Origin of the sequence: Fontibacillus phaseoli, assembly GCF_003337355.1 — a bacterium.
Taxonomy (GTDB): domain Bacteria; phylum Bacillota; class Bacilli; order Paenibacillales; family Paenibacillaceae; genus Fontibacillus; species Fontibacillus phaseoli.
This window is the reverse complement of record NZ_QPJW01000001.1, coordinates 1,262,941-1,320,611: the sequence shown is the minus strand read 5'-3', so window position 1 is coordinate 1,320,611 and position 57,671 is coordinate 1,262,941. Positions and strand designations below refer to the sequence as shown.

The window sequence follows — 57,671 nt, the reverse complement described above, 5'->3', positions numbered from 1 at the left end:
CTTTGATTGCAACAGGGGTCATGTCGGTTCAGGTATTTGGCCATGCGCTGGATTGGCGCGGAATGTATCTGGTCATACTTTCTTTATCTTTGCTTCCGATCCTGACTGCTTTGCGCAGTACGTTTCCTGGCGATGATCTTCCGAATGAGAGCCGGACTCCTTTAAAAGAATTGATGCGGGATCCCGCATTGTGGTGGATGGTGTTGATTCTCTCTTTCGGAGTGGTATCCGAACTGGCTGTAGGCGGTTGGTTGGTCAATTTTTTGGAAAAAGCCTACTACTGGGACACCGTTAAAGCTTCTGGTCTATTGTCCAGCTTTTTCCTTCTATTTGCGCTTGCCAGGCTCTTTTTGGGACCTGTCACAGATAGAATCGGATTTACTTTTTCTCTCATTATTTTCTCCGGCCTGTCTGCGCTTTGTACATTTGCCGCTATTGTCGGGGGAGAACCGTGGTCGTTTCTATTTGCGGCTGCGGGGATTGGGATCGCAATGATTTATCCGACAGTTATGGCCTTTATTGCAAAACGCTATCCGCGCGGAAGCGATACCGCGATTACTTTTACGGTCACCCTGATGGGGCTTGGCAGCGTTATCGGCAACTATGTTATCGGATTTGTCATAGAATTTGTGAAAAAAATGTATAGTGATGGAGACTCCATCGGATTACTGCGCGGACTACAAGCGGGCTATGGATTTATTGGCTTGTGTGCACTTTTATGTACCGTCTGCGGTTGCCTATTATATCGTTATTTAAAAAAACGCGGGGAATTAATCTAATAATTTTTTGATTAAGGAGTTCAAAACAATGCCGATGATGAAAATGGATTGGGAAGCCGGGAGATGGCTCAATTCGCCACTGTCCGCCCGAAAAGAAGAAACTTTCCTGAAGGTTGTTCCTGAAAAGGGACGGGACTTCTGGAAAAAGACTTTCTATGGTTTTGAATATGAGGATGGAGCGGCCTTGTTGGCGGATTGGGCTAACGACCTGGCCGTGGAGGTATCATTTCAGCTCTCGTCCTTCACGGAGCTATACGATCAGGCAGGCATTCTGTTGTATCATGGCCCGGGACAATGGATTAAAACAGGAGTTGAGATGAATGACGGGATTCCTCAGCTTTCCGCAGTCGTAACGGATGGTTATTCCGACTGGTCGCTTGCCGCGGTACCGGAATGGGCGGGGGAAGAGGTTACGCTTCGCGCTTCGATTATGAAGGACGCCGTGGTTATCCGCGCACGGACGCGGCATCATGCTTGGCGTACGATTCGTGTAGCGCGTTTTCCTTATCCTACCGGAAATCAGGCAGGACCCTTTGCCTGTTCTCCAACCCGAGATGGATTCGAGGTTACCTTCACTCGCTGGGCTTTTACAAATCCGGATCAAGACCTTCATACCGATCCAACAGAAGAATAAACAAACAAGCGATGCAGAATTGCAGTCCGAGTGCATGAATAAACACGAAAAAAAGCCGCGGAATCCGCGGCTTTTTTTCGTTGTAACGAATTGCAAAGGTTGAATCAAGAATACACGCAGCTAAAACGTGTAAACTCCGCATTGCAATCGGGGCTTTCTCCGGTGACATACAAACCGATAAGTACGCCCGTAAATCCTCCCGCAACTTCGGAGGAGAGATATCTCGTTTGTGCAGCTCCAAGTAAAGTCTCGGTGCCATCCTTCAGAATATAGAAGTAATAATGGGTAGCGGTGGCTTTAATCACCAATGTGGCATGATTGCACGGACCAAGATCTATAGCTTTTTCAACAGATTTGATATCTCCTATATTAAGTCGTTCGATGACTTCGTATCCTTGTTGCCGGTTATGCAAAGCCAAATCATAATGATGATTTTCGTCCATATAGAGAGTAATGCCGGCCTCACCTTCACCGCCGGTTAAGCTGATTTCGCATGATATGACCGCATTGAAGTCACGTTGACGAATACCAATAAACGTCGGGGATAATGGAACATCCAGCGTAATGCCGGTTCCCTTAAGCTTTACACTATCGGACTTTAACTGATAATGTTCCGGAACCGGATGTCGAAGATAACACCAGTCCAGATTCCAATCTGTATTTTCGAACGTAAAGTTCTTTTTCTCCTGTTGAATGATACAGTCAGCGATACGATCCGTCTCAAAACTCATAAGAGTGGTGCCATTATGACCTGCGGTAAACCAGCCATCTTCGCCAAAGGTAACCGGAGTCAGGAAAACTTCGCGTCCCAAGTGGTGATAAGTAAGCCACTGGCCGGTCTGCCGGAATCCGAGATGAAAAAGCCACCAATTCCCTTCGTGGTCTTGAACCAGATCCCCGTGACCAACCCCTTGCAGCTCGTAACCGCCCAGATTGCGATTGGTTAGTACGGGATTATTCGCATAGGCTTTAAACGGGCCGGATGGAGAATCTCCCCGCGCATAAGTTTCCATATGGCCATATTCGGTTCCGCCTTCAGCTGCCAGCAAATAATAACGTCCATTAATTTTGTACAAATGAGGGCTCTCCAAATAGCGTCCGCCTGAGCCTTGCCAGATTGAACGGCTTGGAGTCAATTTGCGTCCGGACTCAATTTCGATTTCGCACTGGACGATACCGCTTATCCCGTAATCGTCGGTTCCATTGCTCATGAAATACGTATTTCCGTCTTCAAAGTATAAATCCGGATCAATGCCCCCTTGATCGACATAAATCGGATCGGACCAATCGCCGTAAATATCGTCAGTCCAGACATAGAAGTTTTGGTGAGTAGTGTCATTTGTGGTGGTCATGTAAAAGCGCCCGCCATTGTAACGCAGGGTAGGAGCAAAGACACCTCCGGAACTGCTCACGGTCTCCAACTGAATCTGGCTCTTCCGGGTTAAACAATGACCGATTTGGGTCCAATTAATCAGGTCTTTGCTTTCAAAAATCGGAACGCCGGGAAAGTACTGAAAGGAACTGCAGACCATATAATAGGTGTCGTCCACTTTGCAAACGCTGGGGTCTGGATAAAAGCCTTTAATGACCGGATTATTGTATTTCATTGATTTGATTCCACCTCTTTTATATATTTACCTAAATAAGAATCCAACATAATTAACAGATAAGAAAATTAAACACTAATACCTGGTATCTTTCAATAAAGCATGGTTGAATGTTCATGGCTATATCAGTTAAATTAATAAATATGTGAATTCAATATGCAGATTCAGGAGATTATGATCATGATCAAAGCAAACGGGGAAGCAAAATTCATGGCATTATACGAAGCTCTTGCAAGCGAAGTCAGATGGAGAATTATGAGCCTGATTGCCGATCGCGAGATGAATGTAAAGGAAATTGCGGCCAAATTAGTGCTTAGCCCCTCCATCGTCACCTTGCACATCCGGAAACTTGAAGAAGCCGGACTAGTCGGAAGCCGCAGGGTTCGCCAAAACGGCGGGACGCACAAAATGTGCTTCCTCAAACAAAACATCGTCGAAATCGAGCTGCCAACCGCCAGCCGAACCGCGAAGATTAGAGAGCAGTCGATTTCAGTCGGTCATTATACCGCATTTGAAGTTTATCCTACCTGCGGGCTGGGCACGCGCGAGAAGGAAATCGGAGTTTGGGACGATCCGCGCTATTTTCTCGATCCCGAGCGGGTTCACGCCGGCATTCTGTGGTTCGGTAAGGGGTACGTCGAGTACAAAACGCCTAACTATCTGCTTCCGGGCCAAACTGCCGAAGCCATCGAAATTTCGATGGAAATTGCTTCCGAAGCGCCTGGCTTGAGAGATCATTGGCCTTCGGATATTCAATTTGCGTTCAACGGCGTTTCGCTTGGAACCTGGACAAGCCCGGCAGACTTCGGAAGAGCTGCGCGGGGGAAATATACGCCGAAGTGGTGGCATCGAAATGTCAATCAATACGGATTATTGAAAACGATCCGCATTGACAGCTTTGGAACATTTATAGACGGAGAAGTAATGTCGGACGTGACTGTCTCAGATATCAAGCTATTTGAGCAGTTCTGGAGTCTTCGTTTCACGGTTGACGAAAATTCCGTTAACGTTGGTGGTTTGACACTCTATGGGGCTGGATTCGGTAATCATGACCAGGATATTAATATTCGCGTATATCTTTGAGCGTCCGACAACGGAGCAAGTGGCTAGGAAAAAAAAGAATTATGATAATTTCTAATGAGCCGTTTAATTCCTGCTATTAACAATCTGCTATACTATAAGTTGATAACGAGGGAACACAAGGAGGAAGTAAGTGTACCGGATTTTCATCATAGAAGATGATAGCAAAATTAGTGCTGTCTTGAAGAGGAACATAGTGAAATATGGATATGAAGCCGCAAGTGCAACCCAATTTCGTGATATTATGCCGGAGTTGGCGGCATATGAACCGCATTTGATTATGCTGGATATCAATTTGCCTTATTTCGACGGTTATTATTGGTGTAGACAAATACGTATGAAATCCAATGTTCCCATCATTTTCATCTCAGCGCGAGCTGGAGAGATGGATCAGGTGATGGCGATCGAAAATGGCGGTGATGACTATATCACGAAGCCGATCCAATTGGACCTCTTCAATGCAAAAATGAAGGGTGTCCTTCGAAGAGTATATGGCGACTACTCGGCTCCAACTGGACTGGCTGCTTCTCTAGAGAACGAATTACATGTTCATGGGTTAAGACTGAACCTAAGCCGCAATGAGTTGATCTATCACACGCATCGAATTCAAATTTCGAAAAACGAACAGTTGCTTGCGGAATGTTTCCTTCAGCAGTATGGGAGAACGGTCTCGCGGGAGCAACTGCTTGGAACGCTTTGGGATCATGCACAGTTTGTTGACGACAACACATTAACTGTAAATGTGGCACGTTTACGTAAGAGGCTTGAAGAGCTTGGACTACCGGATGCGATCACGACCGTTCGGGGATTAGGCTACAAATTGCACCTGGACGAAGTGCAGGAAGAGACGGACCTATGAACAAACTGACAGCTGCGAAGTTCATTCGTGATCGGTTTTTGTATATCCTAACCGGACTTTTTATAACTGGACTCGGTGCTTGTCTCATGCTATTGGAACATGCTAGGAATCCAGCTTTGATGGATCTAAGTTCAATGTATTATTTCATAGGTGCCGCTGCTTTTTTTATCGTCCTTGTTCTTACGTTCGACTACATCAGGACGCGAGGATATTACAAACAACTTCATGAGGCAATTGAGCGAAATAGCGAGCTTCGGACTGGAGCGATCGCTCAGTCCGCTGTTACGGTTGAGCAGGAGCTTGTCGTACGCCTGTTAGATCAACAGAATAGCACGTATCTGAACAAACTTGGCACCTATCGACGTCAGCAAGAGCTGCATAATCATTTTGTGATGCAGTGGGTGCATCATATGAAGACACCATTATCCGTAGTTGATCTTCTCTTGCAAGAGGCCATGACGCAGCAGCCTTTATCTGACGAGGAACAGCATGAATTGATCCTGAGTCTACTCGAAGAGACTGATCGAATGGGTAAGGGCCTGGAGATGTTGCTGCATACTGCACGGCTTGACAAATTCGAGATGGATCTGCATCTGGTTAAAGTACCGTTGCATGATATTGTTCACGAAGTGCTGATTACACACAGGCGACTATGTATTCGTCATCATATCAATCCGCAAATTCAAGGCGAGGCATGGCCTGAGACGGATAAGAAGTGGATCATCGTCGTTCTGAATCAAATCGTCAGTAACGCGATTAAATACAGCAAGGACAAACAGGGGATGAAGCATCTTATATTTCATCTGGATCATCACGATACGATCAGTAAACTAATGATTACCGATGAGGGGAGCGGAATCGCGCCGCATGATCTGCCAAGAATATTCGATCCTTTTTTCACGGGAGAGAACGGGCAAGTTGCAGAATCGACGGGCATGGGATTGTATTTAGCCAAACAAATATGCAGCAGACTTGGCCATGAGCTGCTAGTATCCTCAGAGCTCGGGGCTGGAACCACCTTTACCATTACGTTTTCACCGCATGGCATCCACATTCTTGATAAGGGATAGGAGACTGAATAATCACGCTTTATGACAACATTGTCATGTTCGAAGCGTGATTTTTGTTATATAAATCGATGGGTTCAATAGACATTGCTCGGTATACTAAACAATGTTAAGACATGCAGAGCTAGACGGAAGGAGGAATTCTCACGATGACTGTGCTAACAGCACATGGTCTTAGCAAGGTATATAGCTCCAAGGGGAATATCGTTTGCACGGCAATAAATGATCTGGATTTGAAAATTGAGGATGGCGAATTTACGGGTGTCATGGGTCCGTCGGGAAGCGGAAAGACGACACTGCTTCATCTGCTTGCAGCCATAGACAGCCCCACGTCAGGATCGATCGAGATTAACGGAGTTGACCCGCACAAGTTTAGCGATAGGCAATTGGCCCTTTTCAGAAGACGTGAGCTTGGTTTTATCTTTCAAGATTTCAATCTAATAGAAACCTTGACCATTAAAGAGAACATCATCTTACCGCTGGTACTCGAGGGAATAGCCCCCCCATTGATCGAAGAGAGGTTGCGCCCGTTTGCAGATTGGTTACAAATCGAACATCTATTGGATAAACGCACTTATGAAGTATCCGGCGGTCAGAAACAGCGTACGGCCATTGCGAGAGCTCTTATTCATGAACCGTCATTAGTTCTGGCTGATGAGCTTACGGGGAACTTGGATTCAAAATCATCCAAAGATGTGATGGAGTTGCTTGCTTCGCTGAACGAGCGATTACAGGCAACGATATTAATGGTAACGCATGATCCATTCTCTGCGAGCTATTGCCGGCGCATCGTGTTCATTAAAGATGGGAGAATCTTCACGGAAATTCGTCGCGGAGCGAACAGACAAATATTTTTCCAGCAAATATTAGACGTCCTGAGCGTATTGGGAGGAAATTTCAATGACATTCCGTTCGCTCGCCCTTAGCAATATTCGCGGCAACTTACGCGCGTACAGCGCATTCTTTATGAGCAGCGTGTTCTCGGTCATGATCTTCTATATGTACACTGCATTTGCCCATCACCCGGATTTAGCAAACAGTCGAGTGATCGGAGTATCCAATGTAAGACAAGGAATGTTGTTCTGCCAGTGCATTATAATCATGTTCTCGTTTCTTTTTGTGCTTTATTCGAATGCGGCCTTTCTCAAATCGAGAAGAAAAGAATTCGCGCTGTTAACCTTATTGGGAATGACTCGCATGCAGCTCCGCAAGTTGATTGCATACGAGAATATGTGTATCGCGATTACGGCAATCGGTGTAGGCATCGGTCTAGGCGTGCTTTTTAGCAAACCGTTTTTTATGGCGCTCGCTGTCCTGTTGAAGATGAACGCCCCGATTGCAACTGCAATACCGATTCAAGCACTGTGGATAACGGCTGCCGGCTTCTTCATATTGTTCATGCTTATTTCAATATGGACGGTTATCCGCGTGGGCCATTCTGGTATTGTCGAATTACTTCAAGCGGACAAGAAACCGCACCAGGAGATAACTTATTCGCCATGGCTGGCCCTGCTTGCAATATTAAGTCTAGCGGCTGCATACAGCATGGCTCTCCTATTAGATATGAAGAATTTCAGTGTATTCTCAGTCTTCATTTTAATTGAGGCGATCATCGGGACCTATTTATTGTTCACTCAGGTTAGTGTCTTGACCTTACGATGGTTAACAAGGAAATCGAAGATCTATTACCGTCGAACGAACATGATCGTATTATCGTTGCTTGGCCATAAACTGAAAGGGAATGCAGAGATGTTGTTTATGGTATCGATCCTAAGCGCCGTGATCCTAACGGCATCAGGAACGATATACATGTTAGGACTTGCGGTTCAGCTCGATAATATCAAGACGCAATACGCGGATGCGCAAGGTCTTTTTGCACTCATAATGTTTATAGGGATATTCATTAGCCTACTGTTCTTCATTGCTTCGGGGAGTATGATTTATTTCAAATTATTCACGGAGTTGCAGCAGGATCAAGAGCAATATCAGGCGCTAACCCGAATCGGGATGACTCCGTCAGAGCTTCGTAAAATCGTCGTAACACAGGTCGGCATTCTATTCTTCACACCGTGTCTTCTTGGTATAGTCCATGCGTTATTCGCTCTCAAAGCATTGAATAATTTGCTCCTGGTTTCCAACTGGATCTATTCATTTGTCATCATCGGCATTTATTTGGCCATGCATACGATTTACTTCCTTGTGGCTTGCAATAGCTACATGAGAAGCATTCATTTAAGTAAGGGGAATCGAATATGAAATCATCCGTACGCTTCAGATTCTTAATCTTGACGGTGCTTGCATTCGTGAGCGTTGTGACACCAAACATGGCGAGTGCAAACTCAAACCATAATATACAGCTAATTGAACAATTCGTTGAGGAACAACAAGAGTTAAGCAACATTCCAGGTCTGTCCCTTGTCATCGTAGAGAAGGGGAAAACAGTTTATCGGAAAGGATTCGGATATGCGGACCTGCAGTCGAAAAAACCAATAACGTCAGATACCTTATTCGAAATCGGATCCACTACCAAAGCATTCACAGGGTTAGCTATCATGCAATTGGAAAAGGAGGGGTTATTAGAACGAACCGATGATATTCAGGAGTATATCCCTTGGCTAAAACTAACCTATCAAGGCAAGCCCCAATCCATAACAATCGATCAACTCCTCCATCATACAAGCGGCATTCCTTCGAATTCGATTGCGCGTATTCCGGAGAGCAATGCGGACAACGCGCTGGAGTTGACTGTAAGAACGCTAGTGAATCAGCCACTGAATCGAAAATCAGGCAGTTCATTTGAGTACGCCACGATTAATTATGATGTCCTCGGACTTGTCATCGAGACCGTCACGAAGACGCCATACGATGTATATATGAAGCAGCAGATCCTTGAACCATTGGGCATGAACAGTACATTTGCAGGACGGCATCAAGTGCACTCCGGCATGGAAATGGCATCCGGTTACAAAATCGGATTTATGCAAGCACTAGCTTATACTGCTCCCACATACCGGGGGAATACTCCTGCCGGGTATTTCGTCACCAATGCGAATGATATCGCGAAATGGATGAATGTTCAGTTAGGTTCCGATCCGAGCAATACGATACACCAAGAGGTTATCCGAGCTTCACACATCCCGGATCAGACTGTAGCGCCTTTTGACCAAGATACCTATTATGCCAGTGGTTGGGAAATCAAGGAGAAGAATAATGAACGTTATATTTCGCATGCGGGACAAAATCCTAATTTCACATCTTATTTCATCATGAATCCTGAAGAACAGGTCGGTGTTGCAGTCTTCTCCAATCTGAATACGAGCTATACAACGGCTATTGGTCAAGGCGTGATGGCATTATGGGAAGGAAAGAAAGTAACAACCGTGCATACGGACAGCTATCAAAAGTTGGATCAAATCGTGACCATTGCGTGCATCATTGTCGCAGGAGCCGGTATAATAATTTTCTTGTCAACGCTAATGATGTTGAGGAAGCTGGTTGCCAGACAACGTATTCGGGCATCGCTCAACGGCAAGAGGTTGCTGCTTTTGCTTGTTCATACTCTCATTGTAGCTGGAATCATAACAGCCACAATCTTGTTGCCGAAATGGTTATTGGGGGGCTTGCCATGGTCGTTTATTCACGTATGGGCACCGACTTCTATCACGGTTTTCTTGTATATTGTCATTGCGGTAAGCCTTATTTATTATGTTATGGGCGTATTACGCTGCCTGACCATCAAAAGAACTATCGCAGGGAAAGTTTTTCATCCAACGTTAATGGATAATTAGCCGCAAACATAGCGGGATAGGCGAAGAAGAAGAATAAAAATCAGCAGCGGAATACTGCTGATTTTGCTTTTTTGTGGTGAATATTAATAGAGCGGAGAGCGTTAACCTAAACAAGAAGAGGCAAAGAGGGTGAGAAATCATGATAGAGTCTTTCGTTTCTTCCAATAGCACGTGTACCGGAAAGTGCCGAACGGTGGTGTGCTTTGTTGCCGGTGTACTGACCTATCGGAATAATTTTGAAGCCGGCGCAGGAGAAATTGCCAAAAGATTTCCCTATGTCAAAATCGTGGCGGTCTTTCCATATGGGACAGTGAACGGAGCGAATCGTTCCTCGTTTATTACTCTGCTGGCGCGGCAGCTTACTCAAGTCGGATATGATCTGACCCATAACCAATCCCGGCGCGTAAAAGCCGCATCTCAGATCATTCGGGAGCATGCAGCATTTTCGGATCAACTTATTCTGATCGGTCATAGCGCCGGTGGGGTTATTGCCTACAGGACAGGATTAAACCTGGAAGAGAAGTACGGATTTCAGCAGGTTCGAGTATTTGCTGTGGGAAGCCCCAAATTCCATTTGAAGGACATCACTTACAATAAGCGATTCACCTATATTACCGGTCAGAATCCGGACAGAATCACCCGGATCGGCAACTGGCGCAAACCGGGCTCACGGCTATACTGCGGAAAGCCCGGGCGGGAAATTCAAATGGATTTTAATCCCGGGCATCAAGGGTGGAAGTTTCATGCTTCCTATTTTCTGAAGTCGGCCTGGAGTGACGCAAACCAAGTTTTCCATTCCAATGCGGAAGATCTCATTTCCAAAATCCATCAACTACTAAACTCGGAAAACCCATAAAGGGTTTAAATTTTTCTCGAATCTATTATCTCAAATAACAAATAGTTCCATGGCGAATGAAATTCAAAATTGCAATAATGTACTATAGGGTCTTTAAACTAAGATGTAATATATGAGAATGACCGGAAAGAGGGGCTCTCATGGATATTACATCTATTTTGATTTACTGTATGGTTGCTACGTTTACACCCGGACCAACGAATATTGTTATTTTGTCCACCGTGCATCATCAAGGGGCGAAAAAAGCGATGAACTATTCGTATGGAGCAACGGTTGGTTTTGGTTTATTGCTGGCTATTTCCGCATTATTGAATATGATACTCACTACGTTCATTCCGAAAATAATCATTGTAATGCAGATCATCGGAAGCGTTTATATGCTCTATCTTGCTTACATGATTTACAAAATGGATGCATCGAATTCGACTGAAAACGAAACGGCTACCTTTTTATCGGGCTTATTAATGCAGTTTCTAAATCCCAAGGTAGTGCTCTTTACTTTGACTGTAATTCCAACATTAATTATGCCGAAATTTAACACGACTCCCGCGATGACGATAAGCATTCTTGTGATCACAGCCATCGGATTTCTAGCCTTTATTACATGGGTGCTATTCGGGACGGTTTTCAAGGCGTTTTTACAAAGACACGGCAAGATCGTTAATATATTCATGGCGTTATCCCTTGTTTATGCCGCTATCATGATTTGGATGTAGGGAAGCTTATGAAGAGGTGAATGGAATGAACAAATTTATATATAAAAAATCGGCGGGGATTACCGCATTGTCGGCAAGCATGACTGACTTTACCTATAAAAAGCATGCTCACCAGGAGTATGCCGTGGGTGTTACATTGCGGGGGATTCAGGAATATAACTTGGAGGGGAGTTTACAATTATCCTATCAGAACGGCGTTATGTTATTTAATCCGGAACAGGCCCATGATGGAATGGCACATGATCGGACTGGTTTGGATTATGTCATGCTTTACTTTGAGCCCCAACTACTTATGGAAATCATAGAAAAAAAGGATATTCCCAGGTTTTCAACCCCGATTGTGTATGATGCGCAGCTTGAACAACGAATCGTAAATCTTTCCGCGGCTATATTGAGCGAAAAAGATGAGGCGTTGTGCAGCGAATTATTCCTGTCTCTCACAAATAGCCTTGTCCAAACGAAGCTTTCGACGGACGACAGAAAGGAAAACGTGCTGATTCGCAAGGCAAAAGAGATGCTTCATGCCAATCTGGAGCATGTTCTTAAACTTGATGAAATCAGCCGTGAGCTCCATTTATCAAAGTTTCAGTTTATCCGATTATTCAAAGCGAATACCGGAATTTCACCCTATCAATACTTTCTCAACTGCAAAATCGAACGGGCAAAGCGTTTAATCGAGAAGCATAAAGATGTTTATTCAGCAGTAACTGCCTGTGGTTTTGTTGATTTGACTCATTTAAACAAACATTTTAAAAGCGTATATGGTACGACAGCGTTTGAATATATGTCGCATTTGCAGTAAGGGATCGTCATCTGGTAGGAGCGATCGATCCCGGTAAAATCTTGGGCTTCAATTTTCAGCCTTTTTTTACCTTAATGAAGTAATTGTCACAGACTATGAAGGAAAGACAAACCTATGATGAAGGGGAGTTCATGAACACCAATACATATTTACGGGAGGTAGTTTTATGAGAAAGAAGTCTTTCATTTCTTTAGCTCTAATGCTCTCAGTCATCATGTTGGCATTCACTTCAATTCCCGCAATAGCTTCAGAGGTTCCTGCTGACAAGTATACTTATGCATTGTCCGGCGAAGCAGGTACCCAATCGAAAAAAATCGATCTAGAAGAATTTGACGACAATCAGCGGTTCAGGGATGTTCTTGCCGAAGAAAAATATAAAATTGTTCTCGTTAAAGAAGGCGCTGAAATCAAATTTTCACCAAAGGAAAAAATGCCTGCCGTAGTTAGTTATTATACTGTCGATGGGAGTTATGGCGGTGCAATGTCCTGGACGATAGACGGTTCAGAACAAAGCGTCAGCGAAATCGAAGCAAATAAAACGGCAACCGTAAAACTGTACAAGAGATATGGTGGTTATACATGCGATCTTTATTACGTATTTAGTTTCGGAGAAGATAAGAACTCTAACATCATTTACATAGTTTCCGAAGGCGAAGAAACTGCGGCTTCGGCCCCCGCCGAACCGGCTGCAAATCCTGCCGAGCCGACTAAAGAGCCTGCTGTAAAGCCTTTGAAGACGGCAATTGCCGCTCCATCGGTTTCAAAGGTTTTAGTGGATGGCAAGCAAGTCTCTTTTGAAGCATATAACATTAACAATAATACCTATTTCAAGCTTCGCGACATTGCTAAGACCGTGAATGGAACCGCAAAGAGCTTTGAAGTAGGTTGGGACGGCGAGCATAACGCCATCAGTCTGACAGCGGGTGAAGCATATACCGCCCAAGGAGGAGAACTGGCCGTATCCGCGAATCCTAAAGCGAAGAATGCTGCATTATCGACATCTAAAGTTTATTTGGATGATCAAGAGGCACAGCTTACCTCGTATGTGATTGGTGGAAACAACTACTTCAAGCTTCGTGATATCGCGGATGCGCTTGACATTACAATTACTTTTGATTCCAAAACCAATACGATAGGCATCGAAACAACTGCGCAAGACGAATAAATAATGTCGATAAAGGCTTGTGAGCCGTTTTTGGTTTACAAGCCTTTTGTTTTTCCGGTAATGACCGATATGTCAAAATTATATCAAGCAGATCAGCCTATACCATCGCTTTCTAACAAGGAATAAAAATTATCACGGTCTTGATCATCAAATGTGCCGAGTGCCCGCACCCTGACAAATTCATGTCCGCCATACATATCCATTTCCTCGCCGTAACCATTGTAAAGCGCGATCATATTGCCATCCTGATTCAACTCCATGTACCCTAAGCAATTTGCTTCAGATGCTTCACCGTAAAAGACAGTAAATCTGATTTTGATCACTCTGTGCATACGGATACCCTCCTTTTTACGTTTTTTGTAATTGGCTTGGAATATATACAGTATCCTCCATCTAATGTCAAGAAATAAGATTTCATGAGAACCAACCCCGGTTGCGGGACTCGCCCAGAATAGGGCCGTATATTTTTATTCGCTCTTGTAAACCTTCCAAGACTTCTTCCGGCATTTGCCTGACCTTGATATCCCTGCCCAGGAAAAGCAACCAATTTGTTATTTCGATTAATTCTTCCGAATGTTGAACATGGATAAACGTCTTTAAAATGGCTGTTGTTTGGTAAGGATTCGTATATGAAATTGAAACTTTTAAAGGATGGTATTTTTTGAACTGGGCTATCGCCTGGGGTCCAAGCTCAATGACAAGGTTGATCGCTTCTTCCTGTTTACTTAGTTGTTCTAAAATCTTTTTCTTACTTACTCTTCTTTTCACAGGGTATGGTTCTACATTAATGAGATTGTCTACCGTAATAATACGTCTTTTTTCTTCCTCAAGATCAAAGCCTTCAATTTGCCATAAGCTTTTTTCACGATATAAGTGCAAAAGATAAATTGGATAAGACTTTATTTCACCCGCTTCTTTGACGGTAACCAATAAATAACTATCCAAAAGAAGAATCTGAATCAATTTTTCTAACATGGGATGGGGGAGGTCCGACAGATCAAGCAGGTCTGGATTATGGGGGTTGGTCCCTTCAAATAGCAAGATTTGATTTAATATAACAAGGTCGTCTTGCTGGTTTTCCGAGATGAGGCCCAGTAATTTTTCCGCTAAAGAGTGCCGACTCTTTAGATAAGGGAGTTGTTGATTTCTTGTGGCCATAAAGGCAATAAAAAGAGCTTTAATTTCATTATCCGTAAAACGGACTGTGGGGAGGACGGAGTTGTTCATGACAAAATAACCCCCATCTCGCCCAACTTCAGCGACAAGCGGCATCCCCATGGCTTCAATTTCTCTAATATCCCGAATAGCTGTCGATCGAGAGATATTAAACTCTCGCATGATTTCAGAAATGGTGAAGTGGGCCCGGTTATTGATATATCTCATGATGACATTAATCCGTTCAACTTTTTTCATCGGGCCCCCTAAACAGTATCATATTTTGACATGATTTAAGGTTATTATAAACCCATCAAGTGAAAAGACAAGTCAATTGATAAATTTAAAGAGGACGGTGTAAAATATGCAAGATTATTCTTTTCAGGAAAAAGACAGCTTTATCGTTTTAGGGATTGGAACTGAGCTTAAGAGCGATTACACGGACTATGCTGGCATTAACAAAGAGAAGGAAGACTTTTGGTCGGCCGTCAAACAGGATGGAAGGCTTGACACTTTAAAGTCCGTCGCCGCAAATGACTATATTTTTGCCGTGAATGAAGCGGTGAATAACAAGATGATGCATTATGCTGGCGTCATGACAGAGGCATCCGTACCTGATGCAACCAGAGTGATCCAATTTCCTAAGGGAGAATACCTGGTTGTTAAGGGAGAGGGGAAGACGGCTGAGGAGTTGAGTAGTAAGCTTACCGGCATTGCTTTTGGTCAAGTCTTGCCGGAAACAAAGAATTTCGCCTATGTTGGCGGACCAAATGCAACGGTTGAGATGGGTCAGCAAAACGGCTTAGTATTTGGAGAAATGTGGATTCCTGTAGTTAAAAAATAAAGAGTTAAGAGGGGGATGCAAATGTCCTATATCGTTGATTTCAAAAATGTGTCTACGGTTGGTTTAGAGTCTTCACCCGTAGCGGCAGCACTTGCTGGCCTACGAGCTAATGAAGCCCGTTACTTTATGAACAAATATAAGCATGAATATGCGGTTGTTCCCGCTAGCGAGAGCCAAGAGACCCTTGAATACGTGAACCGAATTTTGATAGAAGAACGCAATATTGAGTTTTCGGCCAAACCTCTAGAAACGTCGCGTTTTCAAGTGGAAAATATTCAATTTGCCTACGTCTTTTATGAAGATGGTCTAGGGCTCAATGTCATGTATACGGTGGACGACCCTAAGAAGCGGGCCGTTGGTTTTAAGTTATCTGAGGGAATGGAGGTACCAAAGGAGTTAGAGGGGAAGTTTAAGTTTGCTAGGCAGAAATCTAAACTGGCTGGAACTATTCGAGGCTCGTTTTTTGTAATTAAAGGAGAATATTAAAGTAAGCAAAAGCGCATGTGGGGGATCTCAGCCATCTTTAGAATGGGTTGATGTTTTGTCCGAATAGCTTGTGTAATGAATTTTCTCCGAAGGAATAACAATCGAAGACAATTTCAATTCTAAAGGCAACTAATCATTGGATTAGCTGCCTTTGTTTTTGTCCAAGCCACCATGCGTCTTGGCGGTAGGCGTTCACGGCATACTCGCGCGGATCAAATGGTTACTTCGATTACCGATTGTTTTCGATGTTTTTTCCAGCCATCCCGGCGGTTTGAATTGGCTATAGTGCTTAGCAGTGTACACAAACTTTGTGTTCCTAATCCCTCACGGGGGTAATAACTTATAAATAATCATATTTTTATAACGAATCATATAATGATGTTGCTGCAACAGTACTCATTGAACGTTAACGTAATGAAGTGCGTATGGAATAACGATAGAAGGGCGTGATCAAACATGTATCAAAAGTATTCTGCTTTTATGAAAATCTCGATTTTAGTCATGGTTTTATCACTTACTGCTTGCTCTGGAGTAACTGAACCTCCCGCGAGCCAGGAAACTTCAACACCGACTAACGAAGCGGTCACGGCTCCAGCGACTGATGACGAGAAAGCACCCGAAGCGACACGTCCCCAGACCGAAAATTTTGATTTGATGACTGGTGAGGGCAACCAATCTCACACGGCCACCTTACATCAAGGTGAAGGCTTTTCTTTATACGTATTTGAAAAGTTTGCTTTCGATGCTGCCGAAGGACGTCTGTACCTTAGCAGCAATCCGGAATACAATGTCGATATCGAAACGCTACCTGCTAATTATGATCTAACGCAGCTTGAATCTGCAGGAAAAGAGGAATTGGAAGAGTTTGGCGAAGTATCCGATTTTAGCGGGGAGCTTATCGAGCATCCCCTGGGATACGCCGAGATCTATCTGCAAGTCTCAAGTAGTGAAGGGATTAACGACTATATCGTGTGGAAGTCAGAAGCAGGCGACGCATTCCTGTTCCGTCTTCACAATCCCAAAGGAGAGGAAGCTTCGGATTTTGCCGGTTCGGTCCTTGTTTCGTTATCTACGGTTCAAAGCGATTCGGAATGAGCGAGGTTTTAGAGCAAATTCAATTTCTTACGCCAATCAAAAAAGAACCTGGATAGTTTACCAGGTTCTTTTATATTGCATACAAACAGGCACGATGATATAATCAGATCACGACTGTGTAAGTTATGTAGACATAAATAACGCATCTTACACTTTAAATATACCACGCCACTAAACCCTTGTCAAATGTTTTTTCAATTTAATGGTTAGGAGAGATGTTGAATGAGTGCTTTGGTTCTCGGCTTTCAGGAAATGGAAAAAACGCAGCTTTCGCTCGTTGGCGGAAAAGGATTACATTTAGGGGAACTATCAAAAATTGAAGGAATACAAGTGCCCGACGGATTTTGCGTTACAACCGAGGGATATCAAAAGGCCATTGAACAAAACGAAACGTACCCTGCTTTGCTTCATCGACTAACCAGGCTAAAAGCAGAAGATCGGGATCAAATTGGTGGAATCAGCAAGAAGATTCGACAAATCCTAATGGAAGTAGCAATTCCTTCCGAGGTTGTAGAAGCAGTTACCCGCTATCTCTCCAGGTTCGGCGAGGAGCATGCTTATGCCGTGCGTTCCAGTGCGACAGCTGAAGATTTGCCCCATGCCTCTTTTGCCGGCCAACAAGACACCTATTTAAATATCATCGGCAAAGAAGCCATCCTGCAGCATATCAGCAAATGTTGGGCTTCCCTATTTACGGATCGTGCGGTCATCTACCGGATGCAAAATGAATTCGATCACAGTCCAGTTTATTTATCCGTTGTCGTTCAAAGAATGGTTTTCCCGCAGGCTTCCGGGATTTTATTTACCGCCGATCCGATGACCTCGAACCGAAAGCTGCTATCCATCGATGCCAGTTTCGGACTTGGCGAAGCATTGGTCTCCGGTTTGGTTTCCGCCGATGGTTATAAAGTACAGGAAGGGAAAGTCGTCGATAAGAGGATAGCAACTAAAACTTTGGCGATCTATGGACGAAAAGAAGGCGGGACAGAAACGCGACAGATCGATCCGGATCGGCAAAAGACTCAAACCCTTACTGATCAACAAATTTTACAACTGGCCCGCATCGGAAGACAAATTGAAGCTTATTTCGGCCGCCCCCAGGATATCGAATGGTGTTTGGCTGATGATACATTTTATATTGTCCAGAGTCGGCCCATCACGACTTTATACCCGATCCCCGAAGCGAATGACGATGAAAATCACGTGTATCTATCTGTCGGTCACCAACAAATGATGACGGATCCCTTGAAGCCATTAGGGCTGTCTTTATTTGAATTAACATCCTTTGGGCCGAGGTTCAAAGCTGGTGGAAGATTATTTGTCGACGTTACGCACATGCTTGCTTCACCTGATAGCAGAGAAATACTGGTAAACACCTTCGGCCCAGGTGATCCGCTCATAAAAGACGCACTAATGACCATCATTGAGCGGGATTTCATAAAATTGTTGCCTATTGATAAAAAAGAAGGGAGTCCCAAAGGGAGTCCATCTCCGGGATCAAAACCACAAATCCAAAATGATCCGGCAATCGTTTCGGATTTGATCCAGAAAAATCAAACCTCCATCGAGGAGTTAAAACATAACATCAAAATGAAATCCGGATCCGATTTATTGGATTTTATTCAGGAAGATATCCAGGTGCTGAAGAAGATTTTATTTGACCCGCAAAGTTCGGCTGTGTTTATGGCCGCTATGGATGCTTCCTCGTGGATTAATGAAAATATGTACAAGTGGTTAGGTGAAAAAAACGCGGCAGACACCCTTACTCAATCCGTACCGAATAATATTACGTCGGAAATGGGTCTGGCGCTTTTGGATGTGGCAGATGTGATTCGTGCTTACCCTGAAGTCATTGATTATTTACATCATGTAAAAGATGATGACTTTTTGGTTGAACTGCTGAAGTTTGACGGCGGACAGGAAATCCAGGCGTCTATCTATGCGTTTCTTCGCAAATACGGAATGCGGTGTGCGGGGGAAATCGATATTACGAGAACCCGGTGGAGCGAAAAGCCGATCACGCTTGTTCCCTTGATCCTCAGCAACATCAAAAACTTTAAGCCTCAAGAAAGTCGCCGGAAATTTGAGCAGGGGTTGCGCGAAGCTTTGAAAAAAGAACGAGAGTTGTTAGACCGGTTGAAGCCACTGCCTGATGGCGAACAAATTGCCAAAGAAACAAAAGAAAAAATCGACCTGATCCGGAATTTCATCGGGTATCGGGAATATCCCAAATACGGCATGGTGAATCGTTATTTCGTTTATAAGCAGGCTTTACTGAAAGAAGCCGAGCAACTCGTGCAAGCGGGCATCATTCATGACAAAGAAGATATATACTATCTCACTTTTGAAGAACTTCACGAAGTCGTTCGCACGCATAAACTAAACGACCAGATCATCAGCAATAGAAAAGACGAGTACAAACAATATGAAAAACTAACTCCACCACGTGTGATCACGTCGGACGGCGAAATTATTGCAGGTAAGTATAAAAGAGAAGATCTCCCAGCCGGAGCTATTGCGGGTCTAGCCGTTTCTTCCGGGGTTATAGAGGGGCGTGCGCGCGTCCTATTAAACATGGGAGATGCTGTTCTGGAAGAGGGGGATATATTAGTCACCCCCTTTACGGATCCTAGCTGGACGCCCTTGTTTGTATCGATAAAAGGCCTTGTCACCGAAGTCGGCGGACTGATGACCCATGGAGCAGTAATCGCACGTGAATATGGCTTGCCTGCCGTTGTCGGAGTGGAGAATGCTACCAAGCTAATAAAAGATGGGCAACGAATTCGCGTGCATGGAACAGATGGGTACATCGAAATATTGTAATGGCTGTAAACATCAAACGAGCCTCTAAAACCTGCAATCAGGCAGCCGGAGCGTTTGGCCAACCGACTGTCTGATTCAAATTTGCTAATGGCGGGTAGCAAACATTTCCGGCCTCTAAGGATTAAACGAGTAATGTGACATTTATGTCATACTGAATTGAATATTGTTATGTTAATCGATGGGAATCTATGGATGTCCCTCTTATACTGGAAATTGTGAACGAGTTTATTTCCGAAGGAGGATATCCACTGATGACTGATGTAGTTAAAGCAATAATACTTGGCATAATAGAGGGCCTAACTGAATTTTTGCCGGTATCGTCTACTGGACATCTTATTTTAGCCGGCAATTTGCTTAGCTTTGAGGGAGACGCTGCAATAACTTTTAAAATTGTTATACAGTTGGGTGCAGTGATGGCAGTTCTAATTCTTTATTGGAAAAGGTATTTGGAGATTGGGGCTAATCTAATTAGAATGGATTTTTCCAAAAATAAAGGATTAAATGCAATTCATATAATTTTGGCTATGTTACCAGCATTAATCCTATATCTTCTCTTTAAGGACACAATAAAAAGCCACTTATTTGGCCCAACCCCCGTCTTGATCGGTCTAGTTGTCGGTGGCTTGCTGATGATCATCGCAGCACGGAGTAAGAGAACTGAAACCGCTGATACGATGGATGGAATTAATTATAAACAAGCTTTCGGGATTGGGCTGTTCCAATGTTTGGCTTTGTGGCCGGGATTTTCGAGATCGGGTTCGACGATTTCAGGTGGCCTTTTGCTCGGCACTAGCCAAAAAGCCGCCGCAGATTTTACGTTCCTTATTTCTGTACCTGTTATGTTTGGTGCAAGCTTGTTGGATTTATACGATAGTCGCGATTTGCTGAATTCTGACGATTTCTTTCTAATGTTCATTGGCTTTACGACATCCTTTCTTGTGGCAATGATTGCAGTAGTGACGTTCATCAAACTGATTAAGCGACTTCGATTGGAATGGTTTGCTCTGTACCGTTTTGTCTTAGCAGTTCTTTTCTATTTAATCGTCATACATTAACTAGTAGTATTTGATTGTTAAAGAAATCTGTTCCACCGTGACTCAATGAGAAGAGCCTATATACTTCGTTCCGTAGCCCATATGCATGGGGATGATACAGCTTCGATCGGATAGCCACAGTATCATTTTGAGGAGAAAGGACAGGGGGAGCTATTGCACTGGTGGATCTTATGAATATCAATTTTTATTTTCCGCTCTAAAGGGCTTGTAGAAGGCACGCATATCCTGGGCAAGAAGCTCGGGCTCCTCCAAAGCGGCAAAATGTCCGCCACGGGGCAACGAAGTCCAGCGGGTTACATTTAGGTTGCGCATAGCCCATTCTTTAGGCGGCAACAAAACATCTGCAGCGAATAAAGCGATGCCTGTCGGTACCTCGATGTAGCCCATCGGCGGTAAAGAATGAGAATTCTCATAATACATATGTGCAGACGATCCAATGGTGTTCGTAACCCAATAGATCATAATATGCGTGATTAGTTCATCCTCGCTGAATCTTTGCGGAAGGTTACCGTTACAATCGCTCCAAGCACGAAATTTCTCAATCATCCAGCCAGCCAAACCTGCCGGAGAGTCGGATAGTCCATAAGCAAGGGTTTGGGGGCGCGTAGATTGAATGGACATATAGCCGCCCTCCTGAGCAATCCATTCCGAAGCGCTTTTCTGGTAACGCAGTTCTTCTTCCGAAAGCTTTGCCTTCATGAGATCTCTTATAATGCCGATATCGGTTAGATGGATTCCGAATAACAGATCGGGATGGTTTGCTGCCAGGTATCTTGTAACACCGGAGCCCATATCTCCGCCTGCGGCGGCAAATTTTTCGTAACCTAATTCTTTCGTCATTAGCGTAGCCCACATTTCGGAGACACGAAAATTGTTGATGCCGGGAAGGTTAGGGCGACCGGAGAACCCAAATCCAGGTAACGAGGGGACAATCACATCGAAGGAGTCCTCAGGGTTACCGCCATAGCTGGCCGGATCCGTAAGAAGAGGGATGATTTTTTGATAACGCAGGTAACTGTCGGGCCAACCGTGGGTAAGAATAAGGGGCAACGGGTTAGGCCCTTTACCGCGCTCATGCACGAAATGCACGTCTATCCCGTCGATATTGCAGCGAAACTGGGAGAATCGGTTCAACACGGACTCTTGGGCGCGCCAATCGTAATGATCTCTCCAATACGAAACTAGCGATTTTAAGTAACTTAGTTCCGTGCCGCGTTCCCAACTCGAATTTTCTAATTGATCCGGCCAACGGACGTGATGCAGTCTATATTGTAGATCGTCCAGGATCTCACTGGAGACGTGAATATGAAAACGTTCAATAGCCATAATAATTTCCCTCCTTTTCTTGTTACATCGGTAATTATACCCCTCACACTTGTGTGGTACACTGGAATAAATGAAGCATCTAACTATACTATTTGATAGGTGAAATACTATGCCGCAATTAGACCGATACAAAAACCGTATAGTGTATATTGAATTTGCCGCCGTGGAGGACTTTAGTCAACTTCCTTATCCTGAACGACTTAGTCTGATGTTCATTACGTCCGGGAGTATGAAAGGGATACTGAATGAACGTCCCATATCTATTACTGCTCCCTGTATACTTTGCTTGGCTGAAGATGATAAGATAAACGTCATTGAGAAACAAAACGTCGTCGCGCAATCCTTTAATTTCCATCGCGAATTTCTTAACAGCGTAACTCTTTCCGAAACGCAAGGTTACTCTCCGTCTACTCCGAGAATACAAACGGGTCTTTCCCTTTTTCAAAGAAATCATCCATATTCAGGAGTACCCCGTATAACCGAGAAAGCATATCCGCTTTTATTCGAATGGTTTTTTATACTTGGTACGGAAGTGCAGGCGCAAAGTGATGAACGATGGAGGTGTAGAATCAAAAAATACCTCATTCAAATTTTGGGTATGCTTGAGGATTTAAATCGAAGCAGCGAACAATCGCCTGTTGATTTGGTTCTAGAATATATGCACACAAATTATCCGAGAAAGATAGCCTTGGAAGATTTGACGAAGTGTGCTCATTTGAACCGAGTAAGTCTTAATAAGATGTTTCAAGAAAGATGCGGAACTACGGCAATGGGTTACTTGCTTTTGCATCGTTTGAAGGTAGCGGGTGATCTTTTAACGCATACGGATATGAACCTGAATGATATTGCTCGCGCCACCGGATTTGAGTATGACACCTACTTTATCAAGCAGTTCAAAGCTAAAAAAGGCATTTCACCTACAAAGTACAGGAACATCACTCGTAAGTTCGTCGCTGATCAATAAAGGCAGCTAATCCCCATGATTAGCTGCCTTTATTGTGGTTTTAGCGATAGAGAGGGGATTAACCCAAAACCGCGAAATCATCGTGCAATCTGCGCAGGCGGTAAGCGTTCATAGCGAATTCGCGCAGCTCCTCGAGAATGGTGTAATTCGCCCATGCGCCTGCAATAGCGCCGATTCCGGGCACCATCTGCAGCATTTTCCGAAAGTCGATGGCGTCGCGATACTCGATCTGAAAGGTTTCCCAGTCCATATTTTGGGAGTATTCGGCGTCGGAGAACCATTGTTCCTTTTCTATATGCCAATGCTTGATGGAATAGAGCAACCTGGCACGGTTTTCCGGTCCCGAAAACGTCATTTGGAAAACCTTGAGAATGAATACCCGTTCGGAAAAGTGTTTGGTGTCATAGCCATACACATGCGCTAGCTCAAACAAATATTTCATCTTGATCGCAATTAGCGCCGGAAAGTCTACCATGCTAAGCATAATGCCGCCAGCTCCAGTTCCGGCGCCTTCGGCAACCGCAATTTTTTGGTACAATGCAAACAACTCTTTCGCTTCTTGATCGGCAGCCTCCAGTTCCGGAGTGTCTTGCACCGGACGGCTAGGTGTATATTCCGCGCCGAACAATGCTGTGCGGACGATTGATCGTATGGTGGTCGTAATGATGCTGTGTACCTTCGGGGGAATCAGATGGTTTATTCGATTGCCGATTGTTTTCGATGCTTTTTCCAGCAATCCCGGCGGTTTGAACATTTTTTGTTCCCAGTCGGCAATTTCTCTCTGTATCTTATGTTCATAATTCATGCTCAATCGCTCCTCCAAAAGACTTAGCTATATTGTAACCAATATCTCCGTGGTTCGGACCAGACCGCGGCAGGTAGCGAACCTCGACTAAAGTCCAGCATTACACAGGAATGGAAGGAGTATTTGACTTAACATGGTTATTGACACTCACATTCCTGAAATGTTACCTTTTAGTAATACCCATTTTATGGGTCACAATTTAAGGAGTGTTTTGCATGAGGTTACCCGTACATGAAAGATTCATTGAAAGGGCAATAGGGTTTTTATGCCAAGATCACCGGCTTACAGGTCTGCTTGCAGGCGGTTCAATGGTGTACGGAGCAATGGATGAGTATAGTGATTTGGATCTAATAATTGTCTATCGTAATGAATTCCGAAGCGAGATTATGGAACAACGACTTCAAATTGCAGAAGAACTTGGTAACCTGCTGTCGGCATTCACGGGCGAGCATGTGGGTGAACCTCGTTTGGTTATTTGTTTATACGGACCTGTTCCTATTCATGTCGACCTAAAATTTATACAACCGCAAGAACTTGAATCCCGAATCGAAAATCCGAAAATTCTTTGGGAGAGAGGCTCTGACATTACAACGATACTTAACAAGACAACGACAATTTTCCCTTATCCTGATCCGCAATGGATGGAGGACCGCTTTTGGGTATGGGTTCATTACGGAGCAACGAAACTGGGGAGAGGAGAGTTGTTTGAAGTAATTGATCTTTTAACATTTATACGAAGCACGGTTTTGGGACCGTTGATTCTCATTCGTAACGGCCGGCAACCGCGAGGGGTTCGCAAATTAGAAAAGTACGGTGTCCAAGAACTAGAGGACCTTAAAAAAACGGTTTCCCTCCACAGTTTTGAAAGTTGCTACCAGGCTTTAAAAAATACGATAACTATGTATCAAAGTTTACGCCAAGTTTCGGAAATTGAAACCAAAGCGGAGGCAGAAAGCATCTCCATCGAGTTTCTTGATAATGTATATTCAGCCCAATCTCAATAACAACATGTTATAGAATCCTAATAAGCTGTGGAAGCAGCTGAACATAAACAGACCTCGCGATTTCTTTAATCGAATGCGAGGCCTGTTTTTATGAGTTGTTCATTTGGTTTTTATTGCTCAACTATTTGAATTTCTTTAATCTGCACGGTTTCTGTTGGTGTACTGAGTTCACCCATAGGACCGCCCGGTTCGACTGGGGTAGCAGCAATGTCTTCGACTACATCCATGCCATTTGTGACTTTACCAAAAATGGTGAAATTCGGAGTGTTATTTAGTCCGATACTGTCATCGCCTGTGCAGATAAAAAATTGGCTACCATTTGTATCCGGCCCTGCGTTAGCCATGGCAACAATACCGGGTTCATACTTATGTTCTGTTTGTTCATCTTCAAAGCTGTATCCCGGGCCGCCTGCTCCAGTTCCTTCCGGGTCTCCGGTCTGGATCATGAACGTTTCGATAATCCGGTGGAAGATGACGTCATTGTAAAAGCCTTGCCGGGATAGAAAAACGAAGTTATTGACGGTTTTAGGAGCGTCTTTAGCAAACAGCTCGATGGTAAAGTCTCCCTTTGATGTCGTGAATTTCGCAGTATAGGCTTTGTTCGTATCGATCTCCATAGCAGGAGGGCTGTCCCAGCTCATGGTTTCTTTCGCTGATTCAGGCGCGGATTCCGGTTCAACTGGCGAAGTCGGTTGTTCCGCGGTATTTCCTGCCGCTTGATTATTTGCCGACTCTTGCTTGGTCTCGTTGTCTTTGCCGCACCCGCCAAGGATCAAAACAGCGGAAATCAGCAGAATAAGAGATCGTGTAAGCTGCTTCTTTTTCATAATTGCTCGTCCAACTCCTTTTCTAACAAATCATTTTTATGATACCGATTTTCTAATAAAATTACCAGCTTGGAACGATTTAAAGACGGCGAGCATCTCATGAGTTCCGCTTTTAATTTTCCGGCTACCCTGACAACGCTTTATCAAAATAATTATGTCATCACGTTGGATGAGCTGCCTGATTTAAAGGTTGAGAATCCAACTCAAAGCGGGTCCATCACACCCACAAACGTTGCATTTGACAAATATGCGCCTAATCAAAGCGACCAAGCCATAAGTGTAAATTTTAACGGCAATATGTTAACAGCTCTCCGAGCAGCCGCCAATGCATTGACCGAAACTCAGGATTATACCTTGAGTGGAAGTACGCTGTTGTTGAAAAAAGAATACCTGGTTGGGCTGCCGGTTGGCGAGCATTCAATCGTATTTGATTTTAATCAAGGACAAGATCCCGTATTAAAAGTCAAAATTGTTGATTCAACACCGAGCGCTGCGATTTCGCCCGAAAATGCGACATTCGATAAAGCGGAGAATCTCGGGCAGGATATTTTAGTATCCCTTACTTTAAACGGACACCAGCTTACAAGTATAACGAATGGAAATGATACTCTTACATCAGGCCAGGATTATACGGCATCAAGCGCTGCTGTCGTTCTTAGCAAATCCTATCTTTCCACACTGTCTCTGGGTCAGAATGCTTTAACTTTTCATTTTAGCGGAGGAAATAATACTGTTCTTTCAGTAAATGTAGTGGACAGTAGTGTTCCTGTACCCGCGGGAGATTTGACGATCCAAGCCTTTAACGGCAACACGAGCGCTTCCACCAACGGAATTTCACCCAAATTCAAAGTAGTTAATAATGGTGATACAACGATTCAGTTAAGTGATGTAAAACTCCGGTATTACTATACGATTGACGGGGAAAACGCACAGAGTTTCTGGTGCGACTGGACCAGTATCGGGAGTGGGAATGTAACCAGCAATTTCGTTAAACTGGCGACTCCGGTTGCCGGAGCCGATTATGTTCTGGAAATAGGCTTTACGAGTTCGGCTGGAACGCTTAATCCCGGCCAGAGCGCAGAAATTCAAGCACGGTTCTCCAAAACCGACTGGTCCAATTACAACCAGGCAAACGATTACTCATTTAAGGCATCCAGCAGTCAATTCGTAAAAAATGAACAGGTTACCGGGTATTTGAACGGTCAGCTTGTATGGGGGATTGAGCCGTAAGAAGGTAAGAAAAGGAGGATTGGATCAGGAAGTAATATCCTGCTCCAATCCTTTTTGCTATGTTAGGCAAGGGCGCCTCACGGGTTATGGTTCTTTCGTTCGTCTCAATCGAGGAAAGATTCACTTTCAGCCATTTTCTTTATAGTATCTAGTGTTTCTTCCCAGTTCTTATCTGAATGTTCATACATAGTCCCAGTAGAAAAATTACTGTGTTTTAATTTCAATATCGTAATGTTATCTTGGTTAAACAACGTAAATGTGATGATTGAATAGTTTTCAGGGGTATCGTAGGTCCCGGAGAAACCGCTCCAGTAGTTATAGGAGAAAACTTTAGGAGCATCCAACTCCAAGAGGTATCCTTTATCTTCGAACGCTTTACCCTCCCAAGTGAATGAAAAGGAAATCGGCTGACCTACTATCCAATTGGTCTTGATTGTGACCCCCAGCCATTGTTTAATAAAATCAGGGTTTATAAGTACATTCCAAACAGTCTCTGTTGTTGCAACAACTTCTCTTTGCTTTTCAATGGATAACATGCTGCTCATAATCTCACACCTTTCTAGATATTTCAAATTATTCGGGATATATAGAATATTAAACTACATCGGGAGCCTGTTAAGCTAACGGACAGTTTAGTTTAACTGTTGTTTCATCATTCGTGTGATGAAAGACCGGCTTTACTCGTGTTTGCAACTTATGGTTGAAACAAGAGGGATGGTATTGAAAGGGGATTCGTATTGAAAATCTTTAAAGAAGCTGCAATTATTACTGTAGTTATCGTGGCTTTTAATTTAATTCTTAAACTTATATTTGATCAGAATTACATAATAAATGTTTTTAAAAATGGATTCCTACCAGGAGTCGGAGTAATTCTATTTTTACTAATATTTGCTTTTATTTTGATACTAATTATATTAAGTATTATTAGAATTATTTCTTTACTGAAGAAGAAAAGATAACGTGTATCTTAAAAGCGCAAACGTAGCGTGGAATCAAGAAGAGAAGGCACGTGAATATTTCGAAAATATAAAATAGGAGAGTGCTCTATAATGAAGACTCTGTTCCAATACAACTGGCAGGTTCGTAATGACTGGTTCGCTTGGTGTGAAGATGTACCTGAAGATGAATTGCTTAAAGCTCGAATTGGCGGTGTTGGAGGAATCTTAGAAACGCTGTTTCACATCGTTTATATGGAATATAGTTGGATACACAGCGTAATGCAGGGAAAAGCAGAATTTGAACAAGAGCCCTTCGAGGCGTACAGAAGTGTGAGGCAGGTGCGAGATTTATCGATACAGTTTCACGCAGAAGTGGAGCCGTTTGTTAAGTTATGGTCCTCGGAAATGGAACTTAAAGAGCTGACACTTCTACGTAATAATGGTGAATGGATAACATATAAGCATGGAGAAATCATGCGTCACGTCATCGCTCACGAAATACATCACATTGGTCAGTTGTCTGTATGGGCGAGAGAAATTGGGCGAGAACCGATCACGGCTAATCTACTTCGTAGGGGATTGTTCGACTAAAGGGAAATTTCATGTCACTAACGGATTACGAAAGTTTTATGCTAGGGGCTGCCGAAAGGCAGTCCTTCATTACGCTATTCCAGCTAATAGCTTGGCGCTATTCTAGCAAGCGCCTTTTCCTGTCCATTATCTTCCTGGTCGCAACAAATGGTACATCAGAAGCGTCTATTCATCATACAAAGAACAACAACTAAGAGGTGTACAGATGAATGTAAAAATGATGACGATACTCGGTGCCGTGCTGAGTTCCATGCTTATTTCGGCAGGGAGTGCGGCTGCGGAACAACGGTTTGCCGATCTGCAACATTCGAAGTGGGCAGAAGACAGCATTAACTATATGGCTAAAAGGGAAACCGTTGCCGGATATGGCAATGGGAAGTTTATGCCCGAGAGGTCTGTAACAAGAGCGCAAGCCGTAACTTTCATGGTTCGGGAGCTTTATCCTCAACAGTTGCAAGTTGCAACGGAGGGTACCAATTATTCGGATGTTCCGACAACACATCCTTTTTATCGCGAAATCGCCATTGCGGAAAAAAACGGGCTGTCTAGCGGATTTCCTGACGGCACCTTCCATCCGGATATAGCGATGAGCCGCGCAGAGACTGCCGCATTCCTTACACGTGCTTATTCTCTTGCGAAAGGAGAGCAATCCGTAAGTTTAACTGCGGATACAGAGAAGCATTGGGCGGCAGCACCTATTCTCGTCATGAGCTCCAACGGATTGATCGGTGGATATACGGATGGCACCTATCGGCCGGATCGACCTGTCACGCGGGCGGAGTTTTCCGTATTTATGACGCGGGTGATTCGATTCGAACGCGAAGCAGCCATTCAGGCGCACGATTGGGATAAGCTGATATCCTATATGACCGTCAGCGAGCAAGTCGGCCAAATGCTCATGCCTGACATTAGGCAATGGAAGGGTCGCGTGACAACAACCGTCAATGAAGGATTGAAACGCAGCATCCACGATCAGGACTTGGGCGGACTTATTCTTTTTGACAAAAATATAGTAGACGCGCGACAGGCTACAATACTCACGCATGATCTGCAAAAGGAAGCAGGTGACATTCCGCTGTTTCTCAGCATCGACCAAGAAGGAGGCGTTGTTAAGCGAATTCCCGGCGGGACGAATCTGCCGGGTCAAATGGCGCTTGGCGCAACCGGTGACGCGGCGCTGGCTGAAGCGGCAGGAAGGCTGACAGGGGAAGAGCTGAAGGCGCTCGGGTTGCAGGTCAATTTCGCCCCGGTGCTCGACATTAACAGCAATCCAGACAATCCGATCATCGGGATGCGTTCGTTTGGCTCGGATGCGGACTTGGTATCACGACTTGGGCTCGCAACAATAAAAGGGCTGCGTCAATCCGGGGTCATTGCGGCAGTCAAGCATTTTCCTGGGCATGGTGACACGACGGTAGACTCCCATCTGGGAATGCCGGTCCTGACACATAACCGCGAACGGCTCGACGCGGTGGAACTGAAACCGTTTCGTGCCTCGATCGAGAACGGGGTGGAGATGATCATGACCGCGCATATTGCGTTCCCCGCAGTAGACAATGAACACGTTATTTCGCTCAAGGACGGAAGCAGCGTGCCGATCCCTGCCACGTTATCTAAAAAGGTGCTGACCGGACTGCTTCGGGAGGAGCTGGGTTATAGAGGGGTCATCATTTCTGATGCCTTCACCATGAATGCGATTGCGGAACATTTTGGGGAAAATAAAGCGGTGGAACGCGCAGTCTCCGCAGGCGTCGATATCATCCTTATGCCGCAAGATCCGGCAACTGCACATCAAACGCTGGTTAGCGCGGTGAAGAGAGGGACGATCCCGATCGAAACCATCCATAAGTCGGTAAAACGAATATTGGAGCTTAAATCAAAATATGGGTTGTTTGACCGTAGCGAAAGCCTTGCGCATAAGTTGGCCGCGCTTAACGATGTCATCGGATCCGAGGAGCATCGCACGGTGGAACGGGAAATTGCAGACCGAGCGGTCACATTATTGGCCGGCCGCGACGGTGAGCATCCGGATCAAATTCACCAAGGAGACCGGGTTGTTATTGCCGCAGCCGAGAAGGAACAGGCGGAGCAGCTTGAGAGGCAGCTGATGCAAGCCGCAAGTAACCTATCGCTAAAGACGGAAATTTCCGTTATCGGTCCAGGAAAAACGACGGAGGCGCTTCAGGCGATGGATAAGGCGGATTATGTCATCCTGGCCTCTTACCAGTTCCGTAACGTGGCCAGTCAGTTCGGATGGACCGATTATCAGACCTTGATCGAAGAGATGAACAAGCGTAATAAGCGATATGCTCTTTTATCGCTTGGCAATCCGTATGAGACGATCTATTTGCAGAACGTGACCTCAGGACTTGCGGTTTACGGAAAGCAGGAGCCCAATACAGCCGCCGGGATTAAAGTGCTGCTCGGCCGATTGGAAGCTAGCGGCGTGTTGCCGGTGACAACGGATCAACGCATGGTTAGCGATAATTAACTCTCCCAGGCGTAAGATGACAAAAATATATACCTAAATTATAAGCCGTGCGTAGCGCGGTTTTATTTTTTTGTAACTGCTTCAATTTATGGATTTAATCGGCTGCAAAATTTGAAATGAAAGAAGCGGAAAGTCGTACCTGATCGCTCGATATTTCTCGAATAGCGGCAGCCTTGGACCAAAAAATAAAGTCCTATACTGCCGCTGTATTATTAATGTCAAATGGTCGATTGGATCCTCAAACAAATACGTTAATGAATGAGGGACTTCACTGCCTGCTAGGGAAGCCGTGCCTTTTCGCACTCCAAGCGATAATCAACGCAACAAGTAGCAGGATCAATAGCACCCCTGGAAACGATTGAACTCCAACATGCTCCAGCAACGCACCACCTACAATGCCTCCGCCAGCGATGGCCAGATTCCATACTGTAGTATTAATCGGCATTGCGATATCCACCCCTTCCTCACCGCTTGCATTAGCTTGGGCGGTTTGCAGCAGCGTGGCGGCACCGCCGAAGGTCAGTCCCCATAACACAACTGCCGCATAGACAATCGGTGCTGATGTACCGCCCACCCATAGGGCAACGGACACAAGCGCAAAACCAATTAGGCTGATCAATACAAGAGGGCGTAGCATACGGTCAATTAAAAGTCCAACAATCCAGATGGAGATAAGTGCGGCTATTCCGAAAATCAGCAAGACAAGATCAACACGCTCTGAGAGCCCGATCGGCTCGAGAAACGGTGAGATATACGTGTATAAGATATTGTGTGCCAACATCCAGGTAAACACCACCATAAGAATTGAACGTAAGCCGGGCATAACAAACACTTGCCCAACGGTCATTCTTTGATTTCTAGATTGCCCTGGATAATCCGGAACTTTCCATAACACCCAACCCATTAAAATAAGAGTGAGAAGGGACATGAGTCCAAAAACGGCACGCCAACCAATCAGGTCACCGAGCATAGTGCCGAACGGTACTCCGAACGTAAGAGCGATTGGAGTTCCCACCATCGCTACTGCCAAAGCTCGTCCTTTCAATACTTCTGGCACCATCCGCCGTGCGTAACCGGCGATCATTCCCCATGCGGCGCCAGCAGCCATACCGGCGAAGAAACGAGCGATGAGTGTCAACACATAACTGGTTGACAAGGCGGTGACGGTGTTAAATACCAAGAATACCGCTATAATAGCGAGCAACAATGGACGGCGCCTAAACCCGCTGGTAAACATGGCGAACGGAATTGCGGCCGCTATGGAACCAATCGCATAAGAAGTTACCAGTTGACCAGCCAACCCCTTAGAAACATTTAGCCCTTCTCCTATTAATGGCAGTAACCCCGCCGGAATGGTTTCAGTAAGAATGCAAATGAATCCTGTCATTGCAAGTGCCAGCAAAGCAAGCCAGGGAAGCTTAACAGAAGCGTCGGCAGATTGAAGTTTACCCGCGGATGTTGAAAGAGGGGCCATTTTTTTATTTCCTCCTTAAGATGTATTTATGGATCGATCATTCCATATATTAAGCGCAACAAAATCGCTTGTCAATGATTTATGGATCGATTAGTATAGAATTAAAGGAGGTCATCTTATGCCACGAACGGGACGCCCCCGATCATTTAATCGAGACGAAGCGATTGTTGCAGCGATGATTCTGTTCTGGGAACATGGCTTCGAATCCACTTCACTTGCTCAGTTGCGCGCAGCAATGGGAGACATATCTGCCGCAAGTTTTTATGCAGCATTTGAATCCAAAGAATCGCTGTTCTGCGAAGCGGTGAACCATTATATCTCTACCTATGGACAGGTTTCAGAAAGTTTCAGGGATACAAGCATAACATCGAAGGAAGCCATTGAGCAGGGATTAAGGCGGTCGGCACGAATGCAGACAGAGAAGTCCCACCCATTAGGCTGTCTTATAGTTTTGTCTGATGTATCCTGTTCTCCCAAGCATAATCACATCCGAGAGATGCTCGCCAAGGAGCGTGAGAGGGTCCGCAATTGGCTGAAAGATTGTATAGCCCGGGCCGTAGCAAATGGCGAGTTACCAGATTCCGCGGATATTGCCATACTGGTCACCTTATTTGACACCTTTCTGCGAGGAATCTCGATACAAGCCCGGGACAATGTTCCATACGAGTCAATTAATTCCGCCATAATTCAACTGATGAACGTATGGGAGGTATTATCCGTTAAACCAAGTATTCAGGAGACCGTTTGAGCAATGACCACATCGATCGTTATACTGCGATTACGCTTGGAAATCATCGGATAATTATCACTATTCGCACCTTACAAAACCATAGGAGGACGGATATGGATATTTTAATCAGAGAACTGAGAACTGAGGACGATGAGTATGATATAAACATTGATGGGAGCTTTATCGTAGACTCTACCCTTGTTTTGCAATTCGAGGGACAGCGAATCGGGTATACGGTGAAGGAGAGACCTTTTAGAATTAAAAGGTATGATGATGAACCGATTGAAGAAGATACAGTGGAGGATCATTCGATCTCTATCGATAATCCTCATAAAATCATTTACATAGCGCTCGTAAATAATCAAGTCGTGGGACAAATGGTTTTGAAAAGAAATTGGAACCAATATGCCTATGTGGAAGATATCAAAGTTGACCATCAATATAGAGGACACGGTATCGGTAACAAATTAATAGAACAGGCTAAACGCTGGGCCAAGCATGGCGGTATGACGGGAATCATGCTGGAGACACAAAGTAATAATGTCCGCGCATGTAGATTCTACGAAAGCTGCGGTTTTGTCATCGGTGGGTTCGATTCCTACGTTTACAGAGGTCTAGATAAAGAAAGTGATGAGATCGCGGTTTATTGGTATCTGATGCTTGATTAATAAGTAATTAACTCTCAAGATAATATCTTAAAGAAGCCGGTATACTGGCAGCATCTTTAAGATATTCCCCATTTTGAGGAAGGAATGCAGATCGTTATTATCAACAGCCATGGATAAGTATAAGTATCTAATACCATCCACAGTGGACAAGAATTGTTTTAAACAGCCGTAACATGATATGGTGAAGTGATGAATGAATAACGGTTACATCCTAGGCGCAAGCCCCCAAGACATGGGGGCGCGCCTTTTTATTACGATTATAGAGATATGAGAGAGGAGCGGATAGAATTCAAAAAACTCAAGATATGAGTATGGCATTGCGACTACGATCGGAGATAATATGTGGATCGGAGGCAATGTTATCGTTAATCCCGGCGTGACCATCGGCAACAATTTTGTGATTGGAGCTGGTAGTGTGGTAACCAAAGTGGGAATTATAAAATCGAATACACTCGGCTACAACTATTAAATTCTGAAAAAGTTCCATTATAAGAAAACATGGTTAATGATCAACTCATTTAAAATGGGTTGTATTAGAAAATAACACAGGCTTTACACTTCGAATCGCAATAGTCTGTATAATGGATGATGTAAATTCACTAGGTGCCGCCAACTATTTCATAATAGTGGCAGCTGTATGATTCATCCGCATTGCCTTTGCTAAGGAGTGATTGTACATGAGCGCAAGAATTAAAGATGTAGCTGAACGAGCCGGAGTCTCTGTTACCAGTGTGTCCAGAGTTCTGAATGGAGAAAAATATATCAGCCAACATATTCTCGATAAGGTGAACCAGGCGATCAAGGAATTGAACTACTCCCCAAGCCAGATTGCCCGCAGTTTAAAAAAGCAGAAAACCGATACGATTGGTGTCATCGTTCCCGATCTTACGAATTATTTCTGTTCAACGATATTAAGCAGTATTGAGGAAAGTGCCAGCGAATATGGCTATAATCTGATCGTCTGCAATATTGCAGAGAATCTGGATAAGGAATTGAAATATCTGCATACTGTGCAGGAGATGCGGGTAGACGGAATCATTATCATGCACCAAAAGGTGGACGAACGTATTCTTTCTTTTATAGAAAGCGCTTCTATGCCTATCCTGTTTTCTTGTGTCCGCTCCCCGCTGCCGGGCAGGTACTCTGTGCTGATTAATGACTATCGGGCGGCACTGGATGCCACCGAATATCTGATTGGCCTCGGGCATCGCCGGATTGCCTTCCTGGGAGGGGATCTAGAGGATATCACTTCAGGCCACAGCCGCTATCAAGGTTATTTGGATGCCTTAAACAAATCCGGTATTCCGCTGAATCCCGATTTCATCAGGTTCGGCAACTATAAGCAGGAGAGCGGACGATTAATGATGCAGGAGATTCTGGAGCAAGGAGAAGGAGAGCGGCCTACTGTTGTTTTTGCCGCCAGTGACGATATGGCCGTAGGCGCCATGAACTGTATACTTGATTTTGGACTCCGTGTTCCTGAGGATATATCTGTCATGGGATTTGATGACAGTCTGATTGCCAGTGCCGTCAGGCCAATACTGACTACTATGCATCAGCCTGCTCGGGAGCTCGGACGCACCTCGCTTGAATATCTGCACAACTTAATTGAAGATCGGGGTCAGCCCGAATGTAGAGACATCTATTTGCCGCACCGGATTATGGAGCGGGCAAGCTGTCGAAGAATATAATATGAAACACCATACAAGATACATGCAGGTCCGTCCAGGTTGACGGACCTGCTTTTTTTGTATATCAATTACGAGCAAATCAATCGACCATATTTAACATAAATCGACTATAAAGCAGGAGTTCATTTAACAAGCAATGATTATGCTAGTGTTGTTCAGGTATCGATACCATATAGATGATTACAGAGCGAAAGAGGTACAGACAATGCATAAAGATATCATCGCGGTCGAGGGGAAGCTCACTCCGCTGAGTTCCAAAACACATATCACTTACCAAGTTCATTTGGAACAACCCTTGTCTGCACTGGAGATCGATTTCAGGTATGCGCCCAAACCATTTTTAGACAGGGAAGCATCGCAGCCACTTATATTAGAAGCTATCGAGACCTACTCCGATCCGGCTTGGGTGGAATTACACAAGAAGCAGTGGGAGAACTTCTACCCTTTGCAGAATTTGTTGACATTGTCTCTCGATAGCCCCACGGGCTTTCGCGGCTCCGCACATCGGCATGCTCCAGAGCAGCAGCACATCATCTGCCCGGATCGGAGCAAGACCTCTCCGGGGTTCATCGCCGGGGACGTCCCCTCCGGAGTATGGAAGGTAACGATCAGCGTACATTGTGTGGTTACACCAGATTGCCGCTATGAATTATCCGTGAGGGGGACCGGCAGATGAGATGGCTTCCCTTCGAGCTTCATACCCATACCCCCCATAGTGATGGGACACATTCACTACTGGAGATGTGCCGGGCAGCCGCAGAGCTTGGGCTTGATGGCATCGCGCTTACAGACCATAACACCGTATCGGGACTGGCTGATGCCGAAGCGGTCAGCAAGCAGACAGGCATTACTATCATTCCAGGCATGGAATGGACGACATTCTACGGCCATATGCTGACCCTTGGCGCCCCTTACTGCGAATGGAGAGACCTTGGTCCGGGTGACATTCATAAAGGCATAGCTCGTGTTCATGAGCAGGGAGGCATCGTAGGCATTGCCCATCCCTACAGCTTCGGAAGTCCGATCTGTACAGGCTGCCACTGGGATTACACCATAAGCGACTGGAATCAGATTGATTATATGGAGGTTTGGCATGAGACGATGCCTCCCATGAAGAATCATAATGTACCTGCTTTCAGGCAGTGGACCGAGCTACTCAACGAAGGGTACCGGATTTCCGCTACGGCCGGCAGGGATTGGCATAGATCGAATCCGGCTGATAATCTGGCGGCTTACACATACATCGGCCTTCCCGATGCACCCTTGCCGCATTCGTTAACGGACATCATTGCCGCAATCAGGCAGGGACAGATTTGCCTGAGCATGGGGCCGCTTCTGGAGATCAGTCTCACTCTTGGAGCTGACCAATATGGGCTTGGGGATGAGGTTCCTTTAGTCATCAGAGAGGCCCATTCTGTTGCCGAGCTGACTGTGCAGATTACACGTTCAGCCCAGCCTGAGCGTCCTTGGGGAGCGGAAGAGGGCACCCTGATCATCGTAGATTCCAATTTGGGGGAGCTAGCAAAAGTACCGGCCTGCGGGTATGACGGATTGCCTATTATGCTGACAACCGCAGGATTGGGATGGCTGCGTGTGCGGCTGTTCGGCACAATCGACGGAATCCTGACAACCATGGCCTGCACCAATGCGATTTATTTCGCAAACGGGCAGCGGGATGAAGAATAATTGCAAAAGAGGGATAACAACAATGCAATATCCGAAGCTGATCGCCCATACAGGCTGTGAGGGAACGAGCTACAATTCGCTTGAATCCTGTGAAGCCGGAATGAAGGCGGGGGCTCCTATTTTAGAAGTGGATGTCAGAGCAACCAAGGATCAGGTGGCTGTTCTCCAGCATGATGAGGAGCCTTACGTCAATAAGTTGAGTTATGAGCAGCTGCTGGAGACAGGGCATAACCCGGAGACGCTGAACCGGGTACTTACACGGTTCAGTCAGCTGCCTGTCGCCTTCAATTTGGATCTGAAGACAGAAGAAGCAGCGGTGGCGGCCATAGCTGATATAACAGCCACATCTACCTGGAGCCAGGTATGGTTCACCGGGGACACGCGGCTGATAGAAAATTCACAATATTCCAGACACGTCATGAGGAACTTGCCGAAGCAATTCTGTGAGCTGGACGAAGCAAGCTATCGGCAGCAAGTGGCAGAGCTGTGCCGGCGAGCGGCTGAAACGAAGCTCGGCGGTGTGAATCTCCATTATGAAAGCTGCCGGCCTTATCTGGTTCAGCAGGCACATCATCACGGGCTCCAGGTTTGGATCTATACCTTACCCGATGATCCGGACTTGTTCTTTAAATATATGGACATGGGCGTAGATGCAATTTCTGTCTATGAGGTGAGGAAATTTGCAGTGCTGCTCGCGGTTATGTCTGAGGACGGCGGGGAATGAAGAGCAGCCCTGCTCCCCTCACGCTGCTTGGTTTGGCCGGACCGCTGTTTCTGAGCCAACTGGTGCAGACGGTTATCTTCACCATCGATACCTTGATGCTTAGCAACTATTCCGATCTGGCCGTTGCCGCCGTAGGTACGGTCTCGCAATTGCTCGCAACAGTCAATCTGCTGTTCGGATTCGCCACCATAGGGGCCGGAATCATAATGAGTCAATTGAACGGCTCGGGGAAGCGGGCCGAGGCGGCCGGTGTCGCCCGGACCGCAATCCTAGCGAATCTGCTGCTCGGCGGTATAGCCAGCATAGGGTTGTTCTTTTTTCCTGGACCGATCCTGCGCGCCATCTCCTTGCCGGAAGAATTAATGCAGTACGGGACCGCGTTTCTATCGGTTACAGGACTTGCCTCCATGGCCACGGCCTTTATTATGACGGCGGAAATGGCCTTGCGCATGAACGGCATGGTCAAACGGATGCTTCTGCTGTCCTTCACGATGGTTGCTCTCAATACGGTTGGCAATTATATCGTGCTGTATGAACCGCTTGGCCTGCCTTCCTATGGGGTTGAAGGCGTGGCATGGGTGACCTTCGGGAGCAAACTGGTTGGCGTGGCGTTGGCAGTGGTCCTATTGATCCGTGCGATGGGGCAAACTCTGTTCAGCATTAAGAACATCTCATTCCGATTTGCCGATTTACGGGAAATCTTCAAGCTGGGCATTCCCTCAGCCGGTGAGAATCTCTCCCATTCTGCTTCCCAGGTTGTCATTATGATGATCGTGACGCTTCTCGGTACTACAGCCATCACCACCAAGATATACACACAAACGCTTACCGGATATATCTTCCTCATATCTGTCTCGATCGGTCAGGCGACTTCGATTATGATAGGGCATCTGATAGGAGCCGGAAAGTCGGAGCAGGCGAAAACCACCGGGCTTCGGCATCTGAAAATCGGGCTTTCCCTTAGCTGCTCGGTCAACCTGTTACTGTATCTGATGTCCAAGCCATTGATGGGTCTGTTTACGGAGGACAGCCATGTCATTAACATGTCTGCCAACCTGATTCTGCTGTCCGTCCTGCTGGAAGCTGCCCGTGCCTGCAATGTCATTATGATTGCCTCGCTGAATGCTAGCGGTGAAGTGAAATATCCTGTCATGATGGGCCTTATCATAATGTGGGGAGTAAGCGTCCCTGCGGCTTATCTGTTCGGTATCGTATGGGGTTATGGGATATACGGCATTTGGCTGGCTTTTATTATAGATGAATGGATTAGAGCTTACTTCATGCTCCGGCGTTGGAAGTCAGAGAAGTGGCGGCAAATTCGCTTGTCCGCTGTCGATACCACATACAGAAGCACAGAATTGCAGCCCGATGCCGAAGCTGGTTAGCGTTAACTTTTCACAAGATGATTAATTTTCGAAATGAACAGCAAGGAGGAAGATTCCCTTGTCAAACCACATGTCAAAGGCCACACCGCTCGGCGTCTTAGACCAACGCATACTGCGTAAACGCAACAAACGGATCCGGAGGCAGCCTACGCTTGCCTGGTATCTGTTTCTGCTACCCACCTTGCTTGGTATTGCGGTGTTCATGATCTATCCGCTGGCGGAGTCGCTGAGGCTCAGCTTCACCAAGGGGACTGATGAGCGATTCGTTGGACTGGAGAATTACGTGAGCGTACTGGAGTCCGGCACCTTCTGGTATTCGGTGTACAACACGCTCTACATTACGGTCTTCCAGCTTCTGATTGCCATTCCGATCGGCTTCATCATTGCTTGTCTGATCAACAATTTACGTCGTGGCTCCAACTTCTTCAAGGTGCTGTTCTATCTGCCCAACGTTACTTCTATTGTTGCGGCTGCCACTGTCTTTCTGGCGCTTCTTCATCCGGATGGACCGCTCAACTATGTGGTGCAATTGTTGGGCTTCGAGAAGGTAGTCTGGTTGTCACAGCCGCTCTCCGCCAAGTGGGGTGCGATCATTCTCTCGGTCTGGCATTGGCTGGGCTTCGTCATCATTATTAATCTGGCCAATTTGCAGGCGATATCAAGCGACTACTATGAAGCGGCTTCCATAGACGGGGCTTCAGGCTTCAAACAGTGGCTGTACATCACCCTGCCGAATATGGTTGGAAGTCTGACGGTTCTGTTTATCATTGGCTGGATCGGCGGCTTGCAGCGGTTCTCCGATGCTTATATGCTCGGTGGTTTGCAGGGAAGTCCGGCGCGGTCCTTGCATACGGTTGTCGGGTTTATATTCGAGAGAGGGTTCGGCGGTCATGAATATGGCCTGGCCTCTGCGGCGTCATATATTCTATTCCTCTTTATTCTTGTGTTCACTTATATCAATACCAAAGTCACGAAGATGAAAATTTAAGGAGGGAACTTGTCCCATGTTGAGTGCAACGGGAAAAGGGAAATTGATTAGCGGATTGCTGATCCTGCTCCTGCTTGGATTGGGTGTACTGATGCTGTACCCCTTCCTCTGGATGATCAGCGTCAGCTTGGAAAGGTCCAGCAATATAGCCGTTCCGTTTCCACCACGGCTAATTCCCGAGCAGTTTTCCCTATTCAACTATAAGCTGGTATTCGAGAATGGGGTTCTGTTCAAGACCTATGCCAATTCAGCCATCATTTCATTGTTCAGTGTCCTACTCAGTGTGTCTTCGGCCTTGCTGGCCGGCTATGCCTTCTCCAGGGGGGAATTCAGAGGCAAGAAATTACTGTTCTTCGCAGTCCTGGCTACCATGATGATTCCGTTCGAGGCCAGACTGATTCCGATGTTCAGTATGTTCAATGATCTCGGGATGATTAATACGAAATATCCCCTGATATTTCCGGCGATCATTAATGCGCTTGGCATTGTGCTGGTGAAGCAGTATTTTGACCGCCTACCTGAAGGGTTACGTGAATCAGCCAAGATTGATGGGGCCAATGAGTTCACAATCTTTATCCGTATTTTCGCTCCCCTGACCGGGCCGATTACAGCAACGCTGGCGATTCTGGCCTTCCAGGACAGCTGGAATTCCTTTCTGTGGCCGCTCGTCGTTATCAACGATCAGGCTATGAAGACCGTACCGTTATTTCTGTCCAGCTTCTCATCAGAGAATGGCAGCCGGTTGGTGGGGGTTACGATGGCTACAGCGGCAATGAGTATTTTGCCGATCGTGATCGTGTTTCTATTTTTACAAAAATATATTATTCGCAGTATTGCCCTTAGCGGCTTGAAGGGAGAGTGATAGCCGGAGATTGCTAGATCACTTAAAGAGGCGGAATAGTAAGCGGGCAAGGGCAAATTTATAAAAATATATTGGAGTTGGGAGAGCTAATCATGTTTAATAAATTGACCTTGAAGTTGATAGGAACGCTGCTGGCATCCACTATGATCCTAAGCGCATGCGGGACAAACGGTAACTCGAACGGGGCAGTGAAAACCAGCAATGAGCCGGCACCAACGGAGAGCACCAGTAATGCAGCAGCGGCGACGAATGATGAGCCGTCAGGAAAACTGAAAGTGCAGCTTGTGGGCGATTTCTCGCTGGAGGACAAGACCGATGCAGTCTCAGGCAAAACCTCCAAGGGTGTAAAGGTGCTGAAGGATGAATTTGAGAAGCAGTATCCTGACACAGAAGTCGAGTTTGTACTTATGGGCTGGGATAACTATAACGAGAAGACGCAAACGATGCTTCAGTCAGGAGCAGCCGATGTATATCAAGTGCCGGGGATTGCCGCTTTTGCCGAGCAAGGGCTGCTGGAGCCGTTACAGCCCTACATCGATGAAGACAGCTATGATCTGGGAAGCTATCTGACTGGACAGGTGGAGGGATGGAAGGCCATGGGACCGGAGGATCAGGATCTACAGATTTATGGCCTACCATTTATCGGCGATGCACGGGTCATTGTATACGACCGTCAGTTGTTCGATGATTGGGGTGTGGAATATCTGTCCGAGTCTCCGACGATCGAGGAAGTCTTGGAGAAAGCCTCCAAGATGACAGGCAAGAACCCCAAGACAGGCGAACAGAACTATGGTCTGACCTTCAAGGGCGGGGATGCTGCCGATACTGTAATGAATATTAATGAATCGCTGGGTGGACAATGGGGCACCGGGTTCTTGTGGAAGGATATGAAGCTGGAATTCGATAGCGAGACCATGGTGCAATCGATGGATTTGATGAAAGAAGCGCTCAAGTATGCGCCAGAGGGCGTAATGGCAGGACAAGGCGCAGAAAATTTCCTGACGGAGAAGAACAACATTGCGATCAATTTGCGTGAATCTCCGGGATTCATCAATACGCTGGCCAACTTCGGGCTGGAGGACCGCTATCAGGCAGCCTTGCTGTTCAAGAATCAGGCAACAGGTATGGGCGGCATGTTCGCCGGAAGTCCGTTCTCCATCGGAGCATCCAGCAGCAATAAAGACCTGGCTTGGGAATGGTTGAAATTCAGCGGCAGCGAGTTCTTCCAGCAATATATGTGGGATGAACAACGTTCGCAAAGTATGCCAGTCATCAAGGCAGCCGAGGGTTGGCCTTCCGTGCAGGAGATTGGACAAATGGATATTATTCTGAAGCAAATGAGCCAGCTGTGGACGCCGCGTTATCCATATCGCTCCGGTCAACCGCGCTATATTCTGTCAGAGCATGTGGAACGTATCCTGTTAGGTGAACTAGATGCTTCCGAAGGAATGAAGAAGGCTCAGGAGGAAGGCACCAAATGGTTGGCTGATCAGCACTAATGCTATGATGTAAGCTATATAGAACGTCTGGCCCCGGCCTCATACCCCCAAGTTCGATTGTGAAGGACACCCAATCAGGGTGTCCTTCATTTCGCACTATCGATGTTACGGTGAACCGTAACATAAGTACCGGCAAGTTTTAAAATGGAATGTTGTCATCATGTAATCCAGTTGCTTCTTGAAAATATGGCACAGGAGCTATTGACCTTTTATCATTAGTCAGTTAAGAATAGAGTTATCCATTTTGAGGAGGCATTAGTTGGTGTGCTTCTGACAGAACGAAACAAATATGATGTAACGCCTATCTTTTTTGCGCTTGTTCATATTCCGTGCATATTGCCGTCACGAAGGGGACATCTTGCTTGATTACACTTTAAATATGTAGCCAAGATGGCTCTACAGATACAAAGATAGGAGAAGATGAACTTGACAAAAACGGAGGAAATGAAAAGAAACGGGACCAAAAACCGCAAGAAACGGAAATTATGGTTAAAAATAATTGGAGGTATTCTCGGGACGCTTGTGTTGTTCATGGGCATCGTGTTTGTCGTTCATGCCATCAGTAACGGGGTCGAGAAAAAGAAAATTGAACCGTATGGCCAGTATGTCAATGTGGATGGAAAAAAAATGAATGTGCTCATTCAAGGCAGTGGCGAGCAGACTATCGTTCTCCTTCCGGGACAAGGAACCCCGTCGCCTGCGCTTGATTTCAAATTGTTGATCGATGAATTATCTCCGAATTACAAAATCGTAGCGATTGAGCCTTTCGGTTATGGGTTGAGCGACGAAACCGAGAAAGAAAGAACAACGGAGAATATCGTCAGCGAAGTTCACGAAGCTGTGCAGCAGCTGGGGATTGACCGTTACGTTCTGATGGGACATTCCATCGCGGGACTTTACGGAGCTTCCTATGTGAACACCTATCCGGATGAAGTTCTCGCTTTTGTCGGTATCGATAGCAGCGTCCCTAATCAACCCGGCATGGATGTCAAATTGCCTTTGAAATCCATGCAGTTTCTTCAAGAATCAGGTCTGATGAGATTGCTCAAAAAAGTGAGCGGAGATCCATATGGGGGGCTTGCATTCGATGAGCATACCAAAGAACAGATGAATTTGATTTCGAATCAAGTCACGAGCAATCCAACGATGATGGATGAGTTGAGACACCTCGGTTCCAATTTCAAAAATGGAGAACAACTCACCTACCCTAATGACTTGCCGTTGCTTCTCTTCGTTCAATCGAATAACGAGCACAATGAGCAGTGGATTCCGCTGCATGAAGAGCAAGTCAAACAATCTGCACAGGGCAAAATGATCCCGATGGAAGGTTCACATTACCTGCATCATACGAAATTCAAAGAAATCGCCGAGGAATTCAAAGCGTACATGAAGCAAATCCAATAGTATGGTTGATAATTAAACTGCGGTGCCGAACTCGGCGCCGTAGTTTTTTTGTTTTGCGATCCGACCGTACAGATTCTCATAGCCCATGCATCGGAAACCGGGCCGGCGAAACTCGGGAGTCCTGAATTCATCGTAAAATTATGCTGTCTGACTACACTCGTGAGCGATGCACTTTCCAAATGTTACTTGTTATTCTAAATGTTCGAATGAATTCTAGCCTTCTGGTCAAGCTAATGAAAAAATTACATAGGAGAATGGATATGATAAAATACCGATTTCAAGTTTGGCGTATACTGGTAATCTTATTTTTCATCCAAACATTCATGCCGTTACATATCTATGCGGATCCGGGGCTTCCGATCGTCAAAGATGACGGTCCCATTACGATTGAAGTATTCCCGCAGCGACATCAGCTTGTCGTTTATTTAGACCAAATTCCCTACAAAAGCTTCCCCGTAGCGGTCGGCAATCCTTCCACGCCAACTCCCGTCGGAGAATATATCGTCACTTATAAAGGGAAAAATTGGGGCCCGTCATTCGGCTCCCGCTGGATTGGCTTGAATGTGCCTTGGGGGACATATGGAATCCACGGAACCAACAAACCTTACTCCATCGGCCAACATGCCAGCCACGGGTGTATTCGAATGAGAAATCGGGATGTGGAGAAATTATACGATTTGATTCCTGTCGGAACGAAAGTAACCATATTCGGCCATGTGCTTGGCGAAGCGAATCAAGGACCAAGATTGATAAGTGAAGGCGACGTCGGGGCTGACGTTCAACTCGTACAAAACAGATTGCAAAGCGCAGGATATTTTCACGGTCAATGTGATGGAAGGTTCAAATCTTCCACGACAATAGCGCTTAAAAAGTTTCAACGTCAGAACGGTCTCATCCCGAATGGCGTCGTTACTCCGAAAGTGTACGAAAAGTTCGGTCTGTTAGAGTGAAATTACCCATACCCTTAAAACGAGGACATAGTTTAAAAATATCCCACCGAATTTTAAAGAAAGTCTTAATTGGAAACCAATTTTTAGATTGTGTTAATCTGTCTAATAGGGAACCCCATTTAGAGAGAAGGATGTTACTTGAAAAGAAACGTATTATATATTGAAGATAATGAAAAAATAGGCAGTTGGGTAAAAGAAGAATTGGAACAGCGAGGATTTTCGGTTCTGTGGCTGCTTTCTGGTGAAGGAGCCGAAAAAGAAGTAAATCGTCACGAAGTCGTTATTTTAGATATCATGTTACCCGGTTTAGACGGATTTACGGTGGGAAGACGATTAAAGAAGGCAGCTCCTGCTGTCCCAATTTTGCTGTTAACTGCTCGAACATCGATCGATGACAAGGTAGACGGTTTACAATTTGCCGATGACTATTTAACGAAACCATTCCATACGGATGAATTGGTTGCAAGATTAGAAGTATTAATCCGTCGAAAAGGCGGAGCACATACCGAACGCATTTCATTAGGAAATCAGATTGAAGTGGATCCAGAAGGCCAAATGATATTTGACAAACGCACAGGAGAAGAAATTATATTGACAGGGAAACAACATCAAATATTAATGTACTTCTTACGGCACCCTAATCAAGTTTTACCAAAAGAGCAAATCTATGAAGCCATTTGGCAAGAAACTTATATCACTGGTGATAAAACCATAATGGTGCATATCCATCGACTTCGTCAAAAGCTGGAACGTCACCCCGATTCCCCGGCGATTATTGAAACGTTGAAGGGAATAGGCTATCGGGTGAAATTATGAAGCAGACTAGATCCTTATTTCGTCGTTTTCTAAAGGTACATTTTCTGTTTATCTTTTTTCCTCCGATTATGCTTATTTTCATCAGTGCGTTTTTTGGGGTTTCAGATATCCATAAAAATAATGTAAATACGTTAAATCTGTTTTACGTTACCGTGCTATTGTTTGGTTTTATTATTGTCGCATTTGTTATTTTATCTTGGCGGTTTTTCTTGACACTTCAGAAGCGTCTCGCCCGCTTACAGGAAGTCATGTCATTTTCAGCTGAAAATAACTCCTTTCCCAAGCCCATATCTGTTCAATGTGATCGTATGGATGAGATAGACGAGTTAGGAAGTTCTTTTAATTGGATGATTCAGCAGCTTGAAGACAGTCGAAAGCGAGAATATGAAGAGGAGTTATTACGACATCGGCTCATTGCGAATTTATCTCACGACTTACGAACGCCGCTTACCATTTTGAGAGGACATGTGACCAGATTAAACAAAGAACCCATGAGTTTTGAAGGACAAGACTCGTTATCAGAGATCAACCATACGATTACAAGAGTCGGAGATCTAATGGATGATTTACTATCCTATACATTGCTTACCTCCGGGAAACATCCTTTTGTGCCCGTTTCAACGGATATTGGACGTTTAGTAAGAGCGTCTGTTGCTGCGTGGTATCCTGTATTTGAAGAACAAGAAATTCAGCTCGATGTTGATTTACCGGCAGACGAAACTTTTTATTGGGAAGCAGATCCTCAATGGATGACACGGGTTCTGGATAATATATTTCAGAATGTTATTCGTCATGCAGCAGAGGGGAAATATGCAAACATTGCTGTGGATGTAGAAAAAGAACGGATCATTGTTGCGGACAGAGGTCCAGGTATGGATAACTCTTCCTATGAACGCGGGGCGGGGATTGGTTTATCGACTTGTCATTATATGTTGAAAAAAATGAATCTGAAAGCTGACTTTACATCCAATGAAGATGGCACAAGCGTAGCTATCGGTAGAGTTTAACCTAAAGGTAAACCAGAAGTAAACAGGTTGATAAACGAGATGTAACTTTGCTTCTTTATAATTGGAACCATAACAGAAAGGGAGTGTTATGGTTGCTTGAAATTAATAACTTAGTCAAATATCGCGGAACTCAAGAAATCTTATCCGGTATCAGTTTTAAAGCTAGACCAGGTAGAGTAACTGGTTTTTTAGGTCCAAATGGGGCAGGTAAAAGCTCTACACTTCGCATCCTGCTTGGATTGGATCGTGCCACCTCAGGGAGTGCATTAGTTAATGGCATGCCATTCGCAGAATTACATAATCCTTTAGTAACAATAGGTGCTGCATTGGATGGATCTGGAGCTCATCGTAGGCGAACAGGACGAGCCCATTTACGATGGATGGCTCGTGCCGCAGGATTGTCTAGCTCACGTGTCGAGGAAGTTTTGGAAATCGTAGGTCTTACTAAAGCAGCTGACAAAAGGGTCGGGAATTATTCGCTTGGTATGGGGAAAAGACTTGGAATGGCGGCTGCATTACTGGGTGATCCCCAAATATTGGTTTTGGATGAACCCGTAAACGGGCTAGACCCGGAAGGAATTCGCTTCATTCGGACATTTTTACGTGAACGTGCCGAGTCCGGAAACACAGTGCTACTATCCAGTCATCTAATAGGCGAGCTTGCAGAGACTGTGGATGATGTGGTGATTATTAAGCATGGAAAAATCGTTGCAGATGGAACATTGGAAGAAGTAATCGGTAACCATTCCAATCTGGAGGAAGCCTTTTTTGCCCGGACATCTGCACATGCAGGTGATGCTGTATGAGAGCATTCAATGCGGAACTATCTAAATTGTTCTCCCTGCCGGGCATTTGGCTTGCCTTTTTTATTGGAGCAATTGCCCCAGCGGTTATAGCCGCCTTGGACAGTATGGCACAAAAAGAAGAGATTATTGCCGGAGTTAGCACACGGTTATCGGAAGTTGGCTATATTGGATTAGCTCTCGGTGTACAAGGTGTCATTATTCTCGGTGTGCTTGCCGTCAGCAGTGAGTATTTAACAGAAAGCAGTGAATCTGGTGGGGGACAACAGATTACAACAAGCTTAACGGTTGTTTCATCAAGACTTCACCTTTTGCTGGCCAAAGCAGGCGCTGTGACCGTGATCAGCATACTTCTTTGTATTGTGGCTATTATGACAACTGTGTCTGCCACGCATCTTGTTCTTGGTGAATACACCCCTGCATTTGAAGGGTCTAAACTGCTCGGTGCAGTTTGGTACTGGACATTCACTGCTCTTTTGGCATTTGGAATTACGGTTCTAACTAAGAACGGCATAATCCCGCTTGCCGTGCTCATCATAAATACCTCCGTTGTATCATTCAGTTTCCTGCTTTCTAAGGTTACAAAGTTGGCGCTATACTTACCGGATCGAGCCGGCACTGAAATGTTTATGTTTACGAGCGATAGATTTCTCTCCCCGTTCACAGGCGGTTTAGTCATGTTTGCTTGGGTAGTCGTTCTTTTCATTGCTGCAGCTATTGTATTTCATAGGAGGGACGTTGCATCATGAGTGTCCCTTCTAGTAAAAAGATAACCCTAATTCTTGGTGCCGAACTCGACAAATTAGTAACATTACCATGGACATGGCTCACTCTTATAGGCACCTTCATTATTAATTTACTTTTAGCCGCAGCTTTTACTTCGGTTGGTCTGCAAGGAGCAGCAGGGACGCAAAGTATACTGAATATAGGGCTTGCTTCTATGGGATATCTTCAAGCCGGGTTCCTTATTCTTGGGATCTTAGCTGCTTGTTCGGAGTATACCGGTGGACAGATTCGAACTACGTTAACTACGATACCTTGGCGTGGGTTTCAATTATCCATGAAGCTTCTGGCATTGGCCGTGATAACCATTCCAGCGGCTTTTATTATTGCTGCATCCGGTGTACTTTATACTTTTATTAGGATGAGAGACACAGCAGTAGGGTTTGAAATAAATACAATGATAGAAGCATTAGCAGGGGCGACAGGCTATCTAACATTAACCGCACTTCTCAGTGCAGCTATGGGAGCTTTATTAAGGCGAACCACTCCTGCTCTAGTGATATTGCTTGGTTATTATTTCGTTGTCAGTCCATTGACTAAAGATTTTCTACCTGGATTGAAAAAGTATTTTCCGGATACGGTAGGAAATTATATGTATATGCCGCCTTCACCTGATGAAATAAATGTCCTTACGCCGTTGCAAGGCACAGGTATTTTAATGTTATGGACACTGATCTTTATTATAGTAGCTATTGTATTTTACCGTAGGCGAGATGCCTGAAGAGCCGCGAGAAACGCGACTCTTTTTTGTTTTAATAGTTGATTTGAGAAATGATGCCTGCTTAGGATATGATTGGAAATGACTCATCACTGCGCTGATCCGCGAAAGAGGAGAGATACCTATGGATAAACAGTCTTACGCAAGGTTCTTGTTTCAACTTATGGATGAAGAGATAGATTCAGACGAGTCGGATATCGAAGAGGCTCTATTTTATGGGTATTTCCAAATGTATATGCCGGACGGAAAAGGGGTAGAAAAAACCTTTGCCCCTCTCCAGGTAGATGGAGAAGCTTATTTACGGAGAATTGTACGTATTTATGAAATGTTGGACCCTGACGATTTTAGCGGGAACGTAGTTCCTGGATATTTTAACGGTAAAGCCGGTGATGTACCGAGCGATATTCTAATGAATTATGGCACGCAGTTTATTCAAGGCTTGAAGGATTTAATGGCTGAAACTTCCGAAAAAAATGATACGGCAGATGCAGCAGCTTACCTGACAGGAATCCAAGAGGTTAGCATTCTGCCAAATGGATCCATCGATGATATACGGCTGCAATACGATCCGGAAATCTATGAAACGATATCCGATATCATCAGCGAGCATAGGGATTACGATGAACCAATCGAAATATTGGACGAGGCGTATTACTCGATTGCCTGCGATTACTGGATTTCTTATTATCTCCAATGGCACCGCTATGGGCTCAAAGGGGATCCGTTCGCACCGTATTTTGAGTTGTATCGATTAGGATACTCAGCGATCCTTGCGGAAAACAAACTGTATATCGGTTCGTAAAAGGAGAGTGTTAGAATTGCTAAGTGAAAATCATCTAAATAAACTCGAGCGGATCGTTCACGAATACCAGTTCGAACATGCAATGGAATATTTCAAAGAGTCTATACGCCAAGTTCTTCGCTTATCCAAGAAAGAGATCGAAACCTACAACGAAACGGGCCTTTCCCGTATAGGAGGCAATCCGGATTTGCCTGCAATCGTAGAATAGCCGGTGAATTCTGACGGTACTCCGATGACGATCCTGGCCCTGATTTGGTTCGTGCAAGCCCTCTACAAGATAAAGCGTGGGGTAAAACGTCATGGGGAACCCGTGGGCGCTTTCACACGAAGAGATTATAAATATCGTTTGGCAAGATACCACGGTGAGCTATTGGAACTGGTTCTGATGGGGTTGAAATTCATGGCGTCACGGATTTTTTTCTTCAAAACTTCTTATCCCTGTTTTTCAACCAACGGACTGACGAATGGGGAGGAAGCCTTGACAACCGCCTTCGCTTCCGCTTGAGGTAGTGCTTGAGTCAAACGGGTGATCGAACAATATGCTAAAGAGTCGTTCATTAAAAGCTAATAGATTCTCGCCAGAGGAGCAGCCAGGTAGGCTGAGAATGAAAAAAAACTTTTATCCTAATGGATAGATTAAAAGAAGCTAAAATGGATTATATCCATGCATTCATTAGATCATGTCCTCTCTGCACCAGTTGGAACACAAAGCACGAAGAGCAGAATGGAACTTATTTCAAAACATGTAAGCGAGAGATTCCCCCTTATTGTAGCAGGTTCTGTAATTGATCCTCTCTTGCAGCAAAAGTATTGAATTCAAGTGTTTCGTTGGTCGCTATTGGAAGAGCATTGATTATGAATCCTGATTGGGTGGAGTTAATCGAACGTTGAGAGGAAATCAAATTATATTGAAGGTCAAGGCTTCTAATCTTGACCAACTTCAACATGTATATGTCGTTAAATAATATGATAGTTAAAACAAAATATTAAACTAAAAAAATCGAGACCAGAGGATTAATATAGAAAAAGTCGAGCAGGGGACCTTATCGTTCCCTGCTCAACTTTTTGGATTGCATTCCTTGAAAATAACCTAGCTGGTTCGCCGAACCATCAGTTCTGTCGGGAATACTTCTTCGACAGGTTCGATGCGCTGACCGTCAGACTCGATCGATTTGATCATCAGTTTGGCAGCGGCCTCGGCCAATTGGTTGATGGGATGCCTTATGGTCGATAAGCTTAGCAGTTCGGAGACGGTTGGCATGTCGTCGACGCCCAACACGGCGAGCTTATCTGGAATGGAAATGTTCAAATCTTTGCACGCTTTTAAGGCTCCGATGGCGGATATGTCATTTAAGCAAAACAACGCTTGCGGCAGTTGGTTGTTTTGGACCAAGTTAACTACAGTATCGTATCCGAAAGTTTCCGTCATATCCCCTGTAATAACCGTCGTTAGTTTGCCGTTCTGCTGCAAAGCCTCGCTGGCTCCGTTCAACCGATCATCGAATCCGGGAACGTGACCGTGCGGATAAGTCAATATGACCAAATTCTGATAGCCGCGGGACAATAAGTGATTCACGCCGGTCTGACCACTTAGGTAGTCGTCGACGCGAAGCATGTGCGCACCGTAAGATAAATTGTGGCGTCCTATTGTAATGACCGGTACGTTAAGGTTCATTAACTTGGGCATAAATTTCTCCGTATCCAGGGTCGCTTTGACGATGATTCCATCGACCATCTGGATATTCATGAAGATTTCTTCAAAGTCCAGCAAGATAATCTTATATCCCAACGCTTTTAATTGATGTTTGATGACTTGGGCAAAATGCAGGAAATATAAGTCTTCAAAATAACCGTCGTCCGTACTGTCTGATAAAACGAGTCCAATGGTGTGCATTCTGCCAGTGATGAGACTTTTGGCAACAGGGTTCACTTGGTAACCTAGCTTGGTTATCGAAAGACTGATTTTTTCCTTTGTCCCCGAGCCCATTTTCTGAAAGTTTCCGTTCAAGAAATGGGAGACCGTTGCGGGAGAAACTCCTGCATCTTTTGCGACTTGAACTAAAGTAACCCTTTTATTAGCCATTTCTATACCTCTACTTATATTATTACGATTTTATTGTGGTTAGCGCGGGCGTCTTTCCAGAACACCTGGTAGTGTAGGAAACGCTTGATGCGGTTCGGTCTGATACCAATAGCAAACGGAACTCACGTCGTCACTTCGTTCGAACAATGCCATGCCGTCATGCCCGATCTGTTGAACGGTGACCCGCAAATCCTCTTCAAACAAAATAGGATCAAGTATATGCCAACGATAGAAGCCGCGCATCGGACAAGCCGCTCCATCGTAAATATGCGCTCTCGTCGTATCTTTTACCGCAAAGTGCGGGAAACCCATGAATGGGGTGGAGTACGTCTGCTCCTGCACCGGGTTGCCGTTGTCGGATTTCACGAAACCCCAGGCGCCTCCGAAGTAATCCTCCGTCCCCGTACCGCAGATCGTCGGCCAATCCCGGTCGCCGTCGAGGTAAAATTTCACTTCTCCTTCGCCGTACCAGTAGCGGGACAGCGAGGTCCAGGCCATATAGGTGCCGACATATTTCCCTCTTCCTTTAATTCCATCTATAATCGTATAATCCTGCTTAAGCTGGGTCGGATTTTCCCGGCGGAATTGGGCGTGAAAATATTCCGTATCCTCCGGAAGCTCATCGACCAGCATATAATCAAATTGATAAAAGAACGCTTCAATCCCCTGTGGATGTTCATTCGTAATGGTTACTTTGGCCGCCTTTTTGAAAGGCATCGCAAAATAACTGTTCATGCCGCCGACCGGATTGACCACGATCGGCAGGGAATTGACGACCGCTCTGGCGCCGAACCCGTTGCAGAAGAAATCGCCCAGCGGAACTTCCACGGACGGGGTTTCTTCACCGTCCCAATACATCCGCAATACAAGGTCGCGCAATACGAACCAGCCGGATTCGGTTTGGTCCGTCACGGTCATCCAGATGTGTTGAATGATGCCGGTGCCTTCTATGTCGACGAGTGTGGCGGTTTCGCCTTGGGCTAACGAGATAAAAGCTTTACCTTTTCTAGCAACCCCAAGCGGGCCGGCTGCTTTTCCTCCTTCACCTTTTAAGCCATGCGGATTTTCCGCTGTAATCGCTCTGCTTTTTCCTTTCATTCTACCAAAAAGTTGATTCATCGATTGCATGGTGATCTCTCCTTGTCTCTTATCCTTTTACCGCACCGTCCGACACGCCGGCCATCACATATTTGTTCAGGAACAGGTACGTGACGATGATCGGGATGATGCTGATGCAGATAGCCGCAAACGTCTGGCCCCAATCCGTCGCGCCGAACGCCCCGATGAATTCCTGGAGCCCGACGGCGATCGTTTTGTATTGCTTATCGTTCGTGAAGGTGTTGGAAAAAATGAAATCGTTCCAAATGAAGATGAAGTTGATCGAAGCGACCGTAACCGTCGTGTTGATGGTCAGCGGCGAAATGATTTTATAGAATACCTGATAGATGTTGCAGCCGTCGATGACGGCGGCTTCGATCAATTCATTGGGCACGTAGCTGTAAAAACTGGTGAAGATCAAAATCGACAACGGCAAGGCAAATCCGACTTGCGGCAGGATCAGCGCCAGATACGAGTTTAGCAGCCCAAAGTCTTTATACATGATAAACAACGGTATTAAGGTGACCTGAATCGGGATCATGATGCCGATCGTAAAGAACAACAGCAGCTTCGAATTCAGTTTGAAATTCATTTTGACGAGGGCAAATCCCGCCGTTGCGCTGAGGAAAACGATCAGCACCAGGCAACTGAAGGTCACGATAGCCGTATTTTTGATATACAGCAGCAGGTCGCTTTCCCGGAACACGTCGGCGTAGTTGGCGAACGACCATATCGTGGGCAGCGAAAACGGCTTGGTCGTCAATTCGATGCTCGATTTGAAGCTGGACAACATCAGCCAGATCAACGGATAAATTTGCACGATCAGAATTGCGATAACGATAAAATACAGCAGGAAGGATAAAGCCGTTTTTTTAGATCGCATACTATGCTCCTCCTTTCCTGGAATTGAAGATAGCCCGGATGATCAGGACAGCAAGCAGGCTTTCGAGAACGATAAAGACGGCGATCGCGCTTCCGTAACCGTATTGGATAGTGGAGAACGCTTTTTTGTACATATAGGTCGTGACCAGCTCGGTCGTCGAACCCGGTACGCCGATAATATAAGGGATATCGAAGCCACGCAGCGCCCCGGTGGTGCACATGATCAGCGCCAGGCTCAGCACATGCTTGATGTTCGGCAACTTGATATGGCGGATCAACTGCCAGCCGTTAACGCCATCGATAGTGGCGGCTTCTTCGATTTCTTTCGGAATGGCGATCAGCGCCGCGTAAAAGATAACCATATACATCCCTGTAAAGCGCCAGCCTTCGGGAATGGATACGGCGATCAACGCGGTGTGCGGGTCGGATAACCAGGCGTTTTGCAGATGGCCGAGTCCGATCCATCCCAGAAACATGTTGAGCAGGCCAAGCGGCTGCAGGGAATAGAAGTTCCGGAACATTTGGGCGATGGCGATGGTGACCACGACGGCTGGCAAGTAATATAATGTTCTGAAAATACCGGCTCCTTTTTTGACGTACGAGAGTAATAACGCGAAAAACAACCCGATGAACACTTGCATCAGCACGACAATCACGACGTATACCAGATTGTTTTGCACGGAGTTCCAGAAGTAAGGGTCTTGAAACATTTTTACATAATTGCCCAGCCCAATATATTTGGCGTCCTTGATGCCGTTCCAATCTTGAAAGCCGTAATTCAGCGACTGAATGATGGGGACAAAGACGGTTCCCAAATAAAAGAGCAGGGCGGGAGTGACAAAAACCAACCATGCTTTCTTATCTTTGAGTACATTCATGTGGAATCTCTCCATTGATTCAGATTGACAAACTTAGAAGGAAAGGTCCCCTTCCGACCTTAACGGGCCGGGCAAGGGGACAGTTTGACTGAGCGTAACGATTTAGTTGCCCGCGTTTTGGGCGATGGTGTCGTCGACTTGTTTGGCGAACTCCTCCGGAGTCATGGCCCCCATGGCCAATTTCATGATCAAATCGCTCATGACGGAGTTCGTATTGGCGTCCAGCAACGTATCCCAAGGCTTGGCAAATTCCGAACCGTAGTTGTCCATATCCTTTTTGATCCGCAGGAACAGTTCGGAGAACTTGGACTCGTCTTCAATCGTGAATTTCAGCGGGGACATCTGCTGTTTAGCCACGTAAACGTCGCTGTAGTTTTTCAAGACGTAACTGAGGAAGTCCTTGGCCGTTCCTTCGAATTTGTCGGCAGTAGCCGCCAGGCCGATCCCGCTGTTTCCGAAATACTCGTTATCCGGTGTCTTGGCGCCTTCCATGGTCGGCAGGTAGAAATAGTCGACGTTGCCCTTCATGTTGTCCGGCAGATTTTCGTCCACGAAGGACGGGATTTCCCAGGTGCCCATGCGGTACATGGCGGCCTCGCCGTTCAGAAACATGTTTTTGGCCGTCGTGTAATCCGTGGTGGCGAACCCTTGCTGGAAGTATTGGCCGATTTCGGAGACGAAATTCGCCGCTTGCATGCCGACTTCATCGGTCATTTTGGCTTTGCCCTGGCTTAAGCTCCGGGCAAATTCATTCCCCGTGGCGCGGAACGGTATCATCGCCGCATAGCGCAGCACGGGCCAGACATCAACGCCGTCCACGGCAATCGGAGTAATGCCTTTGTCTTTAAGCGCCTTGCTGACCGTAAGCATCTCATCGATGGTTTTGGGAATGGCAAGGTTATTTTCCACGAAAATTTTCTTGTTGAACCAAGTCATCTCCAGATGGTATTCCAAGGGGAGTAGATACAGGCTGCCATCGGGCAGCTCCTGGTATTTCAGCGCAGGTTCGTAGAACTGATCGTACAAACCTTGCTCGTCCAAGAATTGTTTCATATCAACCAGCATACCGGCTTCCGCCAGCTCCTGAGCGTACGGGTCGGCGTCCGTATCGATAAACTCCGGAACCTCGCCGGAAGCAACGAGCGTTCTCAGCTTGGTCAAGTACGAAGGCCTGTCCGCCGTCACTTGAATATCCAGCTTAAAGCCGGGATGATCTTGCGCATATCGGTCCGCGAGCTCCCGAACGGTTTGAATGATCGCCCCGTTCTCTGGCCGGGCCGTCAGCCAGGTAATCGTTTGGCTTGCGTTCCCCACGGACGAATTTCCCTGATTCGTCGCGTCGTCCCCGGCGTTTTTGTTCGCCGAGCCGCTGCAGCCCGCGAGAGCGGTTGCAAGTAAGGTGGAGATGACGATAAGAGAGAAGACCTTAGACTTTTTTCTTTTTCGTTCCATTCAAAACCCCTCCATTATTTAATATCATTAAAAATCCTGTAGGATTTTTAATTTCGCAACGGGTTATGCTTTCGCGTCTATTTTTAACTTGATGTCATGAATCTTCACGGAACCTTCGTTTGCGAAAAAAGCGAGATGTCCGGTTTTGAAGTTATAGATCCGCGTGGTCATCGCGACCTTGTCATTGACGTAAAGGCACAAAATATCGTCCTCCAAAATCAGCTTGACGTTGACCCGGTCGTGCTCCGCGAAGCGGAAAGGACGCTCCAGTTCGATCATTTGCGGTTTGTCACCGGCAATCTGCCATTGGAAGAAGCCGGGCTCGGTTCTAGGCCACATATCGAAAGCAATGCGGTTGTGGAACGGATCGAATTTGATGAAATAGCCCGTATCGAGCGCTTTGTCGGTACGCAGCGCGATGCCGAAATCTTTCGCCTCATTCCAGTCCGTAAACGCGGCTTCGATCAGGACTTGGGAAGGCAGTTCATTCAAGACCCGGTATGCCAGCCCATCGGGAGATGCCAATTCGAAGCGGCTGCCGTCATGGCGGCAGTTGTTCTCCGCTACGGGAATGAGGTCTATCTCGGTATTAAAATGCTCATAGATTGCTTGGGGCATCCTCACCAGTAAATCGCCGTTATCGCTTTGATAGACCTCGTGCACGACCAGGGTTCCGGCCCATTCCCAATCGCCGTAATCGCTTGCCCCCCGTTTGGAAGGCACCCAGCCGAAAGCGTATCTTTGCCGTCCGTCCGAGGCCGTTTTTGCGGCATAAAATCCTCTGCCGTCAAAAGTGTCCGGGATCGGGGAACTATACACGCCTTCGATGCTTTTGCTTTTTTTGTAATGCGTGACGAACTTTTCGCTGAAGGTCGAGTAGACCAGGTAATGCCAATCCCCTATTTTGAAATAATCCGGACATTCCATAGTAATGTATTTGTCCGGTCTGTAAAACGGTTTCCGATATTGCCAATGGACCAGATCGGCGGAAGCGAGAAGGGCGATGCACCCGCCTCTTCGATCGGAAGAATTCATTTGCCTTGAGGTGACGAGCATCCAATATTCCTGCTGTTCTTCATTGAAAAACACGAACGGATCGCGCCAATCGAACTGCTCATAAATGATGCCGTCTCCATAAAGCTTGAAATTGGCATCCTTCGTCCAATGGATACCGTCGGTGCCAGTGGCCTTCAAAACAACCTGCAAGGGCTTGCCGTCCACGCAAAACTCGGCGTTGGGATTATGCCCGGTGTAGAAAAGGTGGTACGTGCCGTTTTTATCCTTGATTACGGAGCCGGTAT

The 57,671-nt window shown here is 45.6% G+C and carries 56 protein-coding genes and 1 pseudogene (2 of these 57 only partly in view); 43 read left to right on the top strand and 14 right to left on the bottom strand.

Annotated features, from left to right (window positions below; genetic code table 11):
• Together DFP94_RS06500 and DFP94_RS06495 are read left to right on the top strand one after the other, a co-directional pair.
• On the top strand, positions 1–779 hold the 3' portion of the coding sequence (locus tag DFP94_RS06500; RefSeq protein ID WP_114495810.1) for an MFS transporter. It extends 421 nt beyond the left edge of the window; only the last 779 of its 1,200 coding nucleotides appear in the window; its start codon lies beyond the left edge, outside the window; it ends in the stop codon at positions 777–779.
• 28 nt (positions 780–807) lie between these two features.
• Positions 808–1,413: a DUF1349 domain-containing protein gene (locus DFP94_RS06495; protein WP_114495561.1), complete on the top strand. Its 606-nt coding sequence runs from the start codon at positions 808–810 to the stop codon at positions 1,411–1,413.
• A 104-nt stretch (positions 1,414–1,517) separates the two neighbouring features.
• On the opposite strand, the gene DFP94_RS06490 is transcribed toward DFP94_RS06495, so the two are convergent.
• A complete protein-coding gene (locus DFP94_RS06490) occupies positions 1,518–3,020 on the bottom strand; it encodes a glycoside hydrolase family 43 protein (protein WP_114495560.1) in 1,503 nt (500 codons plus the stop codon).
• A gap of 180 nt (positions 3,021–3,200) precedes the next feature.
• On the opposite strand from DFP94_RS06490, the gene DFP94_RS06485 reads away from it, so the two are divergent.
• The 10 genes from DFP94_RS06485 to DFP94_RS06440 all read left to right on the top strand — a co-directional run bounded on the left by DFP94_RS06485 (position 3,201) and on the right by DFP94_RS06440 (position 13,353).
• Positions 3,201–4,103, top strand: coding sequence for an ArsR/SmtB family transcription factor (locus DFP94_RS06485; protein ID WP_114495559.1), 903 nt, complete (start codon positions 3,201–3,203; stop codon positions 4,101–4,103).
• 130 nt (positions 4,104–4,233) lie between these two features.
• Positions 4,234–4,959, top strand: coding sequence for a response regulator transcription factor (locus DFP94_RS06480; protein ID WP_114495558.1), 726 nt, complete (start codon positions 4,234–4,236; stop codon positions 4,957–4,959).
• A 119-nt stretch (positions 4,960–5,078) separates the two neighbouring features.
• Positions 5,079–6,029 (top strand): sensor histidine kinase, encoded by a 951-nt coding sequence (locus DFP94_RS06475; protein ID WP_245954522.1) that lies wholly within the window; start codon positions 5,079–5,081, stop codon positions 6,027–6,029.
• A gap of 146 nt (positions 6,030–6,175) precedes the next feature.
• Positions 6,176–6,952: an ABC transporter ATP-binding protein gene (locus DFP94_RS06470; RefSeq protein ID WP_114495556.1), complete on the top strand. Its 777-nt coding sequence runs from the start codon at positions 6,176–6,178 to the stop codon at positions 6,950–6,952.
• Positions 6,927–8,282 (top strand): FtsX-like permease family protein, encoded by a 1,356-nt coding sequence (locus tag DFP94_RS06465; protein ID WP_114495555.1) that lies wholly within the window; start codon positions 6,927–6,929, stop codon positions 8,280–8,282. Before DFP94_RS06470 ends, DFP94_RS06465 begins: the two co-directional genes overlap by 26 nt.
• Positions 8,279–9,814 (top strand): serine hydrolase domain-containing protein, encoded by a 1,536-nt coding sequence (locus DFP94_RS06460; protein WP_114495554.1) that lies wholly within the window; start codon positions 8,279–8,281, stop codon positions 9,812–9,814. The genes DFP94_RS06465 and DFP94_RS06460 overlap by 4 nt, the downstream gene beginning before the upstream one ends.
• Positions 9,815–9,953: 139 nt before the next feature.
• Positions 9,954–10,670 carry an alpha/beta hydrolase gene (locus DFP94_RS06455; protein ID WP_114495553.1) on the top strand — a complete coding sequence of 239 codons (717 nt, stop codon included), beginning with the start codon at positions 9,954–9,956 and terminating at the stop codon, positions 10,668–10,670.
• Between the two features lie 140 nt (positions 10,671–10,810).
• A complete protein-coding gene (locus tag DFP94_RS06450; protein WP_114495552.1) occupies positions 10,811–11,386 on the top strand; it encodes a LysE family translocator in 576 nt (191 codons plus the stop codon).
• Positions 11,387–11,411: 25 nt separating this feature from the next.
• Positions 11,412–12,188: an AraC family transcriptional regulator gene (locus DFP94_RS06445; RefSeq protein ID WP_114495551.1), complete on the top strand. Its 777-nt coding sequence runs from the start codon at positions 11,412–11,414 to the stop codon at positions 12,186–12,188.
• 166 nt (positions 12,189–12,354) lie between these two features.
• A complete protein-coding gene (locus DFP94_RS06440; RefSeq protein ID WP_114495550.1) occupies positions 12,355–13,353 on the top strand; it encodes a stalk domain-containing protein in 999 nt (332 codons plus the stop codon).
• Positions 13,354–13,445: 92 nt separating this feature from the next.
• Here DFP94_RS06440 and DFP94_RS06435 read toward each other — a convergent pair whose 3' ends face one another.
• Both DFP94_RS06435 and DFP94_RS06430 read right to left on the bottom strand, forming a co-directional pair.
• Positions 13,446–13,685 carry a hypothetical protein gene (locus tag DFP94_RS06435; RefSeq protein ID WP_114495549.1) on the bottom strand — a complete coding sequence of 80 codons (240 nt, stop codon included), beginning with the start codon at positions 13,683–13,685 and terminating at the stop codon, positions 13,446–13,448.
• Positions 13,686–13,767: 82 nt separating this feature from the next.
• Positions 13,768–14,766, bottom strand: coding sequence for a helix-turn-helix transcriptional regulator (locus DFP94_RS06430; RefSeq protein ID WP_114495548.1), 999 nt, complete (start codon positions 14,764–14,766; stop codon positions 13,768–13,770).
• 106 nt (positions 14,767–14,872) lie between these two features.
• On the opposite strand from DFP94_RS06430, the gene DFP94_RS06425 reads away from it, so the two are divergent.
• From DFP94_RS06425 to DFP94_RS06405, 5 genes are all read left to right on the top strand, one after another.
• Positions 14,873–15,352 carry a GyrI-like domain-containing protein gene (locus DFP94_RS06425; protein ID WP_114495547.1) on the top strand — a complete coding sequence of 160 codons (480 nt, stop codon included), beginning with the start codon at positions 14,873–14,875 and terminating at the stop codon, positions 15,350–15,352.
• A gap of 21 nt (positions 15,353–15,373) precedes the next feature.
• A complete protein-coding gene (locus tag DFP94_RS06420) occupies positions 15,374–15,838 on the top strand; it encodes a phage tail protein (protein WP_114495546.1) in 465 nt (154 codons plus the stop codon).
• A 456-nt stretch (positions 15,839–16,294) separates the two neighbouring features.
• The gene (locus DFP94_RS06415; RefSeq protein ID WP_114495545.1) at positions 16,295–16,933 is read left to right on the top strand and encodes a hypothetical protein; all 639 of its coding nucleotides are present in this window, start codon (positions 16,295–16,297) and stop codon (positions 16,931–16,933) included.
• Positions 16,934–17,155: 222 nt separating this feature from the next.
• Entirely contained in the window at positions 17,156–19,756 is a 2,601-nt protein-coding gene (gene ppsA / locus DFP94_RS06410) for a phosphoenolpyruvate synthase (protein WP_114495544.1), read from the top strand.
• Positions 19,757–20,007: 251 nt separating this feature from the next.
• Positions 20,008–20,811, top strand: coding sequence for an undecaprenyl-diphosphate phosphatase (locus DFP94_RS06405; RefSeq protein ID WP_114495543.1), 804 nt, complete (start codon positions 20,008–20,010; stop codon positions 20,809–20,811).
• A 177-nt stretch (positions 20,812–20,988) separates the two neighbouring features.
• Here DFP94_RS06405 and DFP94_RS06400 read toward each other — a convergent pair whose 3' ends face one another.
• A complete protein-coding gene (locus tag DFP94_RS06400) occupies positions 20,989–22,137 on the bottom strand; it encodes an epoxide hydrolase family protein (protein ID WP_114495542.1) in 1,149 nt (382 codons plus the stop codon).
• Between the two features lie 109 nt (positions 22,138–22,246).
• Here DFP94_RS06400 and DFP94_RS06395 point away from each other — a divergent pair, with 109 nt between their 5' ends.
• Positions 22,247–23,101 carry an AraC family transcriptional regulator gene (locus DFP94_RS06395; protein ID WP_114495541.1) on the top strand — a complete coding sequence of 285 codons (855 nt, stop codon included), beginning with the start codon at positions 22,247–22,249 and terminating at the stop codon, positions 23,099–23,101.
• A 58-nt stretch (positions 23,102–23,159) separates the two neighbouring features.
• Here DFP94_RS06395 and DFP94_RS06390 read toward each other — a convergent pair whose 3' ends face one another.
• Positions 23,160–23,906: an EcsC family protein gene (locus DFP94_RS06390; protein WP_114495540.1), complete on the bottom strand. Its 747-nt coding sequence runs from the start codon at positions 23,904–23,906 to the stop codon at positions 23,160–23,162.
• Positions 23,907–24,121: 215 nt separating this feature from the next.
• Here DFP94_RS06390 and DFP94_RS06385 point away from each other — a divergent pair, with 215 nt between their 5' ends.
• Positions 24,122–24,910: a nucleotidyltransferase domain-containing protein gene (locus DFP94_RS06385; RefSeq protein ID WP_114495539.1), complete on the top strand. Its 789-nt coding sequence runs from the start codon at positions 24,122–24,124 to the stop codon at positions 24,908–24,910.
• A gap of 110 nt (positions 24,911–25,020) precedes the next feature.
• Here DFP94_RS06385 and DFP94_RS06380 read toward each other — a convergent pair whose 3' ends face one another.
• Positions 25,021–25,737 carry a peptidylprolyl isomerase gene (locus tag DFP94_RS06380; RefSeq protein WP_114495538.1) on the bottom strand — a complete coding sequence of 239 codons (717 nt, stop codon included), beginning with the start codon at positions 25,735–25,737 and terminating at the stop codon, positions 25,021–25,023.
• A gap of 99 nt (positions 25,738–25,836) precedes the next feature.
• Between DFP94_RS06380 and DFP94_RS06375 the strand changes: the two genes are divergently transcribed.
• On the top strand, positions 25,837–26,967 hold the full coding sequence (locus tag DFP94_RS06375; RefSeq protein WP_245954519.1) for a X2-like carbohydrate binding domain-containing protein: 1,131 nt from the start codon (positions 25,837–25,839) through the stop codon (positions 26,965–26,967).
• 104 nt (positions 26,968–27,071) lie between these two features.
• Here the strand turns inward: DFP94_RS06375 and DFP94_RS06370 are convergent, their stop codons facing one another.
• A complete protein-coding gene (locus DFP94_RS06370) occupies positions 27,072–27,512 on the bottom strand; it encodes an SRPBCC family protein (RefSeq protein WP_114495537.1) in 441 nt (146 codons plus the stop codon).
• Between the two features lie 504 nt (positions 27,513–28,016).
• Here DFP94_RS06370 and DFP94_RS06360 point away from each other — a divergent pair.
• Together DFP94_RS06360 and DFP94_RS06355 are read left to right on the top strand one after the other, a co-directional pair.
• Complete coding sequence (locus tag DFP94_RS06360) at positions 28,017–28,496, top strand: DinB family protein (RefSeq protein WP_114495535.1); 480 nt, start codon at positions 28,017–28,019, stop codon at positions 28,494–28,496.
• A gap of 205 nt (positions 28,497–28,701) precedes the next feature.
• On the top strand, positions 28,702–30,987 hold the full coding sequence (locus DFP94_RS06355; RefSeq protein WP_114495534.1) for a glycoside hydrolase family 3 N-terminal domain-containing protein: 2,286 nt from the start codon (positions 28,702–28,704) through the stop codon (positions 30,985–30,987).
• A gap of 268 nt (positions 30,988–31,255) precedes the next feature.
• Here DFP94_RS06355 and DFP94_RS06350 read toward each other — a convergent pair whose 3' ends face one another.
• A complete protein-coding gene (locus DFP94_RS06350; RefSeq protein ID WP_114495533.1) occupies positions 31,256–32,461 on the bottom strand; it encodes an MFS transporter in 1,206 nt (401 codons plus the stop codon).
• A gap of 118 nt (positions 32,462–32,579) precedes the next feature.
• Here DFP94_RS06350 and DFP94_RS06345 point away from each other — a divergent pair, with 118 nt between their 5' ends.
• The 21 genes and pseudogenes from DFP94_RS06345 to DFP94_RS26455 all read left to right on the top strand — a co-directional run bounded on the left by DFP94_RS06345 (position 32,580) and on the right by DFP94_RS26455 (position 50,487).
• Positions 32,580–33,209 (top strand): TetR/AcrR family transcriptional regulator, encoded by a 630-nt coding sequence (locus DFP94_RS06345; protein ID WP_114495532.1) that lies wholly within the window; start codon positions 32,580–32,582, stop codon positions 33,207–33,209.
• Between the two features lie 95 nt (positions 33,210–33,304).
• Positions 33,305–33,859 carry a GNAT family N-acetyltransferase gene (locus DFP94_RS06340; RefSeq protein ID WP_114495531.1) on the top strand — a complete coding sequence of 185 codons (555 nt, stop codon included), beginning with the start codon at positions 33,305–33,307 and terminating at the stop codon, positions 33,857–33,859.
• A 289-nt stretch (positions 33,860–34,148) separates the two neighbouring features.
• Positions 34,149–34,328, top strand: a pseudogene (locus tag DFP94_RS06335) (DapH/DapD/GlmU-related protein); the annotation flags it as partial.
• A 208-nt stretch (positions 34,329–34,536) separates the two neighbouring features.
• On the top strand, positions 34,537–35,550 hold the full coding sequence (locus DFP94_RS06330) for a LacI family DNA-binding transcriptional regulator (protein ID WP_114495530.1): 1,014 nt from the start codon (positions 34,537–34,539) through the stop codon (positions 35,548–35,550).
• A 136-nt stretch (positions 35,551–35,686) separates the two neighbouring features.
• A complete protein-coding gene (locus DFP94_RS06325) occupies positions 35,687–36,226 on the top strand; it encodes a hypothetical protein (RefSeq protein WP_245954517.1) in 540 nt (179 codons plus the stop codon).
• Complete coding sequence (locus tag DFP94_RS06320) at positions 36,223–37,236, top strand: CehA/McbA family metallohydrolase (protein WP_114495529.1); 1,014 nt, start codon at positions 36,223–36,225, stop codon at positions 37,234–37,236. The genes DFP94_RS06325 and DFP94_RS06320 overlap by 4 nt, the downstream gene beginning before the upstream one ends.
• Before the next feature lie 22 nt (positions 37,237–37,258).
• Positions 37,259–37,960: a glycerophosphodiester phosphodiesterase gene (locus tag DFP94_RS06315; RefSeq protein ID WP_181873034.1), complete on the top strand. Its 702-nt coding sequence runs from the start codon at positions 37,259–37,261 to the stop codon at positions 37,958–37,960.
• Positions 37,957–39,345, top strand: a complete 1,389-nt coding sequence (locus DFP94_RS06310; RefSeq protein ID WP_114495527.1) for an MATE family efflux transporter — start codon at positions 37,957–37,959, stop codon at positions 39,343–39,345. The genes DFP94_RS06315 and DFP94_RS06310 overlap by 4 nt, the downstream gene beginning before the upstream one ends.
• Positions 39,346–39,403: 58 nt before the next feature.
• Entirely contained in the window at positions 39,404–40,333 is a 930-nt protein-coding gene (locus tag DFP94_RS06305) for a carbohydrate ABC transporter permease (protein WP_245954515.1), read from the top strand.
• 16 nt (positions 40,334–40,349) lie between these two features.
• The gene (locus DFP94_RS06300; protein ID WP_114495525.1) at positions 40,350–41,195 is read left to right on the top strand and encodes a carbohydrate ABC transporter permease; all 846 of its coding nucleotides are present in this window, start codon (positions 40,350–40,352) and stop codon (positions 41,193–41,195) included.
• 92 nt (positions 41,196–41,287) lie between these two features.
• Positions 41,288–42,694 (top strand): extracellular solute-binding protein, encoded by a 1,407-nt coding sequence (locus DFP94_RS06295; protein WP_114495524.1) that lies wholly within the window; start codon positions 41,288–41,290, stop codon positions 42,692–42,694.
• A 420-nt stretch (positions 42,695–43,114) separates the two neighbouring features.
• Positions 43,115–44,098, top strand: coding sequence for an alpha/beta hydrolase (locus DFP94_RS06290; protein WP_425459228.1), 984 nt, complete (start codon positions 43,115–43,117; stop codon positions 44,096–44,098).
• Between the two features lie 323 nt (positions 44,099–44,421).
• Positions 44,422–45,048 carry a L,D-transpeptidase family protein gene (locus DFP94_RS06285; RefSeq protein ID WP_245954594.1) on the top strand — a complete coding sequence of 209 codons (627 nt, stop codon included), beginning with the start codon at positions 44,422–44,424 and terminating at the stop codon, positions 45,046–45,048.
• A gap of 138 nt (positions 45,049–45,186) precedes the next feature.
• On the top strand, positions 45,187–45,864 hold the full coding sequence (locus DFP94_RS06280; protein ID WP_114495521.1) for a response regulator transcription factor: 678 nt from the start codon (positions 45,187–45,189) through the stop codon (positions 45,862–45,864).
• A complete protein-coding gene (locus tag DFP94_RS06275; protein WP_114495520.1) occupies positions 45,861–46,871 on the top strand; it encodes a HAMP domain-containing sensor histidine kinase in 1,011 nt (336 codons plus the stop codon). Before DFP94_RS06280 ends, DFP94_RS06275 begins: the two co-directional genes overlap by 4 nt.
• Positions 46,872–46,963: 92 nt before the next feature.
• Positions 46,964–47,677, top strand: coding sequence for an ABC transporter ATP-binding protein (locus DFP94_RS06270; RefSeq protein ID WP_114495519.1), 714 nt, complete (start codon positions 46,964–46,966; stop codon positions 47,675–47,677).
• Positions 47,674–48,423, top strand: coding sequence for an ABC transporter permease (locus tag DFP94_RS06265; protein WP_114495518.1), 750 nt, complete (start codon positions 47,674–47,676; stop codon positions 48,421–48,423). The genes DFP94_RS06270 and DFP94_RS06265 overlap by 4 nt, the downstream gene beginning before the upstream one ends.
• A complete protein-coding gene (locus DFP94_RS06260) occupies positions 48,420–49,178 on the top strand; it encodes an ABC transporter permease (RefSeq protein WP_114495517.1) in 759 nt (252 codons plus the stop codon). Before DFP94_RS06265 ends, DFP94_RS06260 begins: the two co-directional genes overlap by 4 nt.
• 121 nt (positions 49,179–49,299) lie before the next feature.
• Positions 49,300–49,977, top strand: coding sequence for a hypothetical protein (locus tag DFP94_RS06255; protein WP_114495516.1), 678 nt, complete (start codon positions 49,300–49,302; stop codon positions 49,975–49,977).
• Positions 49,978–49,993: 16 nt separating this feature from the next.
• Positions 49,994–50,185 (top strand): hypothetical protein, encoded by a 192-nt coding sequence (locus DFP94_RS06250; RefSeq protein ID WP_114495515.1) that lies wholly within the window; start codon positions 49,994–49,996, stop codon positions 50,183–50,185.
• 161 nt (positions 50,186–50,346) lie between these two features.
• Entirely contained in the window at positions 50,347–50,487 is a 141-nt protein-coding gene (locus DFP94_RS26455; protein WP_114495808.1) for an oxidoreductase, read from the top strand.
• A gap of 580 nt (positions 50,488–51,067) precedes the next feature.
• Here the strand turns inward: DFP94_RS26455 and DFP94_RS06240 are convergent.
• From DFP94_RS06240 to DFP94_RS06215, 6 genes are all read right to left on the bottom strand, one after another.
• Positions 51,068–52,060: a LacI family DNA-binding transcriptional regulator gene (locus DFP94_RS06240; RefSeq protein WP_114495514.1), complete on the bottom strand. Its 993-nt coding sequence runs from the start codon at positions 52,058–52,060 to the stop codon at positions 51,068–51,070.
• A gap of 39 nt (positions 52,061–52,099) precedes the next feature.
• Positions 52,100–53,188: a glycoside hydrolase family 172 protein gene (locus tag DFP94_RS06235; RefSeq protein WP_114495513.1), complete on the bottom strand. Its 1,089-nt coding sequence runs from the start codon at positions 53,186–53,188 to the stop codon at positions 52,100–52,102.
• 19 nt (positions 53,189–53,207) lie between these two features.
• Positions 53,208–54,041 carry a carbohydrate ABC transporter permease gene (locus DFP94_RS06230; protein ID WP_114495512.1) on the bottom strand — a complete coding sequence of 278 codons (834 nt, stop codon included), beginning with the start codon at positions 54,039–54,041 and terminating at the stop codon, positions 53,208–53,210.
• A gap of 1 nt (position 54,042) precedes the next feature.
• On the bottom strand, positions 54,043–54,918 hold the full coding sequence (locus DFP94_RS06225) for a carbohydrate ABC transporter permease (protein WP_114495511.1): 876 nt from the start codon (positions 54,916–54,918) through the stop codon (positions 54,043–54,045).
• A gap of 102 nt (positions 54,919–55,020) precedes the next feature.
• Positions 55,021–56,370, bottom strand: a complete 1,350-nt coding sequence (locus tag DFP94_RS06220) for an ABC transporter substrate-binding protein (RefSeq protein WP_114495510.1) — start codon at positions 56,368–56,370, stop codon at positions 55,021–55,023.
• A 63-nt stretch (positions 56,371–56,433) separates the two neighbouring features.
• A protein-coding gene (locus DFP94_RS06215; RefSeq protein ID WP_114495509.1) for a glycoside hydrolase family 32 protein crosses the window boundary here: on the bottom strand, positions 56,434–57,671 show its 3' portion. Its footprint extends 226 nt past the window's final position; only the last 1,238 of its 1,464 coding nucleotides appear in the window; its start codon lies off the right edge, out of view — the gene reads right to left on this strand; its stop codon occupies positions 56,434–56,436.

Excerpts from the sequence above, each read along its gene's own strand:
- DFP94_RS06495 (WP_114495561.1), top strand. The coding sequence starts at position 808 with ATGCCGATGATGAAAATGGATTGGGAAGCCGGGAGATGGCTCAATTCG.
- DFP94_RS06490 (WP_114495560.1), bottom strand. The coding sequence starts at position 3,020 with ATGAAATACAATAATCCGGTCATTAAAGGCTTTTATCCAGACCCCAGC.
- DFP94_RS06485 (WP_114495559.1), top strand. The coding sequence starts at position 3,201 with ATGATCAAAGCAAACGGGGAAGCAAAATTCATGGCATTATACGAAGCT.
- DFP94_RS06475 (WP_245954522.1), top strand. The coding sequence starts at position 5,079 with ATGGATCTAAGTTCAATGTATTATTTCATAGGTGCCGCTGCTTTTTTT.
- DFP94_RS06470 (WP_114495556.1), top strand. The coding sequence starts at position 6,176 with ATGACTGTGCTAACAGCACATGGTCTTAGCAAGGTATATAGCTCCAAG.
- DFP94_RS06465 (WP_114495555.1), top strand. The coding sequence starts at position 6,927 with ATGACATTCCGTTCGCTCGCCCTTAGCAATATTCGCGGCAACTTACGC.
- DFP94_RS06460 (WP_114495554.1), top strand. The coding sequence starts at position 8,279 with ATGAAATCATCCGTACGCTTCAGATTCTTAATCTTGACGGTGCTTGCA.
- DFP94_RS06455 (WP_114495553.1), top strand. The coding sequence starts at position 9,954 with ATGATAGAGTCTTTCGTTTCTTCCAATAGCACGTGTACCGGAAAGTGC.
- DFP94_RS06450 (WP_114495552.1), top strand. The coding sequence starts at position 10,811 with ATGGATATTACATCTATTTTGATTTACTGTATGGTTGCTACGTTTACA.
- DFP94_RS06445 (WP_114495551.1), top strand. The coding sequence starts at position 11,412 with ATGAACAAATTTATATATAAAAAATCGGCGGGGATTACCGCATTGTCG.
- DFP94_RS06440 (WP_114495550.1), top strand. The coding sequence starts at position 12,355 with ATGAGAAAGAAGTCTTTCATTTCTTTAGCTCTAATGCTCTCAGTCATC.
- DFP94_RS06435 (WP_114495549.1), bottom strand. The coding sequence starts at position 13,685 with ATGCACAGAGTGATCAAAATCAGATTTACTGTCTTTTACGGTGAAGCA.
- DFP94_RS06430 (WP_114495548.1), bottom strand. The coding sequence starts at position 14,766 with ATGAAAAAAGTTGAACGGATTAATGTCATCATGAGATATATCAATAAC.
- DFP94_RS06425 (WP_114495547.1), top strand. The coding sequence starts at position 14,873 with ATGCAAGATTATTCTTTTCAGGAAAAAGACAGCTTTATCGTTTTAGGG.
- DFP94_RS06420 (WP_114495546.1), top strand. The coding sequence starts at position 15,374 with ATGTCCTATATCGTTGATTTCAAAAATGTGTCTACGGTTGGTTTAGAG.
- DFP94_RS06415 (WP_114495545.1), top strand. The coding sequence starts at position 16,295 with ATGTATCAAAAGTATTCTGCTTTTATGAAAATCTCGATTTTAGTCATG.
- ppsA (WP_114495544.1), top strand. The coding sequence starts at position 17,156 with ATGAGTGCTTTGGTTCTCGGCTTTCAGGAAATGGAAAAAACGCAGCTT.
- DFP94_RS06405 (WP_114495543.1), top strand. The coding sequence starts at position 20,008 with ATGACTGATGTAGTTAAAGCAATAATACTTGGCATAATAGAGGGCCTA.
- DFP94_RS06400 (WP_114495542.1), bottom strand. The coding sequence starts at position 22,137 with ATGGCTATTGAACGTTTTCATATTCACGTCTCCAGTGAGATCCTGGAC.
- DFP94_RS06395 (WP_114495541.1), top strand. The coding sequence starts at position 22,247 with ATGCCGCAATTAGACCGATACAAAAACCGTATAGTGTATATTGAATTT.
- DFP94_RS06390 (WP_114495540.1), bottom strand. The coding sequence starts at position 23,906 with ATGAATTATGAACATAAGATACAGAGAGAAATTGCCGACTGGGAACAA.
- DFP94_RS06385 (WP_114495539.1), top strand. The coding sequence starts at position 24,122 with ATGAGGTTACCCGTACATGAAAGATTCATTGAAAGGGCAATAGGGTTT.
- DFP94_RS06380 (WP_114495538.1), bottom strand. The coding sequence starts at position 25,737 with ATGAAAAAGAAGCAGCTTACACGATCTCTTATTCTGCTGATTTCCGCT.
- DFP94_RS06375 (WP_245954519.1), top strand. The coding sequence starts at position 25,837 with ATGAGTTCCGCTTTTAATTTTCCGGCTACCCTGACAACGCTTTATCAA.
- DFP94_RS06370 (WP_114495537.1), bottom strand. The coding sequence starts at position 27,512 with ATGAGCAGCATGTTATCCATTGAAAAGCAAAGAGAAGTTGTTGCAACA.
- DFP94_RS06360 (WP_114495535.1), top strand. The coding sequence starts at position 28,017 with ATGAAGACTCTGTTCCAATACAACTGGCAGGTTCGTAATGACTGGTTC.
- DFP94_RS06355 (WP_114495534.1), top strand. The coding sequence starts at position 28,702 with ATGAATGTAAAAATGATGACGATACTCGGTGCCGTGCTGAGTTCCATG.
- DFP94_RS06350 (WP_114495533.1), bottom strand. The coding sequence starts at position 32,461 with ATGGCCCCTCTTTCAACATCCGCGGGTAAACTTCAATCTGCCGACGCT.
- DFP94_RS06345 (WP_114495532.1), top strand. The coding sequence starts at position 32,580 with ATGCCACGAACGGGACGCCCCCGATCATTTAATCGAGACGAAGCGATT.
- DFP94_RS06340 (WP_114495531.1), top strand. The coding sequence starts at position 33,305 with ATGGATATTTTAATCAGAGAACTGAGAACTGAGGACGATGAGTATGAT.
- DFP94_RS06330 (WP_114495530.1), top strand. The coding sequence starts at position 34,537 with ATGAGCGCAAGAATTAAAGATGTAGCTGAACGAGCCGGAGTCTCTGTT.
- DFP94_RS06325 (WP_245954517.1), top strand. The coding sequence starts at position 35,687 with ATGATTATGCTAGTGTTGTTCAGGTATCGATACCATATAGATGATTAC.
- DFP94_RS06320 (WP_114495529.1), top strand. The coding sequence starts at position 36,223 with ATGAGATGGCTTCCCTTCGAGCTTCATACCCATACCCCCCATAGTGAT.
- DFP94_RS06315 (WP_181873034.1), top strand. The coding sequence starts at position 37,259 with ATGCAATATCCGAAGCTGATCGCCCATACAGGCTGTGAGGGAACGAGC.
- DFP94_RS06310 (WP_114495527.1), top strand. The coding sequence starts at position 37,957 with ATGAAGAGCAGCCCTGCTCCCCTCACGCTGCTTGGTTTGGCCGGACCG.
- DFP94_RS06300 (WP_114495525.1), top strand. The coding sequence starts at position 40,350 with ATGTTGAGTGCAACGGGAAAAGGGAAATTGATTAGCGGATTGCTGATC.
- DFP94_RS06295 (WP_114495524.1), top strand. The coding sequence starts at position 41,288 with ATGTTTAATAAATTGACCTTGAAGTTGATAGGAACGCTGCTGGCATCC.
- DFP94_RS06290 (WP_425459228.1), top strand. The coding sequence starts at position 43,115 with ATGAACTTGACAAAAACGGAGGAAATGAAAAGAAACGGGACCAAAAAC.
- DFP94_RS06285 (WP_245954594.1), top strand. The coding sequence starts at position 44,422 with ATGCCGTTACATATCTATGCGGATCCGGGGCTTCCGATCGTCAAAGAT.
- DFP94_RS06275 (WP_114495520.1), top strand. The coding sequence starts at position 45,861 with ATGAAGCAGACTAGATCCTTATTTCGTCGTTTTCTAAAGGTACATTTT.
- DFP94_RS06265 (WP_114495518.1), top strand. The coding sequence starts at position 47,674 with ATGAGAGCATTCAATGCGGAACTATCTAAATTGTTCTCCCTGCCGGGC.
- DFP94_RS06260 (WP_114495517.1), top strand. The coding sequence starts at position 48,420 with ATGAGTGTCCCTTCTAGTAAAAAGATAACCCTAATTCTTGGTGCCGAA.
- DFP94_RS06255 (WP_114495516.1), top strand. The coding sequence starts at position 49,300 with ATGGATAAACAGTCTTACGCAAGGTTCTTGTTTCAACTTATGGATGAA.
- DFP94_RS06240 (WP_114495514.1), bottom strand. The coding sequence starts at position 52,060 with ATGGCTAATAAAAGGGTTACTTTAGTTCAAGTCGCAAAAGATGCAGGA.
- DFP94_RS06235 (WP_114495513.1), bottom strand. The coding sequence starts at position 53,188 with ATGCAATCGATGAATCAACTTTTTGGTAGAATGAAAGGAAAAAGCAGA.
- DFP94_RS06230 (WP_114495512.1), bottom strand. The coding sequence starts at position 54,041 with ATGCGATCTAAAAAAACGGCTTTATCCTTCCTGCTGTATTTTATCGTT.
- DFP94_RS06225 (WP_114495511.1), bottom strand. The coding sequence starts at position 54,918 with ATGAATGTACTCAAAGATAAGAAAGCATGGTTGGTTTTTGTCACTCCC.
- DFP94_RS06220 (WP_114495510.1), bottom strand. The coding sequence starts at position 56,370 with ATGGAACGAAAAAGAAAAAAGTCTAAGGTCTTCTCTCTTATCGTCATC.